Source organism: Flagellimonas sp. (assembly GCF_965222555.1).
Taxonomy (GTDB): Bacteria; Bacteroidota; Bacteroidia; order Flavobacteriales; family Flavobacteriaceae; genus Flagellimonas.
Genome location: NZ_CBDCUG010000004.1, coordinates 806,932 through 864,602 on the forward strand (window position 1 = coordinate 806,932; position 57,671 = coordinate 864,602).

At 39.0% G+C, this 57,671-nt stretch carries 60 protein-coding genes and 1 other RNA gene (2 of these 61 only partly in view); 51 read left to right on the forward strand and 10 right to left on the reverse strand.

Going from position 1 to position 57,671, the window contains the following annotated elements; all coding sequences use genetic code 11:
• Positions 1–680, forward strand: partial view of a DUF4386 domain-containing protein gene (locus ACOQO1_RS07935; protein ID WP_420602331.1) — the 3' portion only. Its footprint begins 19 nt before the window's first position; only the last 680 of its 699 coding nucleotides appear in the window; the start codon falls outside the window, past its left edge; it ends in the stop codon at positions 678–680.
• 150 nt (positions 681–830) lie between these two features.
• Here ACOQO1_RS07935 and ACOQO1_RS07940 read toward each other — a convergent pair whose 3' ends face one another.
• Positions 831–1,112 carry a hypothetical protein gene (locus tag ACOQO1_RS07940; protein ID WP_420602332.1) on the reverse strand — a complete coding sequence of 94 codons (282 nt, stop codon included), beginning with the start codon at positions 1,110–1,112 and terminating at the stop codon, positions 831–833.
• Positions 1,113–1,353: 241 nt separating this feature from the next.
• On the opposite strand from ACOQO1_RS07940, the gene ACOQO1_RS07945 reads away from it, so the two are divergent.
• The 29 genes from ACOQO1_RS07945 to ACOQO1_RS08085 all read left to right on the forward strand — a co-directional run bounded on the left by ACOQO1_RS07945 (position 1,354) and on the right by ACOQO1_RS08085 (position 27,016).
• Positions 1,354–1,860 (forward strand): hypothetical protein, encoded by a 507-nt coding sequence (locus tag ACOQO1_RS07945; protein WP_420602333.1) that lies wholly within the window; start codon positions 1,354–1,356, stop codon positions 1,858–1,860.
• 104 nt (positions 1,861–1,964) lie between these two features.
• Positions 1,965–2,438 (forward strand): hypothetical protein, encoded by a 474-nt coding sequence (locus tag ACOQO1_RS07950; RefSeq protein ID WP_420602334.1) that lies wholly within the window; start codon positions 1,965–1,967, stop codon positions 2,436–2,438.
• Between the two features lie 74 nt (positions 2,439–2,512).
• Complete coding sequence (locus ACOQO1_RS07955; protein ID WP_420602335.1) at positions 2,513–2,941, forward strand: hypothetical protein; 429 nt, start codon at positions 2,513–2,515, stop codon at positions 2,939–2,941.
• Positions 2,942–3,008: 67 nt separating this feature from the next.
• Complete coding sequence (locus ACOQO1_RS07960) at positions 3,009–3,548, forward strand: hypothetical protein (RefSeq protein WP_420602336.1); 540 nt, start codon at positions 3,009–3,011, stop codon at positions 3,546–3,548.
• 58 nt (positions 3,549–3,606) lie between these two features.
• Complete coding sequence (locus ACOQO1_RS07965; protein ID WP_420602337.1) at positions 3,607–5,139, forward strand: sulfatase; 1,533 nt, start codon at positions 3,607–3,609, stop codon at positions 5,137–5,139.
• 109 nt (positions 5,140–5,248) lie between these two features.
• Positions 5,249–5,722 carry a DUF1572 domain-containing protein gene (locus ACOQO1_RS07970; protein ID WP_420602338.1) on the forward strand — a complete coding sequence of 158 codons (474 nt, stop codon included), beginning with the start codon at positions 5,249–5,251 and terminating at the stop codon, positions 5,720–5,722.
• 134 nt (positions 5,723–5,856) lie between these two features.
• Positions 5,857–7,839: a T9SS type B sorting domain-containing protein gene (locus tag ACOQO1_RS07975; RefSeq protein ID WP_420602339.1), complete on the forward strand. Its 1,983-nt coding sequence runs from the start codon at positions 5,857–5,859 to the stop codon at positions 7,837–7,839.
• Positions 7,840–8,058: 219 nt separating this feature from the next.
• Positions 8,059–8,619 carry an ASCH domain-containing protein gene (locus ACOQO1_RS07980; RefSeq protein WP_420602340.1) on the forward strand — a complete coding sequence of 187 codons (561 nt, stop codon included), beginning with the start codon at positions 8,059–8,061 and terminating at the stop codon, positions 8,617–8,619.
• A 34-nt stretch (positions 8,620–8,653) separates the two neighbouring features.
• Positions 8,654–8,941 carry a hypothetical protein gene (locus ACOQO1_RS07985; RefSeq protein WP_420602341.1) on the forward strand — a complete coding sequence of 96 codons (288 nt, stop codon included), beginning with the start codon at positions 8,654–8,656 and terminating at the stop codon, positions 8,939–8,941.
• Positions 8,942–9,084: 143 nt separating this feature from the next.
• Positions 9,085–9,660 carry a hypothetical protein gene (locus ACOQO1_RS07990; protein WP_420602342.1) on the forward strand — a complete coding sequence of 192 codons (576 nt, stop codon included), beginning with the start codon at positions 9,085–9,087 and terminating at the stop codon, positions 9,658–9,660.
• 90 nt (positions 9,661–9,750) lie between these two features.
• Positions 9,751–10,293, forward strand: a complete 543-nt coding sequence (locus ACOQO1_RS07995) for a GNAT family N-acetyltransferase (RefSeq protein WP_420602343.1) — start codon at positions 9,751–9,753, stop codon at positions 10,291–10,293.
• 96 nt (positions 10,294–10,389) lie between these two features.
• Positions 10,390–11,283 (forward strand): alpha/beta hydrolase, encoded by an 894-nt coding sequence (locus ACOQO1_RS08000; protein ID WP_420602344.1) that lies wholly within the window; start codon positions 10,390–10,392, stop codon positions 11,281–11,283.
• 130 nt (positions 11,284–11,413) lie between these two features.
• Entirely contained in the window at positions 11,414–11,866 is a 453-nt protein-coding gene (locus ACOQO1_RS08005; RefSeq protein WP_420602345.1) for a pyridoxamine 5'-phosphate oxidase family protein, read from the forward strand.
• Positions 11,867–12,018: 152 nt separating this feature from the next.
• Positions 12,019–12,945, forward strand: coding sequence for a hypothetical protein (locus ACOQO1_RS08010; RefSeq protein ID WP_420602346.1), 927 nt, complete (start codon positions 12,019–12,021; stop codon positions 12,943–12,945).
• Positions 12,946–12,951: 6 nt separating this feature from the next.
• Positions 12,952–13,491: a dihydrofolate reductase family protein gene (locus ACOQO1_RS08015; protein WP_420602347.1), complete on the forward strand. Its 540-nt coding sequence runs from the start codon at positions 12,952–12,954 to the stop codon at positions 13,489–13,491.
• Positions 13,492–13,522: 31 nt separating this feature from the next.
• Positions 13,523–14,851, forward strand: coding sequence for an RNA polymerase sigma factor (locus tag ACOQO1_RS08020; RefSeq protein WP_420602348.1), 1,329 nt, complete (start codon positions 13,523–13,525; stop codon positions 14,849–14,851).
• Between the two features lie 90 nt (positions 14,852–14,941).
• On the forward strand, positions 14,942–15,298 hold the full coding sequence (locus ACOQO1_RS08025) for a YciI family protein (protein WP_420602349.1): 357 nt from the start codon (positions 14,942–14,944) through the stop codon (positions 15,296–15,298).
• Between the two features lie 13 nt (positions 15,299–15,311).
• Complete coding sequence (locus ACOQO1_RS08030) at positions 15,312–15,515, forward strand: hypothetical protein (RefSeq protein ID WP_420602350.1); 204 nt, start codon at positions 15,312–15,314, stop codon at positions 15,513–15,515.
• Position 15,516: 1 nt separating this feature from the next.
• A complete protein-coding gene (locus ACOQO1_RS08035) occupies positions 15,517–15,987 on the forward strand; it encodes a YHS domain-containing (seleno)protein (protein ID WP_420602351.1) in 471 nt (156 codons plus the stop codon).
• 172 nt (positions 15,988–16,159) lie between these two features.
• Positions 16,160–16,525, forward strand: a complete 366-nt coding sequence (locus tag ACOQO1_RS08040; protein WP_420602352.1) for a nuclear transport factor 2 family protein — start codon at positions 16,160–16,162, stop codon at positions 16,523–16,525.
• A complete protein-coding gene (locus ACOQO1_RS08045) occupies positions 16,522–16,896 on the forward strand; it encodes a hypothetical protein (protein WP_420602353.1) in 375 nt (124 codons plus the stop codon). The genes ACOQO1_RS08040 and ACOQO1_RS08045 overlap by 4 nt, the downstream gene beginning before the upstream one ends.
• A gap of 29 nt (positions 16,897–16,925) precedes the next feature.
• Positions 16,926–17,654: a hypothetical protein gene (locus ACOQO1_RS08050; protein ID WP_420602354.1), complete on the forward strand. Its 729-nt coding sequence runs from the start codon at positions 16,926–16,928 to the stop codon at positions 17,652–17,654.
• A gap of 72 nt (positions 17,655–17,726) precedes the next feature.
• Positions 17,727–19,424: an OstA-like protein gene (locus ACOQO1_RS08055; RefSeq protein ID WP_420602355.1), complete on the forward strand. Its 1,698-nt coding sequence runs from the start codon at positions 17,727–17,729 to the stop codon at positions 19,422–19,424.
• Between the two features lie 8 nt (positions 19,425–19,432).
• Positions 19,433–20,629, forward strand: a complete 1,197-nt coding sequence (locus ACOQO1_RS08060) for an aspartate aminotransferase family protein (RefSeq protein ID WP_420602356.1) — start codon at positions 19,433–19,435, stop codon at positions 20,627–20,629.
• 86 nt (positions 20,630–20,715) lie between these two features.
• Positions 20,716–22,116 carry a tetratricopeptide repeat protein gene (locus ACOQO1_RS08065; RefSeq protein ID WP_420602357.1) on the forward strand — a complete coding sequence of 467 codons (1,401 nt, stop codon included), beginning with the start codon at positions 20,716–20,718 and terminating at the stop codon, positions 22,114–22,116.
• A 30-nt stretch (positions 22,117–22,146) separates the two neighbouring features.
• Positions 22,147–23,064: a DUF368 domain-containing protein gene (locus ACOQO1_RS08070; protein WP_420602358.1), complete on the forward strand. Its 918-nt coding sequence runs from the start codon at positions 22,147–22,149 to the stop codon at positions 23,062–23,064.
• A 16-nt stretch (positions 23,065–23,080) separates the two neighbouring features.
• The gene (locus ACOQO1_RS08075; RefSeq protein WP_420602359.1) at positions 23,081–24,118 is read left to right on the forward strand and encodes a DUF368 domain-containing protein; all 1,038 of its coding nucleotides are present in this window, start codon (positions 23,081–23,083) and stop codon (positions 24,116–24,118) included.
• Positions 24,072–24,824 carry a shikimate dehydrogenase family protein gene (locus ACOQO1_RS08080; protein WP_420602360.1) on the forward strand — a complete coding sequence of 251 codons (753 nt, stop codon included), beginning with the start codon at positions 24,072–24,074 and terminating at the stop codon, positions 24,822–24,824. The genes ACOQO1_RS08075 and ACOQO1_RS08080 overlap by 47 nt, the downstream gene beginning before the upstream one ends.
• A gap of 104 nt (positions 24,825–24,928) precedes the next feature.
• The gene (locus ACOQO1_RS08085; RefSeq protein ID WP_420602361.1) at positions 24,929–27,016 is read left to right on the forward strand and encodes a DUF349 domain-containing protein; all 2,088 of its coding nucleotides are present in this window, start codon (positions 24,929–24,931) and stop codon (positions 27,014–27,016) included.
• Between the two features lie 82 nt (positions 27,017–27,098).
• Here the strand turns inward: ACOQO1_RS08085 and ACOQO1_RS08090 are convergent, their stop codons facing one another.
• The 5 genes from ACOQO1_RS08090 to ACOQO1_RS08110 all read right to left on the reverse strand — a co-directional run bounded on the left by ACOQO1_RS08090 (position 27,099) and on the right by ACOQO1_RS08110 (position 29,976).
• The gene (locus ACOQO1_RS08090; RefSeq protein ID WP_420602362.1) at positions 27,099–27,518 is read right to left on the reverse strand and encodes a CBS domain-containing protein; all 420 of its coding nucleotides are present in this window, start codon (positions 27,516–27,518) and stop codon (positions 27,099–27,101) included.
• Positions 27,519–27,589: 71 nt separating this feature from the next.
• On the reverse strand, positions 27,590–29,161 hold the full coding sequence (gene rny / locus ACOQO1_RS08095) for a ribonuclease Y (RefSeq protein ID WP_420602363.1): 1,572 nt from the start codon (positions 29,159–29,161) through the stop codon (positions 27,590–27,592).
• Positions 29,162–29,212: 51 nt separating this feature from the next.
• Positions 29,213–29,322: non-coding RNA, 6S RNA (gene ssrS, locus ACOQO1_RS08100), on the reverse strand.
• A 54-nt stretch (positions 29,323–29,376) separates the two neighbouring features.
• Positions 29,377–29,670: a cell division protein ZapA gene (locus ACOQO1_RS08105; protein ID WP_097045811.1), complete on the reverse strand. Its 294-nt coding sequence runs from the start codon at positions 29,668–29,670 to the stop codon at positions 29,377–29,379.
• 15 nt (positions 29,671–29,685) lie between these two features.
• Positions 29,686–29,976: a hypothetical protein gene (locus ACOQO1_RS08110; RefSeq protein WP_420602364.1), complete on the reverse strand. Its 291-nt coding sequence runs from the start codon at positions 29,974–29,976 to the stop codon at positions 29,686–29,688.
• Positions 29,977–30,140: 164 nt separating this feature from the next.
• Here ACOQO1_RS08110 and ACOQO1_RS08115 point away from each other — a divergent pair, with 164 nt between their 5' ends.
• The 3 genes from ACOQO1_RS08115 to ACOQO1_RS08125 are packed head-to-tail and all read left to right on the forward strand — an operon-like array spanning position 30,141 to position 34,963.
• Positions 30,141–31,832 carry a M23 family metallopeptidase gene (locus ACOQO1_RS08115; protein WP_420602365.1) on the forward strand — a complete coding sequence of 564 codons (1,692 nt, stop codon included), beginning with the start codon at positions 30,141–30,143 and terminating at the stop codon, positions 31,830–31,832.
• Between the two features lie 26 nt (positions 31,833–31,858).
• Positions 31,859–34,300, forward strand: coding sequence for a TonB-dependent receptor (locus tag ACOQO1_RS08120; protein WP_420602366.1), 2,442 nt, complete (start codon positions 31,859–31,861; stop codon positions 34,298–34,300).
• A gap of 9 nt (positions 34,301–34,309) precedes the next feature.
• Positions 34,310–34,963 carry a hypothetical protein gene (locus tag ACOQO1_RS08125; protein WP_420602367.1) on the forward strand — a complete coding sequence of 218 codons (654 nt, stop codon included), beginning with the start codon at positions 34,310–34,312 and terminating at the stop codon, positions 34,961–34,963.
• Here the strand turns inward: ACOQO1_RS08125 and ACOQO1_RS08130 are convergent.
• Positions 34,960–36,108: a cysteine desulfurase family protein gene (locus tag ACOQO1_RS08130; protein WP_420602368.1), complete on the reverse strand. Its 1,149-nt coding sequence runs from the start codon at positions 36,106–36,108 to the stop codon at positions 34,960–34,962. The genes ACOQO1_RS08125 and ACOQO1_RS08130 overlap by 4 nt on opposite strands.
• Before the next feature lie 111 nt (positions 36,109–36,219).
• On the opposite strand from ACOQO1_RS08130, the gene ACOQO1_RS08135 reads away from it, so the two are divergent.
• A complete protein-coding gene (locus ACOQO1_RS08135) occupies positions 36,220–36,738 on the forward strand; it encodes a hypothetical protein (protein ID WP_420602369.1) in 519 nt (172 codons plus the stop codon).
• On the opposite strand, the gene ACOQO1_RS08140 is transcribed toward ACOQO1_RS08135, so the two are convergent.
• Positions 36,735–37,277: a Smr/MutS family protein gene (locus tag ACOQO1_RS08140; protein ID WP_420602370.1), complete on the reverse strand. Its 543-nt coding sequence runs from the start codon at positions 37,275–37,277 to the stop codon at positions 36,735–36,737. The two genes, ACOQO1_RS08135 and ACOQO1_RS08140, sit on opposite strands and share 4 nt — an antisense overlap.
• A gap of 65 nt (positions 37,278–37,342) precedes the next feature.
• Between ACOQO1_RS08140 and ACOQO1_RS08145 the strand changes: the two genes are divergently transcribed.
• The 3 genes from ACOQO1_RS08145 to ACOQO1_RS08155 are packed head-to-tail and all read left to right on the forward strand — an operon-like array spanning position 37,343 to position 38,333.
• A complete protein-coding gene (locus ACOQO1_RS08145; RefSeq protein WP_420602371.1) occupies positions 37,343–37,678 on the forward strand; it encodes a DUF2752 domain-containing protein in 336 nt (111 codons plus the stop codon).
• Between the two features lie 10 nt (positions 37,679–37,688).
• Entirely contained in the window at positions 37,689–38,015 is a 327-nt protein-coding gene (locus ACOQO1_RS08150; protein ID WP_420602372.1) for a CCC motif membrane protein, read from the forward strand.
• A gap of 3 nt (positions 38,016–38,018) precedes the next feature.
• Positions 38,019–38,333: a CCC motif membrane protein gene (locus tag ACOQO1_RS08155; protein WP_420602373.1), complete on the forward strand. Its 315-nt coding sequence runs from the start codon at positions 38,019–38,021 to the stop codon at positions 38,331–38,333.
• Here the strand turns inward: ACOQO1_RS08155 and recQ are convergent.
• Positions 38,330–40,531: a DNA helicase RecQ gene (recQ, locus tag ACOQO1_RS08160; RefSeq protein ID WP_420602374.1), complete on the reverse strand. Its 2,202-nt coding sequence runs from the start codon at positions 40,529–40,531 to the stop codon at positions 38,330–38,332. The two genes, ACOQO1_RS08155 and recQ, sit on opposite strands and share 4 nt — an antisense overlap.
• 200 nt (positions 40,532–40,731) lie before the next feature.
• On the opposite strand from recQ, the gene ACOQO1_RS08165 reads away from it, so the two are divergent.
• From ACOQO1_RS08165 to lptB, 4 genes are read left to right on the forward strand one after another with little or no spacing between them, the layout of a single operon-like run.
• Positions 40,732–41,697, forward strand: a complete 966-nt coding sequence (locus ACOQO1_RS08165; RefSeq protein WP_420602375.1) for a KpsF/GutQ family sugar-phosphate isomerase — start codon at positions 40,732–40,734, stop codon at positions 41,695–41,697.
• Positions 41,697–42,530 carry a twin-arginine translocase subunit TatC gene (gene tatC, locus ACOQO1_RS08170; RefSeq protein ID WP_420602376.1) on the forward strand — a complete coding sequence of 278 codons (834 nt, stop codon included), beginning with the start codon at positions 41,697–41,699 and terminating at the stop codon, positions 42,528–42,530. Before ACOQO1_RS08165 ends, tatC begins: the two co-directional genes overlap by 1 nt.
• Positions 42,520–42,870, forward strand: a complete 351-nt coding sequence (locus ACOQO1_RS08175) for a carboxymuconolactone decarboxylase family protein (protein ID WP_420602377.1) — start codon at positions 42,520–42,522, stop codon at positions 42,868–42,870. The genes tatC and ACOQO1_RS08175 overlap by 11 nt, the downstream gene beginning before the upstream one ends.
• A 57-nt stretch (positions 42,871–42,927) precedes the next feature.
• A complete protein-coding gene (gene lptB / locus ACOQO1_RS08180; RefSeq protein ID WP_097045799.1) occupies positions 42,928–43,668 on the forward strand; it encodes an LPS export ABC transporter ATP-binding protein in 741 nt (246 codons plus the stop codon).
• Here lptB and ACOQO1_RS08185 read toward each other — a convergent pair.
• Entirely contained in the window at positions 43,665–44,396 is a 732-nt protein-coding gene (locus tag ACOQO1_RS08185; protein ID WP_420602378.1) for a CDP-alcohol phosphatidyltransferase family protein, read from the reverse strand. The two genes, lptB and ACOQO1_RS08185, sit on opposite strands and share 4 nt — an antisense overlap.
• Positions 44,397–44,499: 103 nt before the next feature.
• Between ACOQO1_RS08185 and ACOQO1_RS08190 the strand changes: the two genes are divergently transcribed.
• From ACOQO1_RS08190 to ACOQO1_RS08235, 10 genes are all read left to right on the forward strand, one after another.
• A complete protein-coding gene (locus ACOQO1_RS08190) occupies positions 44,500–45,672 on the forward strand; it encodes a DUF4105 domain-containing protein (protein WP_420602379.1) in 1,173 nt (390 codons plus the stop codon).
• A gap of 19 nt (positions 45,673–45,691) precedes the next feature.
• Positions 45,692–47,569: an ABC-F family ATP-binding cassette domain-containing protein gene (locus tag ACOQO1_RS08195; RefSeq protein ID WP_420602380.1), complete on the forward strand. Its 1,878-nt coding sequence runs from the start codon at positions 45,692–45,694 to the stop codon at positions 47,567–47,569.
• A 39-nt stretch (positions 47,570–47,608) separates the two neighbouring features.
• A complete protein-coding gene (locus tag ACOQO1_RS08200) occupies positions 47,609–48,109 on the forward strand; it encodes a hypothetical protein (RefSeq protein ID WP_420602381.1) in 501 nt (166 codons plus the stop codon).
• Positions 48,110–48,125: 16 nt separating this feature from the next.
• On the forward strand, positions 48,126–48,284 hold the full coding sequence (locus ACOQO1_RS08205; protein WP_420602382.1) for a hypothetical protein: 159 nt from the start codon (positions 48,126–48,128) through the stop codon (positions 48,282–48,284).
• Positions 48,285–48,344: 60 nt separating this feature from the next.
• The gene (locus ACOQO1_RS08210) at positions 48,345–48,905 is read left to right on the forward strand and encodes a cob(I)yrinic acid a,c-diamide adenosyltransferase (RefSeq protein ID WP_420602383.1); all 561 of its coding nucleotides are present in this window, start codon (positions 48,345–48,347) and stop codon (positions 48,903–48,905) included.
• Between the two features lie 121 nt (positions 48,906–49,026).
• Complete coding sequence (locus ACOQO1_RS08215; RefSeq protein ID WP_013551418.1) at positions 49,027–49,251, forward strand: DUF2795 domain-containing protein; 225 nt, start codon at positions 49,027–49,029, stop codon at positions 49,249–49,251.
• Positions 49,252–49,384: 133 nt separating this feature from the next.
• Positions 49,385–52,747, forward strand: coding sequence for a preprotein translocase subunit SecA (gene secA, locus ACOQO1_RS08220; RefSeq protein WP_420602384.1), 3,363 nt, complete (start codon positions 49,385–49,387; stop codon positions 52,745–52,747).
• Positions 52,748–52,910: 163 nt separating this feature from the next.
• On the forward strand, positions 52,911–54,128 hold the full coding sequence (locus ACOQO1_RS08225) for a sensor histidine kinase (protein WP_420602385.1): 1,218 nt from the start codon (positions 52,911–52,913) through the stop codon (positions 54,126–54,128).
• A 42-nt stretch (positions 54,129–54,170) separates the two neighbouring features.
• Positions 54,171–56,684, forward strand: a complete 2,514-nt coding sequence (locus tag ACOQO1_RS08230; protein ID WP_420602386.1) for a M14 metallopeptidase family protein — start codon at positions 54,171–54,173, stop codon at positions 56,682–56,684.
• Between the two features lie 4 nt (positions 56,685–56,688).
• A protein-coding gene (locus ACOQO1_RS08235) for an amidohydrolase family protein (protein ID WP_420602387.1) crosses the window boundary here: on the forward strand, positions 56,689–57,671 show its 5' portion. Its footprint extends 598 nt past the window's final position; 983 of the gene's 1,581 nt are visible here — the first part of the coding sequence; its start codon is at positions 56,689–56,691; its stop codon lies beyond the right edge, outside the window.

The window sequence follows — 57,671 nt, forward strand, 5'->3', positions numbered from 1 at the left end:
CCAACCAAACATTTACCATAGGTAAAGCGGCACTGATCGCTGGCTTGGGCCTATTGCTCATGACCCTTACCGTGCCTTTTGCCGAGTTTTACATCTTCCCAAAACTTATTGCTGATGATGCTGCGACCACAGCGGAAAACATTAGTAGTGAAAAACTGTTGTTCACCACCAGTATTTTTCTCCATCTCTTTACTTTGCTTTTAGATATTGTGGTGGCATGGGCGCTCTACCTGTTTTTAAAACCGGTAATGCGGTACTTTTCGTTGCTTGTGGCATGGTTTAGATTAATCTATACCGCCATGTACCTGGTAGCACTGGCCAATTTGATGAAGATACTTGCCCTGGTGCAAACCTCAGATGGTTCTGCAAGCACACAATGGGCGGAATCCGTACAATTTCACATAGATTCCTTCCGGTTGGAGTGGTCCTTTGGGTTGATCATTTTTGGGATATACCTGGTTTTATTGGGCTATTTGGTATTGAAAGCGCAATACGTTCCCAAAATCTTTGGAATACTGTTATTGATTGCGGGACTGGGCTACGTGGTCCACACCCTGGGTGCCTTTTTTGCCCCAACCATGGACTTGGGCTTTTTGTTCTTTACCTTCTTTGGGGAACTGGTATTTATGGTTTGGCTGTTGGTAAAGGGCCGAAAGTTACAGCTGGCTGTTCCCAAATAACCAAAATCTGATAAGGACTATCTAAAAAGTGTCATTCTGAATGAAATGAAGAATCTCAACAATACTGACCAATTAATTGGTTTTATGTTATTGAGATTTTTCGCTGATGCTCAAAATTACAAGAGCAACACTTTTTAGATAGTCTTTTTGCTACTCCAAAGTACCCTCAATAAGTTGCCAAAGCACCTTTACCTGGTACAGGGCCTCTTTTTCTGCCTCATACAAGGGCTCTCTGGACTCATAAATGGCCACATCGTGTACCCATTTAAGGGCCTTTACCCGATCAGGGCCATCAAGGGCATCTACATATTCCAACAATTTTACCTGTGCCGGAGTGAGCAGTTGGGAAATTTTTGATACGTGCCGTGTATCACCCGTAGCCATGGGCGAATTGCATTTAGGACACCGCTGACCATCTTCACCATTTCTCATAACAAGGTGATTAAAAAGTTAAACAAAAGGAAAAGGGTATTGTAGAATGTATAAAGGCATTGCCTTGAATATTCTAGGGGTTTGTACCCATTTGCCTATCCTATATCTAAATTGACCATGGTTGTAGGCATCTACAATAATGCGTTTCGCACCTCAAAGATACAGCTTAAAACAAAATAGTGGGATTTATCTTTAGTTGATCAAGGGGTAATCGTGTAAAATGGGTAAATTGGGGGTGTGAATGAAACAACTGAAAGCTAAAATAAAATACCTTAAATCCTTTCTAAAATCTGATTGGAATTTTAACGACTATCCATTGGAAACGTGGAAAAATCCAAATGCGGAACAAAGCGATTTAGAATATTGTGCGAAATTCACAAATTGGTGGAGTTTAATTGCCCACGGAGAATCGGAAAATCAAGCTATTGAAAATCTTAAAAAAGGCTTGGCTGATTTTAAGAAAAATAATCCCCGTATTCCCAGACCAGGAGCAAATGTTCCGTTGGAATTTTCAGAAACTGACCGAATTGAAAAATATGAAGAAATTGCAGTAGATTTCTTTGACAAAATTATCGGAATTAATTTTTACGACTGTTTTATCTCGGACTTAAGTTCATTGCACGACTTTGATTTAGCAGACAATGAAACATTAAAGAAAATTGAATTGGAATTTGGAATAAAACCAAAAGACAAGGACTATTTCTTATCAGACATTTTTGAACAAATAAATGAAAAAGCCAGTAGCTAACAATGGCTATAATTCATTGTGCTTTTGTGCTACACCAACAGTCATAACCGAGCCCGTTAGCAACAAACTAGAAAAGATACATGGAAAACAATCAAAATTAAAAGGTGAGCAGCAATCAATATAAGTTACGTTTAGTATTGCATGCGACATTTACTTTGGCTGCGATGGTAATCTTGGTTGATTTTGTTGCGCCGGGAAGAATCATAAATGATGAAATCATCAATGTGCAAAGGAATCGACAGCAATATTATAATGCTGGCGGAAACCACCATTATTCATACAAAGTAATTACGAGCGAGCATGGTTTTTTAGTTGAAACAGATTTTGCAAAATTAGAATTGACCGATAAAGAAATTGAATACTCAGTTTCTCCAATATTTAAAGAAGTAAACTGGTATCGATTGCCTACATCTAGAAAAAAATCTTTTCATTCTTTAAGAATTGCATCAGGACTTGTTCTTCCATTACTGCTAATTATCTCAATTGTTATTGCTTATCGATTTAAAAAGAACATTGGAACATTACTTTTTATACTTCAGACCCTCTTGATTGCAGATCTGATACTTTTAATGACTTAATTAAAAACAATTGACAACAATTACCAAAACCGAATCTGATGGAAAGGAAGAAAAACGTTGATAAAATTTTAAAAATGAAAAAATTGAATTTAAAAAAACCTGCTTTAAACGTATTGATTGCCACACTGTTCTTGGCAATAACATCTGGGCTAACCGCCCAAGAAGAAAAATCTGCTGACATAAAAGATTTTAAAGTCGTTATTGAAAAAACGGATGACGGGATTAAAATGCAAGGCGTTAACGGTAGTGTTTGGAGTGATTTGTCGTTTAGTCTAAATAAAAATCGCCCTCAAGCAATTGATGAATACGGAATGACCGATCTAAACAAAGTTTCGACAAACAAAGACCCGAGATTTACAGATTTTCTTTTTACCATAACCAAAACCGACCACGGAATTGAGCTTAAAGGAATCCAAGGAACCGCTTGGAGTAGCTTGAGTTTTTCACTCGCTGAAAATCAAAAACAGGCAATAGACCAAAATGGAATGACAAAACTGAACTGAAAGTAGGAAATGAAACTGACTAATGACCAATTGAAAGAAGCTGCTTATATTTTCGAAAAAGAAAACCATGACCAAAACCGACCTTTTTAGAGTTATAATCAAAATCTTTGGAATTTATTGTTTTATAGATGTACTCTTTCAATTGCTTCCCAGCATTTCGTTTTCAGGAGGTTTTGATGCTTTCAGTTTTACCTTCAATCTTATTTATATGATCGTTATGGGGCTGATCGCATTTCTCTTGCTTTTTCAAACGGATAGATTAGTCAAACTCTTTAGACTGGAAAAAGGGTTTGATACCCCAACCATTGATGCAAAGCATTTGAGTGCAAATGGGCTTTTTAAACTTGGATTGATCGTCATGGGACTTTTAATGATTGCTGATAACATTGCCCCATTTTTAAACTTTTGTTATTTGATCTTCAAAGAGCAAGTTTCTGCGGACGGACTCACCGGAGCAAACAACATGGCACTACACCAGCATTTGTACTTTAACAGATGGGTGGTTTGTGGGTTGAACGTGTTGGTCGGAATCATAATTTTGACCAACTACAAATGGATTTCAAAATTGTTCTTGAAAAATGAAAAAAAATTAGGTGATAATGGCTAAAATTCAATGTGGCTTTGTGTCACCAAAACAGAATTATAATCAGAAAATAACGAGAATTATGAAAACCACCAATAAAATTGAATTTTCAGTTTTTGCACTGCTATCAATATTTTGCCTAATTTCATGTACCTCTTCAACAAAAGAAGATAGTCCTCCAAACATTATTGTTTTTCTGGTGGACGATATGGGCTTAATGGATACTTCCGTTCCATTTTTAACGGATACCAATGGGAATGTGGCTAAGTACCCGTTGAATTCTTTTTATCAAACGCCTAACATGGAAAACCTTGCAGCGCAAGGTGTTAGATTTACAAATTTTTATGCGCATTCCGTTTGTTCACCTACGCGTGTTTCCCTTTTGACCGGTCAGAATTCTGCCCGCCATGGAGTGACCAACTGGATTAGGTCGGAGAGTAATAATCGCACAGAATTTGGGCCATCAAATTGGAACTGGAAAGGACTTACCAAAGAATCCGTTACTCTTCCGCGGTTATTGCAGCAGAAAGGTTATAGAACCATCCATGTGGGAAAAGCTCATTTTGGGCCGTTCAACAGTGAGGGGGAAAATCCACTTAATTTAGGTTTTGATGTAAACATTGCCGGTAGTTCCATTGGCGAACCAGGCAGCTATTTAGGTACAGAAGCATTTGGACATACAGGTGGCAATAAAAAAAGGGCCGTACCCGGCTTGGAAAAGTACCATGGTAAAGATATATTTTTAACCGAGGCATTGACCCGGGAAGCTAATTTGGCCATATCACAAGCCAATGAAGATGGTAAACCCTTCTTTCTTAACATGGCACATTATGCTGTTCATACGCCTTTCTTAAATGCGGACCCACGCTTTGTTGAAAACTACAAGAACTTGGGCAAACCAGAAAAAGCCCAGATCTATGCAACATTAATTGAAGGTATTGATAAATCATTGGGTGATATTGTACAACATGTCAAAGATTTGGGATTGGGCGAAAATACCCTGATCCTGTTCCTTGGAGACAATGGTTCAGATGCACCTTTACCCATTGAAGATGGCTACAGTAGTTCCTACCCTATAAAAGGTAAAAAGGGTAAACATTGGGAAGGAGGTATGCGAGTACCTTTTATTGCTTCGTGGGTTTTGCCAAATGATAAAGCACCCTGTCAGGAAAAAACACGTATTGCGCAAAATAAAGTTCAACAACAATTAGGATCGGTCATTGATGTTTATCCTACCCTTTGTGAGGTAGCCAATGTGAGTCCTCCTGAAGGTTATGTTATGGATGGTTTTTCGCTTCAACACCAGCTTAATGGTCAGCAAAATGAAAAACGTGATGAACTATTTCTTAACCATTTCCCGCATGATCATCGTTCCTCCTATTTTACAAGCTTGGTTTATTCAGACTGGAAAATCATTTACCATTACCAGGTAGATGAACCACCCCGCTATGAACTGTTCAACTTAAAAGAAGATCCGTTTGAATCCAATGATGTGGCAGGTGAAAATTCGGAACAGCTAAAAATTATGATGGGGAAATTGGCAAGTGAACTGAAAAACAAAAAGGCACTCTATCCTGAAAAAGAAGGGCAGCCATTAGAATTGATTTTACCCTAAGTTGGCTATTGGTACTTCCTCCACGAAGGTTCTGGTCGATATATAAAGAACCATATCGGAATTACAATTTTGACCAACTAGAAATGGATTTCAAAACGGTTCTTGAAAAATGAAAAAAACAAAACAGTTGGCCAATAGGTTCAGGGAAATAATCCTGAACGGAACTTGGGTGGCCAATACCAATTATAAAGATCAATTGGAAAATTTAGATTGGGAAATTGCAACATCAAGCGTTGCTTCCCTAAATACAATTTCAATATTGGCCCAACATGTGCACTACTATGTTGGAGGAATCAAAAATGTGTTCAGTGGCGGGAATCTTGAAATAAGGGACAAATACAGCTTTGATTTTCCTGAAATAAAATCACAACACGAATGGAACGCATTTTTGTCCAGATTTTGGAGCGACGTAGAAAAACTGGCAGAATTTATAGCACAATTGCCCGATGAAAAATTAACCCAAAGTTTTGTGGATGACAAATACGGAACCTATCAGAGAAATATTGATGGGCTGATCGAGCACTGCTACTATCATCTTGGGCAAATTGTATTGCTAAAGAAGCTAATTTTGGCAGACAAATAAACAATGCCCTATTTGTGGTTTTGCAGCGCACCAAAATAAAAGAATTAATCAACGACTGATTTCACAACAAAACCATGATCAAAACCGTTAGTCAATGACCAAAACACGGTAATAAATCAAACGCAAGCCCTAATTTGGATAAAATCGGCCTCAACCCATTAAAAATACTTAAAAGAGCATTTTATATTTGTGTTTTTATAATATACACACCTATTTTCTCTCAAGAGCTTTCCGGGCCATGGACCGGCACAGGTACAAACTGGACCTCAAATGCTTGTTCTATAGATATAACAACCTCGGTTTCCAATTTAACTAATGGAGCGGCCGTTAATTTTAGCACCGGGGATATTGAATGTAATATGCCCAATACATTTTCTTCAAACAATGTTGTCAACCATACCGCTTTAGCACCATATTTGGATTTTGGAACAAATGGAAAAGGGGTTTTGACCTTTACGTTTAGCTCACCCGTTACCGACCCTGTCTTGCATCTTGATAGATTGGGCGGAGGATATGGGTTTGGCCCGCATTCCAACTCTGCTTTAATTACGTTAATAACACCAGGGCTCTCATTAACCAGACTATCTGGGAATGGTACTCATTTTGAAGTGACCGCCAACACAATCACGCGAACTCCCGACCAACTATTTGGAAGCACCACAACCTCTGAATGTGGAACACCAACGGTTGGCGGTGTTGCAGGTTCTGTTCGTGTAAATGGCACGCTTACAAGTGTTTCATTTGAATTTGAGTTAAACGGAGCAGATGGATTTGCCGACGCTATAGAAGTTATTTGGGAGTTACCTTGTGACTTTGATCAAGATGGAATACCAGACCAAATGGATTTGGATGATGATAATGATGGTATTTTAGATTCGACCGAATTAGGTACTAACCCAACGCTTGATTCAGATGGAGATGGATTCATAGATTCAATGGATCTGGACAGTGATAATGATGGTTGTTTGGATGTTATTGAGGCTGGATTTGGTGATCCTGATGCAAATGGAACTTTAGGGGCATTACCTGACGATGTTGACGCAAATGGTTTGATCATAAATGAACCTGACGGCTATACGTCCCCTTTGGACAATAATTCAAATACTACATTTGATTTTCAGGAAGCCGTAGTTCCATCAATTTTAATACAACCCCAAGACACAACAACTTGTGAAGAAGATGATGCTACATTATCAATTTCTATCCAAAATACCAACTCGCTTCAATGGCAAATGAGCACAGATATGGGATTGACCTGGAATGATATATCTGACAATTCCACTTTTCAAGGAGCTCAATCAGAAAACTTAACCGTAGTAAATGTCCCCATGAATTTTAATAGTTTACAATTTAGGGTACAATTCAGTTTTTGTAATGCTCCATTTTTTTCTGATAGTGCCAGTCTTTATGTAGTTGAAACGCCCGATGCCGGTTTGGATGCGACCAAAGTATTTTGTTTTGATGACAGTCCAGAGGATCTATTCTATTTATTGGGAGGTAATCCAGACTTGGGAGGAAATTGGTCTCCACCATTAAGCGGGGGAAATGGAATGTTCAATCCTCAAATTGATGTTGCAGGAATTTATACTTATACCATAGACAACGGCTATTGTAATCCTATCCAATCAAGCGTAACGGTTCAAATATCTGGCATACCGGTCATCTCAAACGTTGTTGTAACAGATTTTAGTGATAACAACACAATTGAAATTCAAGTAACAGGGAATGGAGATTACGAATATTCTATTGATGCAGTGAATTATCAGACAAGTAACCTTTTTAATAATTTGTCAGTAGGAGTGTACGATATTATTGTCAGAGATATTAATGGTTGTGGCTCAGCAACTGCTGAAGCCACTATTTTAAACTATCCAAAATTTTTCACCCCAAATAACGATGGTTATAATGATCATTGGAATATCCAAGGTCAGAGCAACAGTTCTTTTTCTGTCTATATTTATGATAGATATGGAAAATTGTTGAAAATGTTAGATAACAATTCTGTGGGTTGGGATGGGAAATATCATGGGAGAGACATGCCATCTACTGATTATTGGTTCAAATTCGTGGACAACAACAATAGAGTAATTGATGGTCATTTTTCTTTAAAGCGCTAAATTTAAGCTGACTAGCGTATAGCAAACCGTCTAAAAACCTGTTATCTAAATGGATTATCATGTGGCGATTTGCAGAAGGCTGTTTCGCTGGCAGATAATAATTGGATGGTTTTGGAAGCTTTAAAAAAACATTGTAAAGAATAAAAATCAATGAACCATAATTCATTGTGGTTTGCTACACCAAAAATCATGATTGAGACAATTAACACTAAAAATACAATGAGACACATCGCTATTATTTTGTTTTTGATTTTAGTTGGTTGTAAAAACGAAACTAAAACTAAATCAGCAACTGCACCAGAAAGCAAAATAGATAAATCCGTTTATGAAATGTGGGATAGTTTCACGGAATCAAACCCCGAATTTAAACAGCATAAAATGCCGGACTCTTGGTTTTTTCACTATAATGAAGAAGATGCAAACAGATTGGCGGAGCTGATAGTAAGTGGAAAAAAAAGAGCGGGTTCCAGTTTGTACCTTTGGTATGAAGAAGCCAAGGCCAATTTACCGCCAGTTGGAACAAAACATATCATAACCGATTTTGACGGAAAAGCCAAAGCGATAATTGAAATTAAAAAGGTAGATACCATTCCATTTAACAAAATACCCAAGGATTATGCCGAAATGGATATGGGAACAAAAATTGAACCCCTTAAAAAATGGAGAAGAGCGCATTGGGACTTTTTTGTGGCCGAAATGGAACAAAGTGGGGAAAGTCCAACTGAAGATATGTTGATAGTCTGTGAAAGATTTGAAACAATCTGGCCGGAAAGACACTAATGAAACTGTTGTTAAAAACCTAAAACTTATTTAAGTGAGCCATATTCAGGACATGAACAATCGGATAAGGCAAAATCGTGAACAACGGCCTTCAAACCGGGCAAAGTTCAAAGAAAACAACAGAGCGGCAATCCATACCAAAGTTGATGGCAAAGAGACCCAACCAAGTTTCAAAACCGCAGACGCACAAGAACTGGAAAGCATAAAGAGTTCGATACGTGAAAAAGCCAAAATTGAAAATAGAAAAATAAAAGCCTTCTATTACTTTTTGGTTGCTTTTGCAGTTGCGGCCGCAATTGGGTTTATAGTATTGATGAATTAGAACTGGTTCCCCACAATGGCCGTAATTTATTGCAGTTTTGCATCACAGCATAATAAAACCTAATTTAAATGCTGATTTCCAATGCGTTCTCCGGTTGTTTCAACAAAATTATAATCACGTCATCAACAGAAAAAAATTAGGCCATGAAAAAAAATATTCTCATCATTCAATGCCTGCTTATACTAATTTCTTGCTCTGGAGAAAAAAATCAGGAAATAGTTGAATCCTATATTGAAGCTCACAATGCCCATGATATTGAAAAGGCCTTGAACTTTTATGATGAAAACATTGTATTTGAATTAAAAGGGATTTGGACAAAAGAAGGTGTAAAGGAAATGCAAGCTCTTGAGGAGTGGGATGCCGCATTGAACAGTAATTTAATGTTGGAATCTGTTACCTCCAAAAAAGACTCCGTATTTTGCAAAATTGTGGAGAACAATGACTGGTTTGGTGGTGTAGAGATCACGGGCTTAGTTCATGACCCAGTTGTTTTTGTTGTAAACAATGGAAAAATCAAAAAGATTATTGGTTATCCATCACAACAAACAGGAAAAGAAATAGAAGCTGCCATAGGAGCTCTTTATAAATGGTCACAGAAAGCACAAGACTCCACAATTCATGACTTGATACAAAATGGGCAATTTGTATATTCCGCTGAAGCAGCTAAAAAATGGCTCAACCTTTTTGAGCGATGGAAAACTTCTGATAGCACGAAATGAAGCTCGCATGGTTTTGTATCTTCTCTCAAAGTCAATAATTCCAACATAGATTTGCTATAATAAGGTCTTTAGTAATCAACCAAAATAAAAATGAACATAGAATCCGAACGATTAAGGCTGCAAGAGATTAGTTGGGATGATTTATCGGACATCCATAAACTTCATTCCAATCCGGAAGTTGATAAGTACAATACACTTGGCATTCCAAAGGACATTGAAGAAACAAAAGAAGTTATCCGTCCACTAATTGAAGCTCAAAAATCAGAAAAAAGAAAATCATACTTCTGGAAGATCGTTGTTAAGAATACAGATATATTTATTGGTATTGCAGGTATAAACTTATCTTTAAACAAGTTTAAACTTGGGGAGATTTATTACAAATTATTGCCTTCTTCCTGGGGAAATGGATATGCGACAGAGGTATCAAAAACTTTGATTAAATCTGGATTTAAAGATTTTAACTTGCATAAGGTAGAGGCCGGGGTTTCAACAGATAATATTGCTTCCATAAGAGTACTTGAAAAGTCTGGAATGACAAGGGAAGGTTTAAGGAGAAAGATACTTCCGATCAGAGGAGAATGGAAAGATAATTATCATTATGCAATTGTTGAAGACGACCCGATGGACTATTAGAAATAGCTACTGGTTCCCATCAATATACATAAACGGTTAATTGCTTATTTTCCAACTAAGCTGAAAAATTGGCTAGACCATTTAAGATTCCATAAAATGAAAAAATTCATACAACTTAAACTGCTATTGATAGGTTTATTGTTTGGAAATACCGTTGAGGCCCAAACCGTTTATAAGCTTTGGGAAAAGGGCAAGAAGCCTTACTATAAAGAGAATGATCTTAAAGAATATGAAAAAGAAGTATGGGAAACCTTGTGCGTATTCAATATTACCGAACCTACGCTCACCGTCTACAAAGCAAAGGGAGAAAATTCAGGAAAAGCGGTAATCATAATACCCGGAGGTGGTTATGGGCTGGTGGCAATGCACCATGAAGGGTATGATGTAGCAGAAAAACTGTCATCACAAGGCATCACGGCGGCGGTATTAAAATACAGGTTACCAAACCCTAAATCATCGGACCAACCTCATTTAGTACCGCTTACGGACACCAGAAGAGCACTCAAATTGCTCAGAGGCATGGCCGCAGAACATGGTTTTAACAAGGAAAAAGTAGGTGTTTTAGGCTTCTCGGCAGGCAGTCATTTGGCCACAGTTGCCGGTCTTTGGAAAAGTGATGATAAAGAGGAGAATCCGAATTTTTCAGGGCTGATCTATGGGGTGACCAACCTTTCAGAAGCGAATTTGAAGTGGTTGGAGAAAAGTTTGTACCACAGAAAACTCACCAATGAAGAAATCAATCAAAATAGACTGCTTGATTTGGTTTCCGAGAATACTCCTCCGGCTTTTTTGGTCCATGCATATGACGACGGCGTTTGTCTGGTTGAGGAAACAACACTATATGCCCAGCAATTATCCGAACATAACATATTGGTGGAGACACATCTATTCTCCAAAGGAGGTCATGGCTTTGGCTTGGGCAAAAAGGAAGATGGTACCCATCAATGGATAGATTTATTCATTAATTGGGTCAAAACCAACAATCTGTAATAACCTTGTTCAAGATTTTTCCTAGATTAGGGATGAAACAGGGAAATTTCAGGGTTGACCAAATGCCTATTTTAAGTGGTCACTACTACAAAATTATTGGTGCTAAGCACTATACGTAATCCAAACAACAATGGAATTAACAGAAGAAATCAAAGAATACATAGATCGTAGTGTACTTTGTTGGCTTGCGACCGTATCCGCAGAAAACATACCCAATGTTTCCCCAAAAGAAATTTTCAACCATCATGGAACAGACAAAATAATTGTTGCAAACATTGCATCGCCCCAAACGGTTAAAAATATAAAGCAGAACCCAAATGTTTGTGTAAGCTTTATCGATATTCTGGTGCAGAAGGGATTCCAAGTGAAAGGGAAAGCGAGAATCATTGGAAAAAAGAATTCCAGTTTCATCGAAATGGAAAAGATACTCACCAAAATGACGGGTGGAAACTTTCCATTTGCAACGATCACCGAAATTACAATGGAACAGGTCAAACCCATTATAGCCCCAAAATATATGCTCTATCCAGAAACTACGGAAAAAGACCAAATAGCGAGTGCAAAAAAATTGTATGGGATATAGAACAAGGATGGAAGATTATTGCAATACTTAAACGATCAGGCGGGTATTACAATACCAATTTTATATATTATGGTCTATTCTGTTTCTTTAAAACAGTGTATCAAACGTAATTGGAAAGTACCCTGCACCTTATGTTAAAACCATATGCAAATATGAAAACCGTATTTACTATTACTTCTCTTCTGTTTTTGATCATTAGCTGCCGGAATTCTGTCGAGAAAAAAGATTCCACGGAATCCGGTGAGCATGTTTCATATAACAGTTGGAGTATCTCTTCCGTCAATGATTGGGCAACAAATGCAGGTTTACTTAACATTGAAAGTATTGCTTATGACAAGGGGCAAGAAGTTTTTTATGCTTCCAACGGATTGAATTATAAACCTGGAACAGATGGTTTTATCTCTAAATTATCTAAAGATGGGAGCCTTTTGGAATTAAAATGGATTACAGGCCTTAATAGACCCACGGGAATGGCTATTCGTGATTCTATTTTGTACGTGGCCGACGTTAATTCCCTGGTTTTGATCAATACTAAAAATGGAAGAATTGTTAAGCGGCTCATGGAACCCGTTGCAAATTCTGGTTTGAATGATGTGGCGATCAATAAAAAAGGGGAAGTGTATGTTTCCGCTTCGTTTGTACATTCCATTCTGAAACTGGACAGGGAAAAACTTGAGGTATGGCTCAAAGATGAAGAAAAGCTTACATGGGCAAACGGTTTGATAGCTGAGGACACCAAATTAATTGTGGCTGGATTGCATCTTAGCTCAGTTGATACTTCTTCAAAACAGACAAGCAGGATTGAACTAAACCCTATCATCAAAGATTTTGATGGAATAACACCGGATGGACTTGGAGGATATTTTTTGACCACCGTTGAAAACAGTGGTCTTTTCTATTTTGATGAACAAAAAAATGTTTACAATTTAATGCAAAATGATACGTACTTCGGAGACATCGAATTCAATCCATATAACAAGAGGTTATACTGTCCAAGAGGCAAAAAAGCAACGGGAGATTTTTTTATAACTGAATTCTCAATGAAAGAGCAATTCCAGACAAAAAACAAACATCAATAGACCGACATGGAAAAGAAAAACAGTGTATTCATCGCAACGAGTTTAGACGGCTATATTGCCGATAAAAATGGTGGCATTGATTGGCTTGACCTAATACCCAACACCAATAATGAGGATATGGGTTATACTGCATTCACTGAGAACATTGACGCTATGGTAATGGGACGAACAACCTTTGAAACCGTTTGCGGGTTTGACGTTGACTGGCCTTATAAAAAACCAGTTTTTGTATTGAGCAACACCTTAAATGAAATTCCACAGAGTCATAAGGAGAAAGCATTCCTGGCAAAAGGTACGTTGAAGCAAATATTGGAACAAATCCATGGAAAAGGTCACCATAGACTTTATATTGATGGAGGGGCTACCATCCAGAGCTTTTTAAGGGAAGACCTTATTGATGAGATGGTCATAACAAAAATCCCAATTGTTCTGGGAGGGGGTGCCCCACTATTCTCAGAGCTTCCTAAGTCCTTGGTATTTGAGCTTGTTGAAGCTAAAATATTTTTGAATCAACTGACCCAAAACCACTATAGACGAAAAAGATAATTCAAAAACAAACAGTGGTATTGTATAGTTTATGATATCCATTGATTCTGATACCGTACAAAAAGCTGTTCAACTAGACATGATTCCGGAAGGAAAGAACATATCAGAGAAAATTGATCATTTGTTCAGGCATGAATACGGGAAACTGGTTTCCGTGCTCACCAAAACGTTTGGGCCTTCCAATATGGATCTGGCAGAAGATGTGGTGCAGGAAGCCATGTATGAAGCACTTAACAAATGGACCTATCAAGGGGTTCCCAAAAACCCCGTTGGATGGATTTACAAAGTTGCCAAGTACAAAGCTGTAAATACATTGAACAGAGAAAAGTACAAAAGGGAATATGCTTCGGAAGTTGCCCATCACTTACAATCAGAATGGACCGCAGAACCAGCCTTAAAGCATATTTTTACAGATAAGGAAATTGCGGACGATCAGTTGAGGATGATATTTACTTGTTGCCATCCTTCCATATCATCAGATTCCCAAATAGCGCTTACATTAAAAACACTCTGCGGTTTTAGCATTCCAGAAATCTCCAAAGCATTTTTGACTACCGACGAAAACATCAACAAAAGACTGGTACGAGCCAGAAAAATAATAAAGGAAGCCGAAATTCCCTTTGAGATACCCATGGGAAAAGCTTTGGAACAGCGACTTAACAGCGTGTTGGAGGCAATTTATCTGTTGTTCAATGAAGGGTACAATGCCACCACCGGAAACAACATGATCCGATACGAGCTGTGTGAAGAGGCTATTCGCCTTGCTGAGATGATAGCTAACAGCCCTGCGATCAAATCAAAAAACACCTATGCCTTGCTGGCATTGATGACATTAAATTCCGCTCGGTTCAACTCAAGAATTGATGCGTTTGAAAACAGCATCCCTTTAGAACATCAGGACAGGAATACATGGGACAAGGATTTAATAAAGAAAGGATTGTATTATCTGGAGTTTGCCACAACACAAAATGAAATCTCCCTCTATCACATCCTTGCGACCATATCGGCAACACATTGTACAGCTCCTACTTATGAATCAACGGACTGGGAAAGCATTTTATCCCTTTATGACCTACTTATCCAAATGGACAAGTCACCTATTGTTTTACTTAATCGAGCCATTGTGGTTTCCAAAACCGCCAATCCACAAAGGGCGTTGGAAGAGCTCAATAAAATAAAGGACGATCCTGCATTCCGGTCTTATTTACCCTTTTATACTTCCAAAGCGGAGCTCCATTTTCAGAATAAAGAACCCAAAATTGCCATTTCATTGTTGTATGATGCTCTAAAACTACCTCTAGAACCCAAATTCAAATCATTGATAAACAGCAAATTGCAAGAATATTCTAAAAAAAATTGATTTTTCTTTGTGTTAAATGTCCTTTTGGCGCTCACTTATTTGACTATAGGGTATTAAAACAATTATTATAAACATTCAAGCAGTTACATTATGCAGGAATTCATGATTTTTATCAAAACCAAGGGAGACCATTTAGCGGGGCTTTCACCGGAAAAACAACAAGCCCATGTCCAAAAGATTGGGGAATACATTGGTGGACTTATGAACAGCGGAAAATTAAAAGGTGCTCAACCCTTAGAAATGGGAGGGGCTATAATCCATGGTAATAAAGGCGTTTTTAAAGATGGGCCTTTCAATGAATCAAAAGAAGTGATTGTTGGTTACTTCCATATTATGGCCCAAGACCTAGAGGAGGCCATGGAAATTGCAAGAGCCAACCCCATGTTTGATGACGCAGAGGGAACTATTGAGGTTCGTCCCATTAAACAAATGGAAGGTATTAACTAAAAATAGGATGAACATGGACAATCACAACACCAAAGTAGCCTATGACGGACATTGTGCCTTTGCCGTTAGCGCGGGAAAAACTGATGTAAAAGGAGGAAAACACAATTTAACAATCAATGGGAACACGTACCTTTTTTCTAATCCCATTGCTAAATTGCTGTTCAAATTACTTCCCAATAGAATTGAAAAAGCCGACATGAACTGGAAAAACAGATAATATGAAAAAAAGAACCAAAATTTTTCTGATAACACTATCCTCTATTGTGGTATTGGTCTTTGTTTTCGCGAAAGCCAAACGAATTTCCCCATTATCGTGGGGCCATAAGGAAGTAAATCAACCTATGTTTTCCAACCAAGCGATCAACGGATATGATCCTGTTGCTTACTTTACACATAATGAAGCGGTATTGGGCAACGAAACATATACTTATGATTGGAACAATGCCAAATGGAATTTTTCAAGTGAGGAGAACAAACAACTGTTCACGGAAAATCCGGAAAAATATGCACCTCAATTTGGGGGTTACTGTGCTTTTGCAATAAGCAAGGGGTTCACGGCCAATAGCAGCCCAGATTCTTTTGAGCTTATCAACGACAAACTGTATCTTTTTGACAACGAAGATGTAAAATTGAGTTGGAAAGAAAATCTAGAGGAAAATTTACGTGTCAGTGAAGAAAACTGGCAATAGCACGGGTCATTTCAAGGATGAAACAAAATAGCGGATTGAGCAAATACCAATCCGCTATTTTGTTTTATTTGGTAAATTGCTAACATGGTGGTGGGTTGTGATTTAACTGCTTCGGTTTTTAGTCGGCCTAAGCTATCTTCTAACATGGTAATTGGTGCAAAAAACAGGAAAAATGGAATTGAAAAAATTGGTCGAAATATGGTTTGACAAATGGGAGAATGGAGATTTTAACAATTTGCCAATCTCTGACAACTTTAAACATACGAGTCCATTTGGGACAATTGAAGGCAAAAAAGCATACCTGGATTTGGTTACAGAAAACAAGGATAAATTTTTGGGCTATGTTTTTGAACTACATGGCGGAATTTATGAAAACAATAAAGCTTGTGTTCGCTATACTGCCAAGCAAGGTGAAAACTTTTCATTGGATGTAAGTGAATGGTATTATGTAGAGGGCAATCAAATTCAAGAGATTATCGCCTATTACCATATCGGTGACATTCGTGAAGAAAGAAAACTAAAAGACAACAAGGATTGAATGAGATGAAGGCAATACCTATAATAGAAAACTTGTTCCATAGTTTTCCAAACATAAGATATGTTGCATTGTATTGGAACAATGAGCTTGTATTCAAACAAAAGGAAGAAACCCAGGATAGCTCATCGGGAGAAACGGATAGATTTGAGGAACTACTCGTCAACCCAACATTATTGACCTTGGCAACGCAAAGAGGAAACATTGACTGCGGAGGACTGGATTATTTACTCATTGCCTATGGAAATTTTCACCAATTGGTCAAGACAATATCAAACGGCCATGTTTCAATTTGTTTGGACAAGAATTCCGATTTAAACAATCTGCCCAAAGAAATATTCCTCTTTCTGAAAGAAAATCATAATATCCAGTAACATTCTCGTACAATAAAATCAAGCTATAAATGGCAGAAGTATTTAGGGGTCAAAATCATTCAATTTATACCTCAAACAATGGCGGGGTAGAGTTCATTAATAGCTTGATTGAGGTCTCCTTAAAACTTAATCCCAGTGACCCTGTAAAAAATATACAAGATTACCTTGTTCAGCTATTGGATTCAGGTTATGGTAGTTTTTCCCTTGACCCCAACTTCGATTTTCCCAACATACTTCATGATTCAGATGCACTTATAGCTTTGTCAACTATCATCAAAGAACTGGCACATGAGCTTACCAAAAGTGTACCCAACCTAAAATGGGATATTGATTGGAACCCAGAAACACGATTAAAATGGTTTGCAAGAGCAGTTCAATTTCATGAAATGGTGAACACTCTCCTGATACAAAAAAATGTCCCAGTAGAACATCTAAAACCAGATTTGGCAGTAAATGACGGGGTTATTTTTCAATACTATATTGTTTCGGACTACTACAAGGAATGCTGTAAAAGAAATCCTAAAACAAAGGGAAAAGAAAAATTTGACTTGTTAAACAAGCTAATCCCCGTAATGGTGGCTCTGGGTAAACGAAAAGACGAATTATATTTAGCGTATTCTGATCGTTCCGAAATATTCCTCGCCCAAGGTTCTCGAAAAAATGCCATTGAAGATTTGGAAAAATGTATGGCTCTCACCAATGACCCAGAGGAAAAAGAATTCCTAATGGATTCCATAAAGATCCTTTCCAATGACTAAGGAAACTAATTCCCAAACCTTTCTAAATCCTTTCCCTGCTTACGCTAAAAGTCCTACTTTTGGGCAAAATTCTTGGATTTGAAGCACATTTCAATTTTCATTTTTATACTCTCCTTTTTTGTGGCTGGTGCCCAGGAAAAAGAAAAAGAACCCGAGAGCAGACAAATAACCATTGTTTATGGTGGTGTTTTCACCAAAGATGAAGCCCAGTTCCCAGAAGCTTCCATATTTAGCAGGGATGATGAACGCCAAGTACAGTTTGAACACCAAGGGGCTGATCTTTGGTGCGATATAGCTATTCTTTACTCCCAAGAAAACCGTTTAAAAGCCATAGGCAACGTTAGGCTGCAACAAGGGGATTCCATAGAAATGAACAGTGCAAAACTGGACTATGACGGCAATACCAGACTGGCCAAGGCAATGGAAAATGTGGATTTGTCGGATGGTAAAATGACCCTCACCACCGATACACTCTATTTTGATCGTGAAAAGCAAATATCCTTCTATAAATCGGGCGGTAAAGTGGTCGACTCGGTCAATGTGCTCACCAGTAAAATTGGCACCTATTTTACAGAGCTAAAAAAAGTACAGTTCAAAAACACTGTGCATATTGACAATCCTGAATACATTATTGATTCTGAGCAATTGGATTATTACAGGGTTTCCAAAAATGCTTATATGTATGGGCCTTCTACCATTGTTGGGGAAGAATATAAAATTTATTGTGAACGCGGTTTCTATGATACTAAAATTGAAAGGGGCTATGGCGTTAAGAATACAAGAATAGATTATAGCAATCGCATTATTGAAGGGGACAGTGTTTATTTTGATAAAGCTACATCCTTTGCTTCCGCAACAAACAATATTAAAGTTACGGATACCATCAACAAAGGTGTGATCAGAGCACATTATGCCGAGGTTTTTAAGGAAAAAGATTCTGTTTTTGCCACAAAAAGGGCTGTTGCCATCAATTTAGTGCAGCAAGACTCCCTTTATATTCACGGAGATACACTTATGGTGACTGGTAAGGTTGAATCCCGAATAGTACGAGCCTTTAGAAATGCCAAATTTTATAAAACTAATTTGAGCGGTAAATGCGATTCCATCCATTCCGAAGAAAAAACAGGTATTACCCAGTTGATCACCGACCCTATTCTTTGGAATGTTGACAATCAGATTACGGGCGACAGTATTCATTTGATTTCTGATTTGGAAACCGATAAGTTGGATTCCCTCAAAGTGTTGGAAAATGCTTTTATCATTTCGTTGGATACCATTGGCAAAACAGGTTATAATCAAGCAAAAGGCAAGGATTTGTTCGGGAAATTCATTGAAAATGAGTTAAAAATCATCGATTTGGTGAAAAATACCGAAGTCATTTATTACATGTACAACGATGATGACGAGCTTATCGGAATCGATAAAACCATCTGCAGTAAAATTAGGCTGCTGATGGCCAACAGTGACATTGAGGACATTACCTTTTTTGTCAATCCCGATGGTGATATCTTCCCGGATAAGGACCTCCCTGTGGAAAGTCGAAAATTAAAAGGTTTTATATGGCGGGGAGATGAACGTATCCTTTCCAAGGATGACATTTTTGATGAGGATGACAACAACATTGAATTGGTGACAATTAGAGGAATTGATAATCCCATCGATATTGATGCTGAGGAACAGGAGCGGCAAAAAAATGAAAATGACCCTGTTAACGATATACCCAATACCAAGGCCACAAAACCTAAAGAGACAGCAGTAAAGAAAGTTTAAAAACCCTAATGCTCAAGGACGATTTTTTTAAATATCAGACCCAAACCACACCACATCCGTTGGGCCTGGAAGTTTCCCATGCCCTGGGCAGTTATATCTATGATATAAATGGAAACAAACATCTCGATTTTGTTGCGGGAGTATCGGCATGTAGCCTGGGCCATTGTCACCCTTCTGTAGTGGCGGCTGTAAAAGAACAGGCTGAAAAATATATGCATGTAATGGTATATGGGGAATACGTGCAGCAGCCCGCTGTGGAATATACCAAGCTATTGGCCTCTCACCTACCCAAGAATTTGGAGACCACTTATTTAGTTAACTCGGGCACAGAGGCCATTGAGGGTGCTATAAAACTGGCAAGAAGGTATACGGGACGTTCCCAACTGATTGCGGCAGATAATGCTTATCATGGAAACACCATGGGCAGCCTTAGCATTATGGGTTATGAAGAACGCAAAAGTGCCTTCAGGCCGTTAATTCCTGATGTAGCCTTTATCCAATTCAACAAAAAAGAGGATTTAAAGAAAATCACCAAGAAAACCGCAGCGGTTGTATTGGAAACCATTCAAGGTGGGGCAGGTTTTATTCTTCCTTCGGATAATTATTTGGAACAGGTAAGAAACCGGTGTGATGAAGTGGGGGCACTACTGATTTTGGATGAAATACAACCTGGGTTTGGACGAACAGGGAAACTCTTTGCTTTTGAACACTATAATTGTGTTCCAGATATTTTGGTCATAGGCAAGGGCATGGCCTCTGGACTTCCCGTGGGTGCATTTGTAGCTTCAAAAAAAATGATGGATACCCTGCAGACCGGCCCAAAATTAGGTCATATCACCACTTTTGGTGGAAACCCGGTAATTGCAGCTGCCAGCTTGGCAACATTACAAGAAATCACTGAAAAACAGCTTATTCCGCAAACACTTCAGAAAGAAAAGCTTTTCCGAAAACTTTTGGTACATCCTTTGATTACAGAAATAAGGGGTAAGGGTTTAATGCTCACCCTGTTATTGAAAAATGAGGAAATTGTCAATCATTTGGTGCTTGCTGCCGCTAAAAAAGGTCTAATTCTTTTCTGGTTGCTCTTTGAGCCAAAAGCGGTTAGAATATCACCACCACTGACCATTTCGGAGAAAGAAATAACGGAAGGATGCCATCAAATTATCGATATTTTAAACGATTATAAACCCACTGCTGTTAACTAATTTGTTGATAACATACCCAAAACAAAGGCTTAAAGAGTCATTCAAAGGGCTAATTTTAAGTCCATAGTCAAACCAGACAAGTTCCTATGGCGTTAGAATCTAACGAAAATCATGACAAGTCCATCAGTAAGTTTGAGTCCATGCTCAAAACGGATGACGTCTATTTTTTTGATGCGGAGGACTTTGAAGAGATTATTCACCATTATCTCAATAACGGAAAAATCTCTTTGGGAAAGAAAGCCATTCAAATAGGTCTGGAACAGCACCCAAACGCATTGGAATTAAAATTACTTCATGTTGAGGTTTTGGTTTTTGAAGACAAATATGAGGAAGCGGAACGACTGTTGGACCAGCTTCAAGATATTGATTCCCGCAATGAAGAAATCTACATACAAAGGGCCAATATCCAATCCAAACAAGACAACCACCAAGAAGCTGTAAACCTGCTTTTGGAAGCATTACAGCTTACTGAGGATAGTTTTGATGTCCATTCACTCTTGGGAATGGAATACTTGTTCATGGATGATTATGAGCAGGCAAAACGCAGTTTCATAAAATGTTTGGAATTTGACGACAAAGATTACTCATCCTTGTACAATGTTGTCTATTGCTTTGAGTTTTTGGAGGACTTTGATGGAGCAATCCACTATCTAAATGAATATTTAGAACGCAATCCGTATTGTGAGGTAGCTTGGCACCAGTTGGGTAAAATGTATTGTACCAAAGATATGTATACCGAAGCCCTTACCGCATTTGACTTTGCCATCATCTCTGACGATTCCTTTATTGGAGCCTATTTTGAGAAGGGGAAAGTGTTGGAAAAATTGGGCAGGTACAATGAGGCCATAGAAAATTACGAAACTACCATCTCCATAGAAGACCCAACCTCACATGCCTATCTCCGCATTGGTAGATGTCATGAAAAATTGGGCAATAATGACTTGGCCAAATATTACTATTACAACACAGTTCATGAAGATCCTTTGTTGGATAAGGGTTGGTTGGCCATTACGGATTTTCATTATAAACTGGAGAATTACGAAAAAGCATTGTATTACATCAACAAAGCCATAAATATTGATGGTGAAAACCCGCTTTATTGGAAAAAGTGCGCAAAAATCTATTTAGCTCTTGATAATTTTGACGAAGCGGATTTTGCCTATAAGCAAGCTGTGGATTTAGGGAACTATGAGTTGGATACCTGGCAAAATTGGGCCGATGTGCTTAGGGAAATTGGAGATTTTGGTTCGTCCATTCAAGTTTTAATTCAGGGATTGGAGTTTTATCCAGAAAGTGCAGGGCTATTATACAAATTGGCAGGAGTTTATTTGAAAAACAACGAAATTTTAAAAGCAAAGGAAAAACTGGCCGAGGCCATGCGCATGGATATTGAAAAGCTGCAATTGTTTGAAGAGGAATTTCCTGAGTTCAATAAAATAGAATGGTTACAAACCCTAGTGTCTGAAATTAAAAAGGCATCCACTTAATTTACCAATTATTTATCCCCATTATAATTTATGAAAAGGCGTTCATTGCGTGATTACGCATTTATCTCTCTAAAAGGACTTGCCATGGGTGCAGCCGATGCTGTCCCCGGTGTTTCTGGTGGTACAATTGCTCTGGTTTCGGGCATATATGAAGAGCTGGTGGAAACCATTAGCAATATTAATATTGGGCTATTTAAGTTGCTTTTAAAAGGTAAACTGAAAACTTTCTGGAAAAATGCCAATGGGAATTTTGTTCTGGCCTTGGGAATAGGGATTTTGGTCAGCTATGTCTCATTCATGAAGTTGGCCAAATATCTTCTGGAATACCACCCCATTTTAATTTGGTCCTTTTTCCTAGGACTGATTATAGCGAGTATATGGTACATGGGAAAACAGATTCCAAAATGGAGGTTAAGCACCATCCTGTTTCTATTGCTCGGTGTTGGCATTGGTTACTTTTTGACCACCCTCCCCACTGCAGAAGCAAATGATCAATTGGTTTATTTTTTCTTTTGCGCGGCCATAGCCATATGTGCAATGATTCTTCCGGGAATTTCAGGTACTTTCATTCTGATTTTATTGGGAGGCTATAGTACTTTGAGTACTGCTGTGGCTGAATTTGATGCTAAAAAGCTAATTGTATTTGTATCGGGAGCCGTAGTTGGCCTGCTCAGTTTTTCCAAAGTACTCAAATGGCTGTTGCACAAATTCCATGTGCAGACCTTTGCGGTGTTAACCGGACTGATAATCGGTTCCATCAACCAAGTTTGGCCATGGAAAAAAGTGTTGAGGACCAAAACTTTTGGAGACAAAACCATTGTTGTTGACGATATGAATGTTTGGCCAACTGCATTTGAAGGCGACAATCAATTAATACTTGCCATTTTCTTAGCCATGATAGGTTTTTCACTTATTTTTATCTTGGAAAGAGTAGCTTCCAAAAAATAAGGGGAAAACGTCATATATGCATCAACCTAGATCATTTCTGGATAACTTCTTTTTGGTGATAAAAGGCCTTTGCATGGGAGCGGCAAACAAGGTTCCTGGTGTATCTGGAGGCATTGTTGCCTTTGTTGGTGGTTTTTATGAAGAATTTATCTATTCCCTCCAAAAAGTAAACTCCAAGGCTTTTAAATTACTCATCAACGGACGTTTTAGGAGTTTTTACCAATATACCAATGGACAATTTTTATTACTGCTCATCTTTGGTATGCTGGTAAGCTATTTCAGTGTGTCAAGAGTTTTGGATTATTTTTTGGAACAAAGGGAACTTTTTGTGTGGGCCTCTTTTTTTGGGATGATTCTGGGTTCCATCTATTATATTTTCAAAGATTTTCACCATTGGAACAATAGAACGGTCCCAGCTGGAATTATTGGTCTTCTCATTGGGGTTTCCATTAGTTTTTTAAGCCCCGCTACAGAAAATGATAATCTTTTCTTTATTTTTTTCTGTGGAATCATAAGTGTTTCCGGAATGACATTGCCGGGTCTTTCTGGATCGTTTATCTTGATTCTTCTGGGAAATTATGTCCTCTTACTTGTTGACTCCGTAAATGCGCTTTATGATACATTTTCAGAGGTTTTCTCTGGGGATTTCAGTTTTATCAAAAATCCCAATCGAATGGAAACCCTTAAAATATTGGGAGTTTTCACCCTGGGTTCTGCAACTGGCCTGGTCACTTTTTCGCATTTATTGAGTTTTGTCCTCAAACACTATAAAGCAACATCTACAGCTGTTATTTTAGGTTTCATAACGGGTTCATTAGGTGTTGTATGGCCTTGGAAGCGCACCATGTACAAAACGGACGCTTTGGGGAATGCATTGCTGGATTCCAATGGAGACAAGATAGTGCTCAACTATGAACGCTATCTGCCAGATTTGGGAAATGCAGAAACTTGGTGGGCGCTATTCTTTGTGATTCTAGGAATTTTGGTATTATTGGTTTTGGATTGGTATGGAAAAAACAGAAAAGAAAGAAAACAGGTTCGGTCTGCTCGGTAGGAATATCTCCTATTCATTTTCGCAGGGGTATTTCTCTCAAAAATTTGAAGATTTGGGGCTGGAAAACCATAGCTATGAAAATTTTGACATTCCATCCATTTCGGAATTTGAGAAGTTGATTTCACAAAATGACTTAAAAGGTTTAAACGTTACCATTCCATATAAGGAGGAAGTACTGTCTTATTTAACGGGATTGGATGCCAAGGCCGAAAAAATTGGCGCGGTCAACACTATAAAATTTACCAAAGAAGGCCTAATAGGCTATAATACGGACGCTTATGGCTTTCAAAAATCGTTGGAACCTTTTTTAAAACAACATCATACCAAGGCGCTTATTTTGGGTACCGGTGGAGCATCAAAAGCTATCCGGTTTGTATTGGAACAATTGGGTATTGAACATTCTTATGTTTCAAGGACCAAAAAAGAAAATCAGTATACGTATGATGAATTGGACAAAGAAATTATGGAAAACCATACGATTATAGTCAACTGCACTCCCCTAGGAACCCACCCTAATGTAGATGATAAACCCGCACTGCCCTATCAATATCTTGATGAAAACCATCTGTTGTTTGACCTTATCTACAATCCAGAAAAAACCGCTTTTCTTGTAGAGGGAGAAATAAAAGGTACACAAATCAAGAATGGTTTGGAAATGCTACAGCTACAGGCAGAAAAAGCCTGGGAAATCTGGAACACTCCCTAAAATCCATCAGTAATGCTTCATTTTGTTGTGTCATATACAACAAAACCTGACCAAAAGAAGAATCACTACGTTTGTTATTGGGTAATTTAGTTGTTAACTTGGCTATGATTATCATCAATCCAAAGGAAAAAGAACTACTGATGCAGGAAAATGAGCAAAAACTTCAGGAAACTGAAGGTGGTACTGAACATAATCCGGATGCTATAAAAAAAACGGAAGAAGAAAGCCCCATTTCTGAACCAAAAACATCCGATGATTCAGTAAAGGAAAATACAGAGGTTTCAGACTCAAACACAGAGTCTCCTGAACCCGTTTCAAAAGAGGAATCCAAAAAATCTGATGAGGCTGATGAAGCTGATGAGGCAATTGAGGAAATTGAGGAATCAAACGCTGAAGATGCAGAAGATGAGCACAATGAGAAACGGCACCATATTCCTATGTTGGACTATCATTCCATGTCCATAGAAAATTTGGTCGGAGAGCTGCAACGATTGGTCAAAAATGAAAAAATACAGGCCATAAGCAAGCATGTAAGCTCCATTAAATATGAGTTTGACCAAAAGTTTCAGGAGTTTTTAGAGCATAAAAAAGAAGAGTTTATTGCCAATGGAGGCAATGAAATAGATTTCAGGTACAACTCGGTCACAAAAAGGCAGTTCAATGAGGTATATTCGGAGTTTCGGGAAAAACGTGACCAGTACTACAAAAATCTTGAGCAGAGTTTAAAAGACAACCTTAAAAAACGCTTGGAAATCATTGAGCAGCTCAAAGGGTTGGTGAATGTGGAAGAAGATATAAACACCACATACAAAAATTTTAAGGAGTTACAGGAAAGCTGGCGAAATGCAGGACCTATCCCCAGAAACAACTATAATGATGTTTGGCGCACCTATCACCATCATATGGAAATCTTTTATGATTTTCTTCACCTTAACCGTGAGTTGCGCGACCTGGATTTTAAGCATAACCTAGAGGAAAAACAGAAGTTGGTTGAACGTGCTGAAGCACTTGCCAATGAGCCTGATTTAGGTAAAGCTTTTCGTGAACTGCAAACACTCCACAAAATTTGGAAGGAAGATATTGGTCCTGTTGCCAAAGAGCAAAGAGAGGAAATATGGGAACGCTTTAGCGCTGCCACTAAGGTTATGCACCAGCGTAGACAAGACCACTATCAAGAGATGGAGAAGGTCTACGAAAAAAATCTTGAAAAGAAACATGAGATTATTGCTTCCATTACTGAAGTATCAGAAAATGTAAGTAACAACCACAAAGCCCTTCAGGCTCAAATTAAAGAGATAGAGGCCCTTCGGGAAGCTTTCTTTAAAGCAGGCAAGGTTCCACAAAAAGTAAATGAACAAACTTGGAGTGCTTTTAAAGAGGCCGTGCGTAAGTTCAACCGTAACAAGAATGCTTTTTACAAGAATCAGAAAAAAGAGCAGCATGAAAATCTGGAAAAGAAGAGAGCTCTTTTAGGATTGGCCTTGGCACTTAAAGATAGTGATGACTGGGAAATGGCCACTCCCGAGATGAAGCGTATTCAAAGTGAGTGGAAACGAATTGGCCATGTGCCCAGAAAATATTCCGACAAAATCTGGAATGAGTTCAAAGATGCTTGCAACCACTATTTTAATCGTTTGCACGCCGAAAAAAATGAGGCGCACAAAGAGGAATTTGAAAACTACGAGAAGAAAAGTGCCTGTTTAGATCGTCTTAAGGCTTTTCAATTAAGCGGAGATACGGAAAAAGACCTTGTTGAGCTTAAGAAATTTATTGCTGAATGGAAGCAATACGGTCGAATTCCATACAACAAAAAGCATATCAATGGCAAATTCAACAGGATTGTTGATGTGTTGTTTAAAAAATTGGGCGTAAGTCGCCAAGAATCTGAATTGCTCCGCTACGGTGACAAAATGCAGCAGCTTGCCAAAACAGATGACAATAGGGCCATACTTAATGAGCGTACCTTTATCCGAAGGAAAATTGATGAGAGCAAATCAGAGATAAGACAGCTGGAAAACAATCTCCAGTTTTTCTCCAATGCTTCAGAAGACAATCCTTTGGTGCAAGATGTAGTGAAAAACATAGAAAAGCATCGAGAAGCGTTGGAAACATGGAAAGCTAAGCTCAAGAAGCTTAACATTATGCAGCACAACAGGGATAAAGAAGCCGAGGCCAATGATGAGGAAGAATAGTCTCATGGTTTCCTTAAAACCCACGCAAGCCTAATAATTCCTATTTTGGTTTTCCATCGTATATGGATGGAATACATTGAAATCAATATAAATCCAGCAGATAGTTTATCAAGTCGGTGGTGGTAACAATACCCACCAATTTTCCATCATCTACCACTGGTAAAGCATGAAACTCTTTTCTTGACAAGAATTGAGCAACTTCCTTTATGGTAGTATTGGACGAAACGCTAATGACATCTCTTGCCATTACTTGTGATATGGTAAACATATTGTAAACCATGGTATCCACACTTTCTTCGGTTTCATCCACTGCATCCGCAAAGCTGATTCGCAACAAATCCGTATAACTCAGCATACCAATTACTGAATCACCTGAAACTACCGGAATATGCCTGATTTTATTTTTTTTGAAAAGTTCTTCGGCAGTCACCAAATCATCCGTAGTGGTCAGGGTCACCAACTCACTTGTCATTATTTCTGAAACGGGTACTCTCTTCTTCATCTTTGATAGGTTTTAAACTACCATGAAGTTAGCCTGTACCACAAAAGAAAAGTATGATAATTGTCAGTGTTCTATTTGGCTACATTTACCGAACGTGTTTCCCGGATCACCGTAACCTTTACCTGTCCAGGATAGGTCATATCCGTTTGTATTTTTTGGGAAATCTCAAATGAAAGCTCAGCAGCCTTGTCATCGCTCACCTTCTCACTTTCAACAATTACGCGCAGTTCCCTACCCGCCTGTATGGCATAAGCTTTTTGAACTCCGTTAAATCCAAAAGCGATGTCTTCTAAATCCTTCAATCTTTGAATATAAGAATCCAATACCTGTCTTCTGGCTCCAGGGCGAGCTCCACTAATGGCATCACAAACCTGAACTATGGGAGAGATCAGCGTGTTCATCTCAATCTCATCATGATGTGCACCAATAGCATTGCACACTTCCTTCTTTTCACCATATTTTTGGGCCCATTGCATACCCAGAATAGCATGTGGAGTTTCTACCTCAACCTCTGTATTGGGAACTTTTCCAATATCGTGCAACAATCCAGCACGTTTTGCAATCTTGGGATTAAGCCCCAATTCGGCAGCCATTACACCGCAAAGTTTGGCCACTTCCCTTGAGTGCTGCAATAAATTTTGGCCATAGGAAGAACGGTATTTCATTCGGCCAACTGCTTTAATCAATTCAGGGTGCAATCCATGGATTCCAAGGTCAATGACTGTACGCTTGCCAATCTCGGCAATCTCCTCATTGATTTGTTTTTCCGTCTTTTTTACGATTTCCTCAATACGGGCAGGGTGAATCCTTCCATCAGTCACCAAACGGTGCAGTGAAAGTCTGGCAACTTCCCTTCTTACTGAATCAAAGCAAGAAAGAATAATTGCCTCGGGGGTGTCATCCACTATGATTTCCACGCCAGTTGCTGCTTCCAAAGCGCGAATATTACGGCCCTCACGTCCAATAATACGTCCTTTTACATCATCTGATTCCAAGTTAAAAACCGATACACAATTTTCTACGGCTTCCTCTGTACCTATGCGCTGAATGGTATTGACAACAATTTTTCTGGCCTCCTGTTGCGCAGTTAGCTTTGCTTCTTCCAATGTACTTTGTAGATAAGCCATTGCGTCGGTCTTAGCCGTTTCCTTTAAGGACTCCAACAATTGACTTTTGGCATCTTCGGCTGAAAGCCCGGAAATAACCTCTAGCTGTTGTACCTGGCTTTTGTGCAGTTTTTCAACTTCAGATTGTTTCTTATCAAAGATTTCACTCTTGTAGCTTACATCTTTGATTTTTGTTTGAAGCTGTTCGTTTAGCTTTTTGTTTTTGGAAAGTTCATTACTGATCTGTGATTCTTTATCCCGAGTGCGCTTCTCTGCTTCAGCAATTTTTTTGTCCTTATTAATGATGACCTTCTCGTGTTCAGCTTTTAGTTCTAAAAACTTTTCCTTGGCCTGAAATATTTTATCTTTTTTAATATTCTCTCCTTCCTTCTTTGCCTGCTTTACAATATCTGAAGCCTCTCGTTTTGCGTTGGAAATGGTTTTTGCAGCCTTTCCCTTTTCCATCATCTTGGCAATTACAAATCCAATTGCCAAGCCAACAACTGCAGCCACAATTAGTACTATAGTGTTATCCATCTTGATTATGTTTGGTTATAAAAAAAGCCCACATTAGCTGAAGTTTTGTACAAACTCCTAATTACAGGTTTAGGGCTAACAAGCTGCTCAAGGATCCCTATACAGGTAGGGCCTGCTTTTACAACTTAAACTCACCCTTTTTAAATTTAATAATGTTGAGTTTGTCAAAAAATAATTACCAATGTGGGCAGTAACAATATTTTATTTAAAAGAACTTATTCTCCCAATTTGGAATGCACCAAGTCATTTAAGGCCCTTAGGCGTTCAAATGCGGCTTTGGTATTTTCCGAACGGTCTATTCCGCCTTGCTCAATTTTAGATGCAAATTGCAGGGCACACATGGCCAGCACATCCTGTTTATCGCGTACAGCATAGTTTTGCTCAAATTTCTTGGCCAAATTTTCAATATTCTTGGCGGCCTTCCGCAATCCTTCCTCTTGTTTAGGGTCTATTGTCAAAGGATAAACCCTATCTGCAATGGAAAGCTTTATTTTGAGCTTTTCCTCCATATTATTGGTTACAAACTAATCTGCAAGCTTTGCAATGCAAACATCAAGTTCGCGAATCAACGTATTTATCTTGAGCTTAGCTTCTGTTTTACTAGCATTACTACCCAACATTGTGTTTGCCATTTTCAGGGAATTGTATTTTTCTTCCCATTCAATAACGGCGTTCTGCTTAAGCTGATTTTCCTCTTTTGCAAGGTTCAATTCTTCTTTTAACTTGGTATTGGTCTGATGCAACAATTCTAATTTGTGCAACAGCTTGCTCACCTTATTCTCCAAAGAATCAACAATCTCTACCAGTTCGCCCATATGCAAACACCAATGTATACACACAAAGTTAACCAACCTTACCTAACCTCGCAATACTTTTAGTATTTATCTTCATGTGTTGCTTTAAGACCTCTTAAAGCTTCCGTAAGCCTTTTCTTAAATCTAAACATTGGTTACTTTCGTATGTAAATATAAATCACTGTATGCGCCTTTATTTTTTTGGAGCCCTATTTTTATTTTCCCTAGTCCTTACTTCACAAGAAAAATACCCCCAAGATGTCTTTCAGTCGCCTTTGGAAATTCCTTTGGTATTGGCCGGGACTTTTGGAGAGTTACGTTCCAACCATTTTCATTCCGGAATTGATATAAAGACCCAAAGAAGGCAAGGGCTACCCATACTTGCCATAGCAGACGGAACAGTCACACGCATTAAAATCTCACATTGGGGATACGGCAAAGCTATGTACGTGGCACATCCTAATGGCTACACCTCTGTATATGCCCATCTTCAAAAATTTAGTCCAGAGATTGAGGCTTACATCAAAAAAATACAGTACAAAAAGCAATCTTACGAAGTAGAGGTATTTCCCGATTATGGCGAGTTAAAAGTATTAAAGGGAAGTACTATAGCTTACTCAGGAAATACCGGGGGATCTTCTGGCCCCCATCTCCATTTTGAAATTCGAAGTAGTGTTACCGAAAAACCTACCAATCCATTATTATATGGATATGATATAAGGGATGCCACAAATCCAACACTATTAGGACTTTTTGGATATCCATTGTCAGATGACGCCCTTGTGAACCAAAGTGGTAAAAAAATCCAGCTCAATTTCACCAAACAGGCAGATGGTTCCTTTTTGGCTGACAAAGTCACCGCTATTGGCACTATTGGTTTTGGTTTTAATGGTTTTGATCGGCAGGACATGGCTGCCAACAAGAACGGGGTTTATTCCGTAACACAGACCGTTAACGGAAAAGTATACTCCGCGTACGACTTTGAAACCTTTTCCTTTACGGAGACCAGATACATCAACACATTGATTGACTATGCCCATTTTGGAAAATTCAAACAACGTATCCAAAAATGTTTTAAAGAGCCATATAATCGATTGAACATCTATAAAACATTGCACAATAATGGAAAAATAGAGGTTAAAGAAGGTTTGTCCTATAATGTTGAATTGGTGGTTTCGGACATCGAAGGAAATGATATTAAAATCGTGATTCCGGTTGAAGGAAAAAAGCTGTCGGCAAAAATCAAAAAGAACGACAAGATTACCGATGATTTTATTCTTGCGGACAAACCCAACAATTTTGACCTTGGGGCAGCCAAAGTGTATTTCCCGGCCAATACATTCTATAAAGATTTTTATATCGATTTAGAGAAAGGCAGTGATACTGTCAAAATTCATGACAATAGCGTTGCTGCGCACCGAAATTTCACCATCAGTTTTGATGCCACCAAATATTCACAAACAGAAAAAAAGCAGTTGTTCATTGCCCGTCTTGATGAGCGTAGGCAACCAAGGCATGCCAAAACCTATAAACGTGATGGTTCTTTCACCACCCGAACGCGTACCTTAGGAACCTATACATTGGCAAAAGACACTGTTGCCCCCACAATCAAGTCCAGAAATTTTAAGGAAAAACAGTGGCTGAGCAACTACAGTTATCTAAGCTTGGAAATCAGTGATGACCTCAGTGGAATAAATTCATACTCCGCAACCATAAATGGAGATTGGATCTTGATGGAATACGAACCTAAGACCAGAACCATTACCTATAACTTTGATGATAAAATACTGGACAAGACCCAATGCGACCTTAAAGTGGTGGTTACGGATAATGTTGGCAATTCCAGTACCTTTGAGAGTACCTTTTTTAGAAAATAGTGGATTGTCCAAAACCCTTACTGGCATTGTTGTTTGTTTTATGGGTGTCTACGACCCAAGCCCAAACAGCTACAATTGCAGGGCGAGTTTTGGATGAAAACAACCTTCCCGTTCCAAGTGTCAATATTGTAAGCGAGAATATCGGCACTACCACTGACACTGATGGATACTACCTCCTTCAACTAATCGCCGATACCAAAAACACCATTACTTTTTCACACTTGGGGCATAAAAATGTGGTGTTAGAGGGTTTAGTATTGACCACCAATGAGACCTATGAGTTTAATCCGATAATGAAAGTGGATGTTGTTCAAGTGGCCGGAGTGGATGTTTCCCCTACGGGGAACAAAAGTATTGAAGGAATTACTACGGTACAGCCAGAAGTGGTTCGAAAAATACCGGGTGCCAATGCAGGTGTAGAGAACATCTTGAAATTATTGCCCGGAGTCTCCTTTAACAATGAATTGAGCACACAATATAATGTTCGTGGAGGGAATTTTGATGAGAACTTGGTTTATGTCAACGGAATTGAAGTATACCGTCCGTTTTTGGTCCGCTCTGCCCAACAAGAGGGTTTGAGTTTTGTGAACAGTGATATGATTACTGGACTTGAGTTTTCCCCTGGAGGGTTTCAAGCTAAGTATGGGGACAAATTGTCTTCGGTTTTGGACATCACCTATAAAACCCCTGTAGCTTTTTCATTGCGTGTTGATGGTAGCCTTCTTGGAGCAAGTACCACTTTGGAAACTACTTCCAAAAATAAAAAGTTCAGCAATATTACAGGAGTCCGTTATCGAAACAATAGCCTTTTGGTGAACAGCAAACAAACACTGACAAACCTCAATCCAAAGTTCATAGATGCCCAGACCTATCTTACTTACCGATTTTCCAAGAAGTTCCATTTAAACTTTTTGGGCACCTTTTCAGTAAATGATTACGAGAATGAACCATTGAACAGGCAGACCAATTTTGGTACCATAAATAATCCACGGGCATTACTTGTATTCTATCAAGGGAGGGAAAATAACAAATACAGTAACACATTAGGAGCGGTCAAACTAGATCATGTTGTAAACGACCATGCCAAAATAGGAGTTACGGCTTCCATCTACCATACGCAAGAAGAGGAGTTCTCAGATATCATTGCTTCCTATGAACTGGCGGAAATAGATAATAATCTAGGGGGTGATAATTTAGGGGAAGTAACCACATCAAGAGGTGTTGGTTCCCAATTCAACAGAGCAAGAAATCAACTTGACGCCTTGATTTTTAATCTTTCACACAATGGCAAACTTACCAAAGAAGGCAAATCTTTGGAATGGGGCTTGAAATTCACTCATGAAGATATCCGAGATCAGTTAAGGGAATCGGAATTCATTGATTCTGCTGGTTTTTTTATTCGGCCTTTGGAGCCACCTGTCGTAAACAATCAACCCGAAGAACCTTTTACGGGAGATCTTGTAGCATTTGAAAGTGTGCAGGCAACCAATTTTGCAAACACCAACAGGTTTTCGGGGTTTGTGCAATACAGCAGACAGACCCAATGGGGCAATCATAACATTTATTACAATTTGGGCATAAGGGGCCAGCGCTGGATATTAAATGGTGATGGTTTTGATTCCAACTCGCAGACGCTGTTAAGTCCAAGAGGCCAGTTTTCCATAAAACCAGATTGGAAAAAGGACCTGTTGTTCCGATTTGCAATAGGCAGTTACCAACAACCTCCGTTTTATAGGGAGTTAAGGGATATTAGCGGAACAATAAACCCTAAGGTTGAAGCGCAAAAATCCGTTCATTATGTGTTGGGCAGTGAATATAGTTTTGAGCTTTGGGAACGCCCCTTTACGTTGATAAGTGAAGCTTATTATAAAGATTTGAGCAATGTAAATCCATATACCGTAGAAGATGTTCGGGTACGGTATGCCGCCCAAAACAATGCATCCGCATACGTGTATGGGATGGATTTTAGACTTACCGGGACTTTTGTTCCAGGTGCTGAATCTTGGATAAGCTTGAGCTACCTTCAAACCAAAGAGAACATTAATGATAGAGGGTATATTTCCCGACCTACTGACCAACGTTTAAAATTCGCAGTTTTGTTCCAGGATTATGTACCGACAATTCCAAATTTAAAACTGCATCTCAACTTGGTCTACAACACAGGTGTTCCTGGAGGTTCACCAAATAATGCGGACCCATACCAATTTCAGAATAGATTAAGAGATTATAGAAGGGCAGATATAGGAATTTCATATATTTTTGCGGATGGAAAAAATCAATACCCAAAAGGGCATTGGCTCCATAAGTTCAAAGAGTTCAGTTTTGGTTTTGAGATTTTTAATATGTTCAACAATCAAAATTCCATTACAAATACCTGGGTAAGGGATGTAGACACCCAAAGACAGTTTGCCGTACCCAATTTTTTGACCAGTCGTGTCCTGAACGTAAAATTTGGAATGCGATTTTAAAATATGTTGATGAAAAAAATACTATCCTTAATTGCCTTTCTGATAGTCACCCTAGGAACAGCTCAGAAGAATATTTATGAAAATAGAAGGTTTGATGAACTCAGCGAAGATCATAAGATATTGGCCATAGTTCCCTTTATTGCCAATTTGGATCTTAAAAGGAGCGTTGATCAGAACGAATTAAGGAATCTTGCCAAAAAAGAAGGGTATGCGGTGCAAAATGCACTGGAAACCTATTTTTCAAAACGAAAAAAGCGAAAGAAGTTCAATGTGGAATTCCAAAACATTGAGGATACCAATGCCATTTTAAACCAAAATGGCATCACTTATGAAAATCTGGATATCTATACCATAAAGGAACTTTCCAAGATTTTAAAAGTAGATGGTATCATCAGTGGCAACCTCAGCCTAAATATCCTGCTTTCCAAAGGGGTCCCTACCAATTTTAATCTTCTGGACTATTTTAGTGGAGATGCCAACTATGGGAGAATAGGTGTAAAAGTAAGCGATGGGGATTCAGGCAAGCTTCTTTGGAAATACGAAAAGGCCATTACCAAAAAAACAGGCAAAAACACCACTGAGCTCATCGACAGGATGATGAAACTTGCTTCCCGAAAATTTCCTTACGACAAAGAAAAAAAACAACGAAAAAATAAGAATTAGCTGTTAGCAAATTCTTTTAACACACCAATAGTGTAATCCAGTTCTTCCTTAGTATTGTTATAGGAAAAGGAAAATCGCAACGATGGTTTTTCCAATTCTTTCTGAGTCAAAATTTGGGTAAGCACATGAGATCCCATATTGCTTCCCGACTGACAAGCACTTCCTTTGGAACAGGCAATTCCTTTTAAATCCAAATGAAAAAGTAGCATTAAACCTTTTTGTTTATCAAACGGTAAGCGCACATTGGTCAACGTATAGGTGCTCTTTTCCAGATCACCTGAAAGACCATTGAAATGTACATCTGGGATTTCTTTTTTGATTTTATCTAAAAAGTACTCCTTTAAACCTTTTACATATTTAATTTCCGCTTCCAAATGTTCATATGCCTTAACAAAAGCCTCCTCCAATCCAACAATATTATGGAAGGACTCGGTCCCTGCCCTATATCCACGTTCCTGTGACCCACCAAAAATCATTGGCTTTAGGCCAGAGTTTTTTCTGATAAAGGCAAATCCAATTCCTTTAGGGCCATGAAATTTGTGGGCAGCTGCTGTAAAAAAATCTATTGGAGTTTTTTCAACATCCCACGGGTAATGCCCTACAGATTGCACCGTATCTGAATGAAAAAGTGCGCCATGCTCCTTACAAATTTCACCAATGGAATTAATGTCGGTAATATTTCCGATTTCATTGTTCACATGCATTAAACTGACCAGTTTTTTGGAATCGTCCCGAGCCAACAGCTCTTTTAAATGATCCTCTCTTGGATTTCCATTTTCATCCAAATTCACAAAGTGAAGCGCAATGCCATATTCTTTTTCCAATTCTTCAGCAGTATGAAGTACCGCATGGTGTTCAATTTTAGAGGTAATTATGGTCTTTACATCCAAATCGCGGACAGCACAGCGCAATATCATATTGTCAGCCTCCGTACCACCGGAAGTGAAAATAATTTCGGAAGGTTGGGCATTCAATATTTTAGCAATGGTTTTTCTAGCCTTTTCAACAGCGGTTTTAGCGGATCTCCCAAAACTATGGGTTGATGATGGATTTCCATAATGAACAGCCAGCGCCTCCTGCATTTTAGCAATTACCTCTTCCCTAACCTGGGTAGTTGCCGCATTGTCCAAATACACTTTTTGCATGTCTTAGCTATCTTTTAACACCTGATCAAAAATAGATTAAATAAAGTTAATTTCCATTAAAGTCTGAGGGCGGGTTGGTGTAATAAAATGGAATTCCTTTAACTTTGACACATGAGAAAATTTTTCTGCCCTGCCCTACTTATGTCCGTGTTGCTCTCGTGTAGCGATGGCGACCTCCAGATAGAGACCATTGACTTTGACAGCGTAACTGCCCAATCCTGTGGTTCTCTCCAAGCTGATTCAGGAAATGTGTTGTTCAAACTCAATGAGGATGAGGCTTTGATTCTTGAGTTGGAGAGTGGTATTCTGAACAAAGGTAAATTGGATGAAACCGTTACCTCTACTAGTGCCGTACCAAGCAAATCCAAATTAACCTATCGGTTTTTTTCTGAAAAGGTCACCTCCAATTACTTCTGTGATGATATTCCTCCGGCTACTCCGTCCGTTGTCGATGAAATAGCAGCTGAAGATGGTACGGTTACCATAGAAACCAAAGCGGATGCCGATGGCACAAATTATGTACACACCATACGTTTGAGCGACATCTCATTTGTAAGGGCCAATGGCGAGCGAATCACCAATTTGACCATAAATGAATTTGGGGAGGTTACCACAGCTATTTCCAACTAACCGTTCTGGAAAAAATACACCTCGGTAGCACCCAATCCGTACTTTTGATAATCCGCATCATAAAACTTTAGGTTGTCATACCTTTTAAAAAGGTAATTGAGCTCCTCTTTAAGCACGCCTTCACCGACCCCATGAATAAAAACCACTTTTTGGATACGTTTGGCAATGGCAAAATCCAGTTGTCTTTTAGCTGTTTCCAATTGTAAGTTAAGTATATCAAAATTACTAAGGCCTTTGGTAGATTTCACTAGTTGATTAATATGGAGATCGACCTCCATTTTAGGAGCATTTCTTTCTTTTGGTTTAAGTGTTGGGATATTTTTCTTTTTAGGTTGTTCTTTTTCCTGTTTGATCTTTGCAACTTCAAAATTCGTTACTTTAATCGCACCCTCAACTCGCACCAACTCTTTTGAACGAAATTGAAAAGTAAAACCATCATCGGTTATTACGGTGACCATATCCCCGTTCACTTCCTGAATCTCTCCGGACAGGTTATCATCCACAACCTCAACCCTATCGCCAATATTAAAAACGGTCATCTTAATGGATAGCTAAAAAAATCTTAAAAAGTTTAACCCGAATAGCAAAAATAGTGGTATTTTTCTTGGCAGTAACCACAGCCATGTATCAGCAACTTGCCTTTGTATCCATAACCACCAAGGATTTTATGCTTCCTTGTCTAAACAAAGAACTTTTTGGTATTGAATGTCCAGGATGTGGTATGCAACGCTCGGTAGACTTACTTTTTCATGGGGAATTCTTGGCGGCATTTAAAATGTACCCAGCCATCTACCCCATTATTTTTCTTTTGATTTTTTTGACCTCAAATATCTTTATTAAGTTCAAATTTGGACACCAAATAAAGCTGTTTTTGATGTTGGCAACTGCTGCTACAATTATTATTAGTTATATCTTAAAAATGAACAATATTTTCAATTAAAATTTAAATCATGGAACAACAAAAACTCCCAAATGCAACGCTGATCTTAGTTTTCGGCATTATTTCCATCGTCACCTGTTGCTGTTATGGTATAATAGGACTAATCTTTGGGGTCATAGCCTTAGTTTTAGCCAATAAAGCGACCAAAGTATATATGGAAAATCCAGAAATGTATACTGACTTTAAAAATGTAAAAACGGGAAAGATATTGGCCATCATTGGTATTATCCTAAATGTACTTTTCTTAATTTACATCATCTGGGCCATATCTTACTTTGGTTGGGATGCATTGCAAGACCCAGAGAGAATGCAGGAAATTTTAGAACAATATCAATAAAATATGAATCAACAACCCTTACCCGGGGCAAGTACAGTGCTAACAATGGGAATCATTTCCGTTGTTGGCACTATTTTCTGTTGCGGCCCTTTCGGAATTATTTTTAGCATAATTGCTTTGGTAAAAGCAAAAACGGCAAACCAGTTATATTTAGAAACCCCAGAAAATTATAGTGATTATAGCAGTGTTAAAACAGGTAAGATACTTGCTTACGTAGGTTTGGCCCTATCGCTAGTTTATTTGTTGTTTTTTATCCTCTATTTTGGATTTATTATGGCAATGATAGCTGGAAGTGGTGAATGGAGCGGCGAGTTTTAATTGGCCACCTCACTTATGAACTTAAGACGGTAGAGCCGTAACTCTTCGTCTTCATAATCACCATCAAACTCATCTATGGCTTCGGAAATGGAATCTGTTTCCGCTTCCAAAAAGTAATCGTGGATTTCTTCTTGTTGGTCTTCATCCAAGATTTCGTCTATCCAATATCCTATGTTCAATTTTGTGCCACTAAAGACAATCTGTTCCATCTCCTTGATCAACGCTGGTAATTCCAAACCTTTGGCCGAGGCAATATCATCCAACGACAGTTTTCTATCCACATTTTGAATAATGTACAGTTTTAGACCTGAATTGGCTCCAGTGCTCTTGACCACCAAATCATCTGGTCGTATTACATCATGCTCCTCTACATAACCCGCAATTAGATGCACGAACGGCTTGCCGTACTTTTTTGCCTTTCCCTCGCCTACACCGTGGATATTGATAAGCTCTTCCATGTTGATGGGATATTTTAAGGCCATATCATCCAATGAAGGATCTTGAAACACCACAAATGGTGGTACTCCCAGTTTTTGGGCTTCCTTTTTGCGTAAATCCTTTAACAACTTCAATAATCTATCATCCGCTGCACCTCCTGCAGATTTACTGGCGGTCACAATAGCATCATTATTGGCTTCGCTGTACACATGGTCCTTGGTCATCATAAAAGAACATGGGTTGGCTAAAAAGCTTTCACCTGCTTGCGTTAAATGAAGAATGCCATATTGCTCAATTTCCTTTTTTAACAACCCTGCTACCAATGTCTGTCTTGTCAATGCCATCCAATAGGCCTCATCTTTCTCTGAACCAATACCAAAAAACTCCTTTTCATTTGTCTTATGGGATGAAATCATGGCGTTTACCTGCCCAACCAACACTTTTACAATCTCTTTGGTTTTGAATTTTTCCTTGGTCTCTTTAACAACGCTGAGAAGTTTCCCTACCTCATCTTTGGCTTCTTCCTTTTGTTTTGGGTTTCTGGTGTTATCATCCATATCGGCACCTTCGCCATTCAACTCGTCAAATTCTTCTCCAAAATAATGGAGGATGAATTTTCTTCGCGACATGGAGGTCTCCGCATACGCAACAATCTCTTGCAAGAGCGCGTTGCCAATTTCTTGTTCGGCAACAGGTTTTCCCGACATGAATTTTTCGAGTTTTTCCACATCTTTATAAGAGTAAAAGGCCAAACAGTGTCCCTCACCACCATCTCGACCGGCCCTTCCTGTTTCTTGGTAGTAACTCTCAATACTTTTAGGAATATCGTGGTGAATCACAAAACGAACATCGGGCTTGTCAATACCCATTCCAAAGGCAATTGTAGCGACCACAACGTCCACCTCTTCCATCAAAAACATATCCTGGTATTTCGACCTCGTCTTTGCATCAAAACCTGCATGGTAAGGAACTGCACTCACCCCGTTTACCTGTAAAACTTGGGCAAGTTCCTCTACCCTTTTCCTGCTCAAACAATAAATGATTCCAGATTTTCCTTGATTTTGTTTCACAAAGCGAATGATATCCGCATCAACATTTTGTGTTTTTGGACGAACCTCGTAAAACAAGTTGGGCCTATTAAAAGAAGCTTTGAATACCTTGGCGTCGGTCATTCCCAAATTCTTGATGATATCTTCCTGCACTTTAGGGGTTGCAGTAGCCGTAAGTCCAATAATTGGGATATTATCCCCTAAACGGTTGATAATACTTTTTAGGTTACGGTATTCTGGTCTAAAATCATGACCCCATTCGGAGATACAATGTGCCTCGTCTACCGCAACAAAGGAAAGTGGAACACCTTTTAAGAACTCCACATTTTCTTCTTTAGTCAAAGATTCAGGGGCGACATATAATAATTTGGTAATTCCGTTACTAATATCCTCCTTCACCTGTTTTACCTCGGTCTTGGTCAGAGAAGAATTGAGAACATGTGCAATTCCACGCTGTTCAGACACTCCACGAATGGCATCTACCTGATTCTTCATCAATGCAATCAATGGAGATACAACAATGGAGGTCCCCTCTTTCATGATGGCCGGTAGCTGATAACACAAAGATTTACCACCTCCTGTTGGCATTATAACAAACGTATCTTGATTGTCAAGTATATTCTGAATTACCTTTTCTTGCAGTCCTTTGAATTGAGAAAAACCAAAGTATTTTTTAAGTGAAGATTGCAAATCGGTGTTTGTAAGACCCATTTCCGTATTTTCGATTTAAATCAATACACCTATATTGAAGGTTGTTAAAAATTTTAATTTTGAATGTTTGTTTAAAAGAAGAAGCATTCTGTCTTCCTTAAATCGTTAGTAAGAGATAGTTTGTTTAGTTTTGTAAACTTAAATATAAGACATTCTTTTAGGAATACAATTAGATAATCTGTTTATTACCCTATATTACTTTGAACGACATCCAGTCTATTTTATCCATTGCAAAAAGAACCATTGAAACCGAGAGCAAAGCGGTACAGAATTTGGTCAATTTACTCGATGAACAATTTGCCCACGCCGTACAGCATATTTTGGAATCCCAAGGCAGGGTTGTGGTATCTGGAGTAGGCAAAAGTGCCATTATTGCTTCCAAAATTGTAGCAACCCTAAATTCTACGGGAACACCAGCTATTTTTATGCATGCAGCAGACGCCATTCATGGTGATTTGGGAACCATCCAGAAAAATGATGTTGTGGTCTGTATTTCCAAAAGTGGAAATACTCCAGAAATAAAAGCTTTGCTCCCGTTGATAAAAATTGCTAAAAACAAGTTAATCGGGATTACCGGTAATATGGATTCCGTATTGGCCAAGCAGGCAGACTTTGTTTTGAACACCTTTGTTGAAAAAGAAGCTTGCCCCAATAACCTGGCACCAACCACCAGCACATCGGCACAATTGGCCATGGGCGATGCATTGGCCATAAGCCTGTTGGAACTCAGAGGTTTTAGCAGTGCAGATTTTGCAAAATACCACCCAGGGGGAGCCTTGGGCAAAAAATTGTATTTGCGCGTAGCGGATATTGTTGCCCAAAATCAAAAACCAGAAGTCAATGTCAATTCCAGCGTAAAAGAGGTCATCGTTGAAATTTCGGAAAAAATGCTTGGTGTAACCGCAGTTTTGGAAGATAACAAAGTAGTGGGTGTAGTTACTGATGGAGACATTAGAAGAATGCTGAGTAAACATAACAATATTGGTGAATTGACAGCTAGGGATATTATGACCTCAGATCCTAAATCAGTGGATGTTGATACATTAGCGGTAAAAGCCTTGGAAATACTCCAATCCAAAGGCATCTCACAGCTCTTGGCCTTTGAAAATGGCTCATATGCCGGAGTAGTGCACATCCATAATCTTATAAATGAAGGTATTCTGTAATGGCAAAAACAGTAAACAACCCCGACGAAATGTCTTTTTTGGACCATCTGGAAGAGCTTAGATGGCATTTAATACGATCCATAGTAGCCATAGTAATAGTAGCCTGTGTAGCCTTTTTAGCCAAAGGATTTATTTTTGATGTTATTTTATTTGGTCCAAAGAGTCTGGACTTTCCCACTTACAAGTTTTTTTGTAGAATAGCGACTTTCTTTGGTGTTGATTCGGAATTCTGCGGTGACGAATTGCCCTTTACCATACAAAGCCGATTAATGGCGGGACAGTTTTCCGCCCATATTTGGACTTCCATTTGGGCCGGATTTATCGTTTCATTCCCATATGTACTTTGGGAAGTATGGAAATTCATAAGTCCTGGTCTACATGAAAATGAGCGCAGACATTCAAGAGGCTTCATTTTAGCAGCCTCCTCTTTATTTTTTCTGGGTGTTCTTTTTGGATATTACGTGGTAGCCCCACTTTCCATCAATTTTTTAGGCACCTATACGGTTAGTACGCAAGTTTTCAATGAAATTGATTTGGCTTCTTATGTGGCCACCGTCAGGGCATCTGTCATTGCTTGCGGTATAATGTTTGAATTACCCATCATCATTTATTTTTTGACCAAAGTTGGGTTGGTCACACCTGAAATCTTAAAAAAATATAGGAAGATGGCCTTGGTCATCGTATTGATTTTATGTGCCGTAATCACACCTCCTGATGTAACCAGTCAGATAATTGTTGCTATCCCCGTATTGATTTTATACCAAGCCAGTATTTATATTTCCAAAATTGTTGTGAAAAGGGAAGCCAAAAAAGAGAAGAAAAATGCCAAATAAAGTGGAGGAGTTCAATGCTTATCGTTCTAAAATGAACGAAAAGTTGTTGGCGGAGAACAATAAATTGATTAAACGTATTTTTAATTTGGATACCAATGCCTACACAGCAGGTGCCTTGGATGTAAAAACAAAGGAACTGCTAGGTTTGGTCGCTTCTGCCGTTTTACGTTGCGACGATTGCGTGAAATATCATCTGGAAAACTCAAAAAAAGAGGGAGCCACCAAAGAAGAAGTTATGGAGACCCTAGGTATTGCCACTTTAGTGGGCGGCACCATAGTTGTTCCCCACTTGCGCAGGGCATACGAGTTTTGGGAAGCCCTGGAAGAAAACAATGCTTAAAAAAATCCCAAAGACCATCATCCGAAAAAAGAATATGTTTAGTTTTGGCGAATTCTTATGAAGCTACGAGCTGAAAATATCATGAAGGCCTACCGAGGCCGAAAAGTTGTTAAGGGAATTTCCTTGGAGGTGAACCAAGGTGAAATTGTGGGGCTTTTAGGCCCCAATGGTGCTGGTAAGACCACTTCATTTTATATGATTGTTGGCCTGATCAAGCCCAACGGAGGAAAAATCTTTTTGGACGACATGGAGATTACCACCTTCCCCATGTACAAAAGAGCCCAAAACGGTATTGGTTATTTGGCTCAAGAAGCTTCCGTTTTTCGTAAGTTGAGTATTGAAAAAAACATTCTCAGTGTGTTGCAGCTCACCAAACTGAGCAAAAAAGAACAGCACATGAAAATGGAATCCCTCATTGATGAGTTTGGTCTTGGCCATATTCGGAAAAACCGTGGTGATCTATTATCGGGTGGTGAACGCCGTAGAACAGAAATTGCTCGGGCCCTGGCAACCGACCCCAAGTTTATCTTATTGGATGAACCCTTTGCGGGTGTAGACCCTGTTGCCGTGGAAGACATCCAACGTATTGTGGCGCAGTTGAAGAACAAGAACATCGGAATTCTTATTACCGACCATAACGTTCAAGAAACCCTGGCCATTACAGAGCGTTCGTATTTAATGTTTGAAGGGGGAATCCTTAAAGCAGGTGTTCCTGAAGAACTGGCTGTGGATGAAATGGTGCGTAAGGTGTATTTGGGGCAAAACTTCGAGCTCCGGAAAAAGAAATTGGATTTCTAATCCACTTTCGAACTAGGTGTGAGCAGTGAACTCAATATATAAAGCAATATAATTATTGGAATTGCCAGAAATTGTAGGGTAATCAACAATACCACACTTCCTATCAGAAAAAGATAGCGCACGGCATTATCCTTAAATCCCCAATTATTAAATTTCAGCGCAAAAAGTTCAATTCTTGAATTCAATAAAAAAGCACTGACCACGGTCAACCCCAATAAAAACCATTGGTTTAAAATAATCCCACTAAGAATATCATTGTTGTGGTATAACAAAATCAATGGCAATGAAAGAATCAAAATAGTATTGGCAGGTGTAGGCAATCCTATAAAAGAAGAAACCTGATTTTCATCCACATTGAACTTGGCCAAACGATACGCTGATGCCAAAGTAATTACAAATCCAAAAAAGGGAAGGGCGGTCATTTCCGTTTCATGTCCAAAAAAACCCAAATTCCATCCACCTGTTTCAGCCATTTGCAGCAATTGAAACATCACAATTCCGGGAACCACTCCACTAGTGACCATATCCGCCAAAGAATCAAGCTGGACACCTATTTCACTTTTCACATTGAGCATTCGTGCTGCCAATCCATCCAAAAAATCAAAAATTATTCCGGCAAACACAAAAAAAGCTGCAAGCTCCAAATGGTTGAGCACTGCAAAAACAACGGCTATACAACCGCTAAAAAGGTTAAGTAGGGTAATAAAATTTGGAATATATTGTTTCATTACGGTCAGATTTCCGTAAAAATAAGCTAAAAAACAAAGTGTTGAATCTTTCCTTTTCGGCCGTGTGGTAATTATTCTGATATTTGCGCTGATAAATTTACAAATGAAGCACTGGGTTTTCTTTTTGGTCTTATTTTTTTTCTTAGGGCATAACGCATTTTCGCAGATACCCCAGCTTACCGAAAAATCCCAGATAAGCGTGCTTACCTGTGCCAAAGGAGATGATTTGGTAACAGCCTTCGGCCATACCGCATTTCGCGTCCAGGATTCCACTTTGGGTATTGATGTGGTGTACAATTATGGGACTTACGACTTCAATAAACCCAATTTCATCTTAAACTTTGTAAAGGGTAGATTAATTTATTCATTGTCAAGAAGTAGATTCGATAGATTTCTTTTTGCCTATGAAATGGAAAGAAGGTGGATGAAAGAACAAATCTTGGATTTAAATCTCCAGGAGAAAAACGAACTCTTTCAATTTTTGGAAAACAACTATCTCCCGCAAAATCGAGATTATTTATATGATCCTTTGCTGAACAACTGCTCAAGTATTGTAGGCGATATTTTGCAGCAACAATATGGTGATGAAATTACGTTTGATGGCTCCCATCTGGAAAAACAATATACGTTTAGAGAGCTGGTACGTCAGAATTTAAGTGACAACTCCTGGTCCTCCTTTGGTATAAATGTGGCCTTTGGCTCTGTTGTGGACCGAAAAGCCACAGTACAAGAACATATGTTTTTACCTTACTATGCCATGGAACAGGTAAACAACACCACAAAAAATGGAAAACCTTTGGTTTTACGGGAGCGCACTGTGCTCAATTATGACGAACCTAATCTAAATGGTTTCTTTCCACTTTCCCCGCTCTTTTGGTTCATAGCATTGCTTTTGTTCACGTCCACCATCACCTATTTGGACTATAAACATGGCTCGCGAAGCAAATGGTTGGATTTTTCACTCTTTTTTATCACAGGATTCATAGGGCTCGTTTTGGCCTTGATTTGGTTTGGGGCCGACCATACATCAACACCCAAAAACTTTAACCTATTATGGGCATTTCCTTTAAACATAATTATTGCCTTCATCTATATCTTTCATAGTAAGTTGCCTAAATGGTTTTTTAAATATTTGCGATTTGCATTAGGCCTTCTTGGTTTGGTGCTTGTGGTCTGGGTCTTTAAAGTTCAGGTTTTTTCACCTCTTTTGATTTTATTATTACTGACACTGGCCATACGCTATGTTTTCCTGCTAAAATTTGCCAAGGTCCAATAGGTAATCGTAACTTGTTCCAATGAATTTATTGACGGTAGAGAACATTTCAAAGTCTTACGGAGAATTGGTCCTTTTTTCCGACATTTCCTTCGGAATAAACAAAGACCAGAAAATTGCACTTATTGCCAAAAACGGAAGTGGAAAAACATCCATTCTCAATATTATTTCTGGAAAGGACAACTCTGAAACAGGGCAAGTAACCTACCGTAAGGGAATTAACATTGCTTTTTTGGAGCAAGAACCCAATCTCAACCCTAGTTTAACCATTGAGGAGACCATTTTTAGCACGGACAATGAAATTTTAAAAGTAATTGCCAATTACGAAAAGGCAGTTCAGAACCCCGATGATGCCGAAGCTTACCAAAAGGCTTTTGAAGCCATGGAGCGTAACAATGCTTGGGACTTTGAAACGCAATACAAACAGATTCTTTTCAAACTTCACTTAGATCAACTTGATTTGAAGGTGAGTATGCTATCTGGAGGGCAAAAAAAACGGTTGGCCTTGGCCAATGCACTGTTGACCAAACCAGATTTGCTCATTTTGGACGAACCAACCAACCACTTGGATCTTGAAATGATCGAATGGCTGGAGGCTTATTTCACCAAAGAAAACATTACACTGTTCATGGTGACCCATGACCGTTATTTTTTGGAACGGGTATGTAATGAAATCATAGAACTGGACAACAACCAATTATACAGTTACAAGGGAAATTATTCCTACTACTTACGAGAAAAAGAGGCTCGCATGGAACGTGAAGCTGTGGAGCAGCACAAATCCAAACTATTGTTCAAAAAAGAGTTGGACTGGATGCGAAGGCAACCCAAGGCGCGTACCACAAAATCAAAGTCGCGTATTGATGACTTTAAGGAAATAAAGCAAAAAGCGCATCAACGAAGGATTGAACACCAAGTACAGCTAGAGTTGAACATGGAGCGTTTGGGGAGTAAAATCCTGGAACTGCACAACGTGTCCAAGTCCTATGGTGACAAAACCATTTTGGAAAAATTCGATTACAACTTCACCAAAGGTGAACGCATGGGCATTATTGGTCAAAATGGAACCGGAAAGTCCACTTTTTTGAACATCCTAACCCAAAATGAGGCCATTGATGGTGGAAAAGTGGTGGTAGGCGATACCCTGAAATTTGGCTACTATACCCAAAAAGGAATTACGGCTAAAGAAGGGCAAAAGGTAATTGATGTCATCAGGGAATTTGGAGATTACATTCCTTTAAAAAAAGGAAGGCAAATTTCAGCTCAACAACTTTTGGAACGTTTTCTTTTTGATAGAAAAAAACAATATGATTTTGTTGAAAAACTAAGCGGTGGGGAACGCAAGCGATTGTATTTGTGTACCGTTTTGATTCAAAACCCCAACTTTTTGATTCTGGATGAACCCACCAATGATCTGGATATTGTAACATTGAACGTTTTAGAGAGCTTTTTGCTCGATTTCCCAGGTTGCTTAATTGTGGTATCCCACGACCGCTATTTTATGGACAAAATTGTGGACCATCTATTCGTTTTTAGGGGCAATGGTATCATTGAGGATTTCCCGGGCAACTATTCCGATTTCAGGGTCTATGAAAACAGTAAGGTCATAGCTGAAAGAGAGGCTAAAACCGACAATCCAGAAAAAGCGGAAAAAAACAACTGGAAACAAAAGGATGATGGTGGGAAACTATCCTATTTGGAACAGAAAGAACACAAACGGCTGGAAAAGGAAATCCAAAAGCTGGAAGAGCAAAAAGAGGTGCTCCAAAACAAGTTCACATCACCAGATTTAGGTGGTGATGAAATCAAACAACTATCCATTGAGCTTAAGGAAATTTCAAACTCCATAGAAGAAAAAACAGAACGTTGGTTTGAACTTTCCGCTATTTTGGAAGGGTAACTACAAAATGTCCCCTTGACGGGACTTTAGGGGTGTCACATGTTTTTCAAACTAAAATCATACATAAAATTCCTTTTAAAATCCACCAATCAACATGGGGTTCACTCTCCTTTTGTTTTTAATTATGTGACCAAATGTTTGTATTCCAAACAGAAAAAGCATTTCAACAAATCCATCAATGTATTACTGAAAAGCATTGACTATTTCAATTTTGACCATATAAAAGCCTTGGGAAATCCATCTTTAGATGGAGCGATAAAAAAAGTACTTCAAAATCAGAATCAAGCAAAGGATAGTATTGATGTTTTGTACATTGAAAAACTTGACACCGTAATGATCGAACAAATTCTTTTACATGAAAACCTGCACAATGACAGCATGATTTTGATTGATTCCATTTATCAAAATCAAAAAAAACACCAAGCATGGAAAAAACTGATCGCATCACCAAAAATCACGGTGAGTTTGGATTTATTTCACTGTGGAGTATTGTTCATCCGTAAAGAACAGGAGAAAGAACATTTCACCATCCGGATTTAAAAAAGTAATTTTAGATATGGAAAATGCAGCAACAACAGATTATACAATTTGGTATGTCCTTGGAGTTTTAGCCATCATTTATCTTGCTATTTTCTTTAAGAATAAAAGAGGTACAAGACGCAGAAAGTCCCGTAGATTTATGGAAGGGAAAAGAAAGCACAACAATGAACAATAGACAATGAACAGTTTACATTGATAATTGTTAATTGTACATTGGTAATTGACCACTGAAAAAATGAAAATCTATACCAAAACCGGGGATAAGGGCACTACTGCGTTGTTTACAGGCAAACGAGTTCCCAAGCACCATATTCGTATTGAAAGTTACGGCACTGTTGATGAGCTGAACTCTTTTTTGGGCCTTTTGCGCGATCAAGAAATTGATGGCAACTCAAAAGAGGCGCTTTCCCTAATTCAAAACAAGCTTTTTACCGTAGGAGCCATTTTGGCCACCGAACCTACCAAGGAAAATCGTTTAAAAATCCCCAAAATAAACGAAGAGGACATTCAGTTTCTTGAAAAGGCAATGGATAAAATGAACGAGGAACTACCTGAAATGACCCATTTTATTCTTCCTGGCGGACATACAACCGTGTCATACTGTCATATTGCCAGAACAGTTTGTCGCAGGGCAGAACGAATGATTTCCTATCTTCATGAAAGTGAACCCGTACCTGAACGACTACTCTCCTATGTAAACCGATTATCAGATTATCTATTTGTCTTGGCACGAAAGTTGTCAAAGGATCTACAAGCTCAAGAAGTGAAATGGATTCCTGAAAAATTGGACAAATAAATCCAGATTTTCTGCGTTACAGATTAACAAACAGAAAATAATTTTCAAATAATGTCGATTTTACTTGACAAATTCAGTTTAAAAATTATTTTTGCAAAAAATTTAAAATCAAACCGTTACTATGTACTGGACATTAGAATTAGCTTCATATTTAAGTGATGCGCCTTGGCCAGCCACCAAAGACGAATTAATAGATTATGCTATCCGTACCGGAGCGCCATTGGAAGTTGTGGAAAATCTGCAGTCCATGGAGGAAGAAGGTGGCGAAATTTACGAATCCATCGAGGAGATTTGGCCTGATTATCCCACCGAGGAAGATTACCTCTGGAATGAGGACGAGTATTAATCCCATAATAAACAAACACAGTTAAAAAGTCTCTTAGGAGGCTTTTTTTTATGTAATTTTGACAGCTTAGCAGAAGGTTCCTGCCCTATCTGTACAATGGAACAGCTTTTGCAATCCAAAAGAAAAATTATTCATGAGCTTTATTAATTCAGTACTAAAGGTTTTCGTTGGAGATAAATCAGAAAAAGACGTAAAATCACTACAACCTTTGGTAAAAGAGATAAGATCCTTTGAGCAGCAACTTGAAGGATTGTCCCACGATGAGCTGAGAAAAAAAACAGCTTCATTCAAAAAACAAATACAAGAAGATTGTAAAGAGATAGACGATCAAATTGCCAAACTTCAGGAAGAGGTCCTAAACTCGACCGATATAGATCGCAATGAGGAAATCTACACGGAGATTGATAAACTCAATGAAGAACGGTATAAAATTTCCGAAAAAACATTAAAAGATATCCTTCCGGAAGCATTTGCCGTGGTAAAGGAAACCGCCAAACGGTTTGCCTCTAACGAAAACATTACGGTAACCGCTTCGGAATTTGATCGCTCACTTTCCGGTTCGCAAGATTATGTAACCCTTGAAGGTGACAATGCCGTTTGGAAAAACTCGTGGGATGCAGCGGGGAAAGAAGTTACCTGGGACATGGTACATTACGACGTTCAGCTTATTGGAGGTATTGCATTGCACGAAGGTAAAATCGCAGAGATGCAGACCGGTGAAGGTAAAACATTGGTGGCCACCCTCCCACTCTATCTAAACGCCTTGGCAGGTAAGGGAGCCCACTTGGTTACGGTAAATGATTACTTGGCCAAAAGGGATAGTGCTTGGATGGCCCCTATTTTTGAGTTCCATGGCCTTTCCGTTGATTGTATAGACAAGCACCAGCCCAATTCCGATGGCAGAAGAGCGGCTTACAATGCCGACATTACCTACGGAACCAATAACGAATTTGGGTTTGACTACTTGAGGGACAACATGGCACATACGCCAGGAGATTTGGTACAACGACCACACCACTACTCCATTGTAGATGAGGTGGATTCCGTACTTATTGATGATGCTAGGACACCTTTGATCATTTCCGGTCCCGTGCCCGAAGGTGACCGACATGAATTTAATGAATTGAAACCCAAGGTTTCGGATATTGTCCAGAAACAACGTCAGCATTTGACCGGAGTTTTGGCCGAAGCTAAAAAGCTCATTAAAGAAGGAGACACCAAAGAAGGAGGCTTCCTTTTGCTTCGTGTGCACAGAGGTTTGCCAAAAAATAAAGCATTGATCAAGTTTTTGAGTGAAGAAGGTGTAAAACAACTGCTTCAAAAAACCGAAAACTTTTATATGCAGGACAACAACAGGGAAATGCCCAAAGTGGATGCCGACCTGTTGTTCACCATCGATGAAAAAAACAATCAAATTGAATTGACCGATAAAGGGGTCGATTATATTTCTGGAGATCAAGACAAGGATTTCTTTGTAATGCCTGATATAGGTGGAGAAATTGCCAAAATTGAAAACCAAAACCTTGAGATTGAAAAAGAAGCTGAGCTCAAAGAAGAACTTTTCAAGGATTTTGCCGTAAAAAGTGAGCGAATCCACACCATGAGCCAATTATTGAAAGCCTATACACTCTTTGAAAAAGATGTGGAATATGTGGTAATGGACAACAAAGTAATGATAGTTGATGAGCAAACCGGTCGTATCATGGACGGAAGGCGTTACTCTGACGGATTGCACCAGGCCATTGAAGCAAAGGAGAATGTAAAGATCGAGGCAATGACCCAGACCTTTGCGACCATCACGCTTCAGAATTACTTTAGAATGTACAATAAACTGGCCGGGATGACGGGTACTGCCGTTACCGAAGCTGGTGAATTCTGGGAAATCTACAAGTTGGATGTGATGGAAATCCCAACCAACAGACCTATTGCCAGGGACGACCGCCATGATTTGATCTACAAAACCAAAAGAGAAAAATATAACGCCATTATTGAGGAAGTAACTGAACTCTCTAAAGCTGGAAGACCAGTTTTGATTGGTACTACTTCGGTAGAAATATCCGAATTGCTTTCCAAATTATTGAGTGTTAGAAAAGTTCCGCATAATGTCCTTAACGCAAAACTGCACAAAAAAGAGGCCGATATTGTGGCCGAGGCTGGTAATGCCGGTGTGGTAACCATTGCAACAAACATGGCAGGTCGTGGTACGGATATTAAATTGAGTACCGAAGTAAAAGATGCAGGTGGTTTAGCCATTGTTGGAACAGAACGCCATGACTCCAGACGTGTGGATAGACAGTTACGTGGTCGTTCAGGACGTCAAGGAGATCCTGGTAGTTCTCAATTCTATGTTTCTTTGGAAGACAACCTTATGCGTTTGTTCGGATCGGACCGTGTGGCCAAAATGATGGACCGCATGGGCTTGGAAGAGGGGGAAGTGATTCAGCATTCCATGATGACCAAATCCATAGAACGTGCCCAAAAGAAAGTAGAGGAAAACAACTTCGGAATTCGTAAACGCCTATTGGAATACGATGATGTTATGAACGCCCAGCGTGAGGTGGTCTACAAAAGAAGAAGACATGCTTTGCAAGGAGAGCGCTTAAAGGTGGATATTGCCAACATGATCTATGATACCTGTGAGGTAATAGCGGAAACCAACAAAGCTGCAGAAGATTATAAGAATTTTGAGTTTGAACTCATCAAGTACTTTTCAATTACATCTCCAGTTACGGAGGAGGATTTTAAAAGATTGAGCTTTCAAGAAATTGCGAACAGCGTTTATAAGGCTGCCTATGATTTCTATGAGCAAAAAATGGAACGAAGTGCCACAGTAGCGTTTCAAGTCATTAAAAAGGTATACGAGGATCAATCCAATAAATTTGAGCGCATTGTGGTTCCTTTTACCGATGGAATCAAATCACTTAATGTGGTCACCAATTTGGAAGGAGCATATAACAGCAATGGAAAGCAGTTGATCACCGACTTTGAGAAAAACATTTCTTTAGCCATTATTGACGACTCATGGAAGACTCATTTACGTAAAATGGACGAGTTAAAACAATCCGTGCAGTTGGCGGTACACGAACAGAAAGACCCTCTTTTGATTTACAAATTTGAGGCCTTTGAACTTTTTAAGGAGATGATCGACAAGGTAAACAAAGAAGTGATTTCATTCTTGTTTAAAGGAGAATTACCTTCTGAAAACACCAATCAGATACAAGAGGCCAGAAATGTGCGTAGGCCAAAAGAGAATCTACAAACCTCCAAAGAAGAAATCCCAAATAGTGATGAACTGGCTGCCCAAAACAGAGCTGCCGGTCAAACTCAGGGCAGAAGACCCCAAGTAACCGAAACCATTGTTCGTGAAAAACCAAAAATTGGCCGAAATGATAGGGTTACCATAAAAAATGTAATGACAGGAGAAAGTAAAACTGTTAAGTACAAACAAGCAGAACCTCTCATTGACAAAGGTCAGTGGGTACTGGTTGAGGACTAAACATTTTGAAACCAAAATTGTTAAGCGACAGCCATTTAGGCTGTCGTTTTTGATTATAGCAAAAACATAGTTAGATTTACACCGTAAACACCCCCATAATAGCTATTTTTACTACCTGTTTCAGTGAACAATTGTGGTAAAAGAAGAACAACCTAAGCAGCATATGAAAATTCCTAATAAGGACAAATATCGTTTACAGGACAAAATTCAATTGGTGCTCAAGGTTAACTACAATTCTTGTTTGTTTGCGGTCCTGTTTGGCCTTATTTGTCTTTTCTTATTAGATATAAAAGGAGTAATCCCCTTTACGTTTTTTGGATTTGCCGTTCTAAATCTTGTGAACACCTTTTTGTTCAAAAAACATGAAAATCTTACGGTAACCTATAATACTACCTCCATATTGGCAATGGTGGGAGCTATCTTGATAACGTTATTCAGTGGTGGTATCCAGAGTCCGTTCATCTTCGTTTTGGCCATTGTAGTATTTGCCGGCTACGTAACCACAAAAATTTACGGACAGATCTATTTGGTCATCAATCTGGTGGTTGTCGCCCTGATATTCTTGTATGATCTTGGGGATTTTAAAATATCCGAAAACACGGTTCCCTTGGATTACAGAGGTTGGTTTGCTTTCTTGAGCGTGGTATTTGCGGTTTACCTCTTGGGAGGAGTATTTGGGAAAAATTTACTGAAAGCACATCACAAATTGTATAAATCCCGAAGGGAAATTCAGGATAGGATCGATGAAAAAGAAACGCTGTTGAAAGAAGTGCACCATCGCGTAAAAAACAATTTGCAAACTGTTTCAAGTTTATTGAGCCTACAATCCAGGGCCATTGCAGATGATAAAATAAGTAACATTATAAAGAGCAGTCAAAACCGGGTGGTATCCATGGCAATGGTACATGAAATGCTCTATAAACGTGATGACTATCTATCTAAAATAGAGCTCAAACCCTATGTGAAGGAGTTAAGCGATTATTTGGTACGCTCTGTTAAAGGGAATACGAACAACGTAAAGGTAAATTTGGATATTGATGACCATAAACTTAGTATTGATACAGTAATCCCGCTTGGCCTTATCATCAATGAAACCATAACCAATGCGCTGAAATATGGAATTGTTGAGGATCAAACGGGTGAAATCACCATTTCCTTGCAAAAAATATCCGATAAGCGCTTTGAAATGAATCTGGGCGATAACGGAATAGGATATCCTGAGGATATTAACCCAACCACTTCAAAATCTTTAGGATTAAAGCTCATCTACAACTTAGCTCGACAATTGCGAGGTACCATTACTAGGGATTCAGAAAAAAAGGGCACCTATTATCGCATTGAATTTGAAGAAATAATAGAAGAATTCAACTCCGTCGATTAAAACCTTTTCCTATCTTTAGAAGATTAACTAATCTTATAAAGAATGTTGAAAAAATTACTCCTAGCAGTGCTTTTTTTAAGTACCTCCCTTTCAGCACAAGACTATTTCCTTAAAAAATATCATCCTTTCAATCCAAGCATTCCAACCCCTGAGGAATTTTTGGGGTATGGCATTGGAGAAAGACACACAAGACACGATCTCATTGTAAGCTATCTGACCAAACTTTCCGAAGTCTCTGACCGGGCCAGTATCCATGAGTATGGAAAAACCCATGAAGGAAGGAAGTTGGTGATTCTTACCGTCACCACCCCTGAAAACCTTGGTAATTTAGACCAACTGAAAGCCAAACATTTGCAATTCACGGACCCTTCAAAAAGTCCTACCAATTATGATGAGGTGCCTATTTTCATAAATCTGGGGTACAATGTACATGGCAATGAACCTTCAAGTTCGGAAGCTGCATTGTTGGCGGCATATACCCTCACCGCTTCCAACAACCCCGAAATCTTAAATTATCTCAACAAAGGAATCATCTTTATAGATCCCACCATAAATCCCGATGGTAGGGACAGGCACACGCAATGGGCCAATATGTATCAAGGCAATCCCTTAGTTGCAGACCCCCAAGATGCGGAACATAATGAATACTGGCCCCGTGGCAGGACCAATCACTATTGGTTTGATTTGAATAGGGACTGGCTATTGGGAATAAACCCTGAAAGCAGAGGGAAACTAACCTGGTACCATGAATGGTATCCCAATGTTGTGACCGATTTTCATGAAATGGGCACACAAAGCTCTTACTTTTTTGAGCCCATGAAAGACAACGGTTCCTTAAATCCAATCATGCCCAAAGAGAACTATGTGGATCTGAATAACCTTTTTGGTGATTATTTTGCAAAAGCACTGGATAGTATTGGTTCCTTTTATTTCACCAAAGAGGCATTTGATGGCACATATCCCGGTTATGGTTCCTCCTACCCTGATCTTCAGGGTGGACTCGGATTGCTTTTTGAACAAGCCAGCTCACGGGGACACAAACAAACCACTGATTTTGGTGAGATTACATTTCCCTTCACCATTAGAAACCAGTATATATCCAGCATGACTACCATAAAAGCGGCGGTGGAAAACAAGGCCATGTTGCGCAAGTATCAACAAGATTTCTTCAAAAGCGCTCTTGGAAATGCTGCTAAAAACAAAATCAGGGGATATAGCTTTAAAGATGAACACGATCCAAATCGTGTAAAGGCATTTATAGATAAACTTTTATTGCACAAAATTGACGTTTATAAATCTGGTTCCAGCTACGTGGTACCTACCCGTCAACCTCAATATAGAATGGTCCAGACCATGTTTGAAACCTATGCAAAGTATAGGGACAGTGTGTATTATGACGCATCTGCTTGGTCCGTTGCCAATTTTTATAACATGGATTACAGACCTGTCAATACTTTAAATCTTGGTGAAAAGATTGTCTCAACAAAAAATTTGGTCAGCCCTACATCGGTTAAAAAAACCGACTACGCTTACATTATAGATTATGATGATTACAATGCCACGGCAGCACTTTATCATCTTCAATCCAAAGGATTGGTAATTTCCTCTTCCTTTAAACCATTTACGGCCAAAACCAGCAGTGGAAACAAAAAGTTCAACTATGGTGCTTTGGTAATTCCCGTTAGTCTTCAAAAGAAAGACAGCGATACCGTATTCAAACTAATACAAGAAGTGCAAAACAAGTATCAGGTTCCTATTTATGCCACAGGTACAGGATACAACGCACAAGGTATAGATTTGGGCAGTAGATGGGTTTCCCCTATAACAAAACCTAAGGCCGCTATGATCATAGGCAATGGGGTGCGGTCTTATGAAGCCGGAGAAGTTTGGCATTTGTTGGATACACGCGTTCACATGCCAATTACCAAAATCCCTGTCAGAAACTTTGGATGGGCCAATTTGGACAAATACAATACTTTGGTGATGGTTTCTGGTGGGTATGATTTTTCTAAGAAGAATTTGGAAAAAATAAAGAACTGGGTAAGCAAAGGCAATACCTTGATCACCATTGGAACAGCCTCCAAATGGGCCATCGACAAAAAACTTATTGAAGAAAAATTGACGGAAAAGGAAAAGGACAGCACCAAAACAGCAGTTAGAAAACCTTATGTCAATGCACCAGAGAATTTAGGAAAAGAAAGGGTTGGCGGGGTCATTCTTCAGGTTGATTTGGATGTGACACATCCCTTGGGCTTTGGATATCATGATAGTTCCATTCCGGTGTACAAAAACAACACCGTTTGGCTGTCTCCCAGCAAAAATGAATATGCAACCGTGGCAAAATATTCCAAGAATCCGCATATAGACGGGTTTATCACCAAGAAAAATATGGAGGAAAACCTTAAGCCCTCGGCTTCTTTGATCGTAAGCAAGCTTGGAGGTGGAAGAGTGGTTCTTTTTGCGGACAATCCCAATTTCAGGGGATCTTGGTACGGAACCAACCGATTATTTTTGAATGCACTGTTTTTAGGTGATAAAATTAGAATTCCAGAATAAGACCATGATAAAAAAACTATTTTCTTTAGCAATTCTGTTCCAAATCTTTGTGGGATATGGACAAGACCGTATGAGCGAGGGCCCTTTCCCTCAACTTATCATTAGAGGCGTGACCTTGATCAATGGCAATGGCGCACCACCAAGAGGTCCAATTGACATTGTGGTGGAAAACAACAAAATTGTCAAAATCCAGGTAGTGGGCTACCCCGGGGTCAAAATTGACGACTCCAAAAGACCCAAACTAAAACCAGGGGGGAAAGAACTCAATTGCCAAGGCATGTACCTTTTACCAGGTTTTGTGGACATGCACGGGCATATTGGTGGTGTTTCCCAAGGAGCAGACTCTGATTATGTTTTCAAACTGTGGATGGCCCATGGTATTACTACGGTTAGGGAACCCGCTGGGCGTGGTGTAGACTGGACTTTGGATTTAAAGCGAAAAAGTGAGAAAAACGAAATTATAGCACCAAGGATTTTTGCGTACACTGCTTTTGGACAAAAAACAGATGGTTTTAATCCTCTGAACGATGCCCCTATCAGTACACCTGCCCAAGCTAGAAAATGGGTCAGAGCCAATGCTGAAAGAGGTGCTGATGGCATCAAGTTCTTTGGCGCACCACCAGAAATAATGGCCGCCGCCTTGGATGAAAACAAAAAATTGGGACTGCGTTCCGCTTGCCACCATGCGCAGTTGGATGTTTCCCGTTGGAACGTACTTCATTCCGCAAGGGCTGGTTTGACCAGCATGGAACATTGGTATGGCCTGCCTGAGGCATTGTTTGAAGATAGAACGGTTCAGGATTATCCACTGGGTTACAACTACCAAAACGAACAGCACCGGTTTGAAGAAGCGGGAAAACTATGGAAACAAGCTGCCGAACCTTATTCCGAGCACTGGAATAAGGTCATGGATGAATTGATCAGTTTGGATTTCACCTTGGATCCTACCTTCAACATTTATGAAGCCAGTCGGGATTTGCACAGGGC

What these genes read in the sequence shown, in the direction of transcription:
- ACOQO1_RS07955 (WP_420602335.1), top strand. Translation starts at nt 2,513, where the DNA reads ATGAAAAAATTGAATTTAAAAAAACCTGCTTTAAACGTATTGATTGCC.
- ACOQO1_RS08200 (WP_420602381.1), top strand. Translation starts at nt 47,609, where the DNA reads ATGTTTTTCAAACTAAAATCATACATAAAATTCCTTTTAAAATCCACC.
- ACOQO1_RS08080 (WP_420602360.1), top strand. Translation starts at nt 24,072, where the DNA reads ATGGAAAAAACAGAAAAGAAAGAAAACAGGTTCGGTCTGCTCGGTAGG.
- ACOQO1_RS08060 (WP_420602356.1), top strand. Translation starts at nt 19,433, where the DNA reads ATGCTCAAGGACGATTTTTTTAAATATCAGACCCAAACCACACCACAT.
- ACOQO1_RS08015 (WP_420602347.1), top strand. Translation starts at nt 12,952, where the DNA reads ATGGAAAAGAAAAACAGTGTATTCATCGCAACGAGTTTAGACGGCTAT.
- ACOQO1_RS07965 (WP_420602337.1), top strand. Translation starts at nt 3,607, where the DNA reads ATGAAAACCACCAATAAAATTGAATTTTCAGTTTTTGCACTGCTATCA.
- ACOQO1_RS08050 (WP_420602354.1), top strand. Translation starts at nt 16,926, where the DNA reads ATGGCAGAAGTATTTAGGGGTCAAAATCATTCAATTTATACCTCAAAC.
- ACOQO1_RS08195 (WP_420602380.1), top strand. Translation starts at nt 45,692, where the DNA reads ATGAATTTATTGACGGTAGAGAACATTTCAAAGTCTTACGGAGAATTG.
- ACOQO1_RS08125 (WP_420602367.1), top strand. Translation starts at nt 34,310, where the DNA reads ATGAAAAAAATACTATCCTTAATTGCCTTTCTGATAGTCACCCTAGGA.
- ACOQO1_RS08030 (WP_420602350.1), top strand. Translation starts at nt 15,312, where the DNA reads ATGGACAATCACAACACCAAAGTAGCCTATGACGGACATTGTGCCTTT.
- ACOQO1_RS08040 (WP_420602352.1), top strand. Translation starts at nt 16,160, where the DNA reads ATGGAATTGAAAAAATTGGTCGAAATATGGTTTGACAAATGGGAGAAT.
- ACOQO1_RS08230 (WP_420602386.1), top strand. Translation starts at nt 54,171, where the DNA reads ATGTTGAAAAAATTACTCCTAGCAGTGCTTTTTTTAAGTACCTCCCTT.
- ACOQO1_RS08135 (WP_420602369.1), top strand. Translation starts at nt 36,220, where the DNA reads ATGAGAAAATTTTTCTGCCCTGCCCTACTTATGTCCGTGTTGCTCTCG.
- ACOQO1_RS08090 (WP_420602362.1), bottom strand. Translation starts at nt 27,518, where the DNA reads ATGAAGAAGAGAGTACCCGTTTCAGAAATAATGACAAGTGAGTTGGTG.
- ACOQO1_RS08075 (WP_420602359.1), top strand. Translation starts at nt 23,081, where the DNA reads ATGCATCAACCTAGATCATTTCTGGATAACTTCTTTTTGGTGATAAAA.
- ACOQO1_RS07995 (WP_420602343.1), top strand. Translation starts at nt 9,751, where the DNA reads ATGAACATAGAATCCGAACGATTAAGGCTGCAAGAGATTAGTTGGGAT.
- ACOQO1_RS08005 (WP_420602345.1), top strand. Translation starts at nt 11,414, where the DNA reads ATGGAATTAACAGAAGAAATCAAAGAATACATAGATCGTAGTGTACTT.
- ACOQO1_RS08085 (WP_420602361.1), top strand. Translation starts at nt 24,929, where the DNA reads ATGATTATCATCAATCCAAAGGAAAAAGAACTACTGATGCAGGAAAAT.
- ACOQO1_RS08210 (WP_420602383.1), top strand. Translation starts at nt 48,345, where the DNA reads ATGAAAATCTATACCAAAACCGGGGATAAGGGCACTACTGCGTTGTTT.
- ACOQO1_RS08010 (WP_420602346.1), top strand. Translation starts at nt 12,019, where the DNA reads ATGAAAACCGTATTTACTATTACTTCTCTTCTGTTTTTGATCATTAGC.
- ACOQO1_RS08190 (WP_420602379.1), top strand. Translation starts at nt 44,500, where the DNA reads ATGAAGCACTGGGTTTTCTTTTTGGTCTTATTTTTTTTCTTAGGGCAT.
- ACOQO1_RS08130 (WP_420602368.1), bottom strand. Translation starts at nt 36,108, where the DNA reads ATGCAAAAAGTGTATTTGGACAATGCGGCAACTACCCAGGTTAGGGAA.
- ACOQO1_RS08150 (WP_420602372.1), top strand. Translation starts at nt 37,689, where the DNA reads ATGGAACAACAAAAACTCCCAAATGCAACGCTGATCTTAGTTTTCGGC.
- ACOQO1_RS08140 (WP_420602370.1), bottom strand. Translation starts at nt 37,277, where the DNA reads ATGACCGTTTTTAATATTGGCGATAGGGTTGAGGTTGTGGATGATAAC.
- ACOQO1_RS08070 (WP_420602358.1), top strand. Translation starts at nt 22,147, where the DNA reads ATGAAAAGGCGTTCATTGCGTGATTACGCATTTATCTCTCTAAAAGGA.
- ACOQO1_RS08115 (WP_420602365.1), top strand. Translation starts at nt 30,141, where the DNA reads ATGCGCCTTTATTTTTTTGGAGCCCTATTTTTATTTTCCCTAGTCCTT.
- ACOQO1_RS07990 (WP_420602342.1), top strand. Translation starts at nt 9,085, where the DNA reads ATGAAAAAAAATATTCTCATCATTCAATGCCTGCTTATACTAATTTCT.
- ACOQO1_RS08205 (WP_420602382.1), top strand. Translation starts at nt 48,126, where the DNA reads ATGGAAAATGCAGCAACAACAGATTATACAATTTGGTATGTCCTTGGA.
- ACOQO1_RS08025 (WP_420602349.1), top strand. Translation starts at nt 14,942, where the DNA reads ATGCAGGAATTCATGATTTTTATCAAAACCAAGGGAGACCATTTAGCG.
- ACOQO1_RS08175 (WP_420602377.1), top strand. Translation starts at nt 42,520, where the DNA reads ATGCCAAATAAAGTGGAGGAGTTCAATGCTTATCGTTCTAAAATGAAC.
- secA (WP_420602384.1), top strand. Translation starts at nt 49,385, where the DNA reads ATGAGCTTTATTAATTCAGTACTAAAGGTTTTCGTTGGAGATAAATCA.
- ACOQO1_RS08225 (WP_420602385.1), top strand. Translation starts at nt 52,911, where the DNA reads ATGAAAATTCCTAATAAGGACAAATATCGTTTACAGGACAAAATTCAA.
- ACOQO1_RS08035 (WP_420602351.1), top strand. Translation starts at nt 15,517, where the DNA reads ATGAAAAAAAGAACCAAAATTTTTCTGATAACACTATCCTCTATTGTG.
- ACOQO1_RS07945 (WP_420602333.1), top strand. Translation starts at nt 1,354, where the DNA reads ATGAAACAACTGAAAGCTAAAATAAAATACCTTAAATCCTTTCTAAAA.
- recQ (WP_420602374.1), bottom strand. Translation starts at nt 40,531, where the DNA reads ATGGGTCTTACAAACACCGATTTGCAATCTTCACTTAAAAAATACTTT.
- tatC (WP_420602376.1), top strand. Translation starts at nt 41,697, where the DNA reads ATGGCAAAAACAGTAAACAACCCCGACGAAATGTCTTTTTTGGACCAT.
- rny (WP_420602363.1), bottom strand. Translation starts at nt 29,161, where the DNA reads ATGGATAACACTATAGTACTAATTGTGGCTGCAGTTGTTGGCTTGGCA.
- ACOQO1_RS07970 (WP_420602338.1), top strand. Translation starts at nt 5,249, where the DNA reads ATGAAAAAAACAAAACAGTTGGCCAATAGGTTCAGGGAAATAATCCTG.
- ACOQO1_RS08110 (WP_420602364.1), bottom strand. Translation starts at nt 29,976, where the DNA reads ATGGGCGAACTGGTAGAGATTGTTGATTCTTTGGAGAATAAGGTGAGC.
- ACOQO1_RS08000 (WP_420602344.1), top strand. Translation starts at nt 10,390, where the DNA reads ATGAAAAAATTCATACAACTTAAACTGCTATTGATAGGTTTATTGTTT.
- ACOQO1_RS08105 (WP_097045811.1), bottom strand. Translation starts at nt 29,670, where the DNA reads ATGGAGGAAAAGCTCAAAATAAAGCTTTCCATTGCAGATAGGGTTTAT.
- ACOQO1_RS07940 (WP_420602332.1), bottom strand. Translation starts at nt 1,112, where the DNA reads ATGAGAAATGGTGAAGATGGTCAGCGGTGTCCTAAATGCAATTCGCCC.
- ACOQO1_RS07980 (WP_420602340.1), top strand. Translation starts at nt 8,059, where the DNA reads ATGAGACACATCGCTATTATTTTGTTTTTGATTTTAGTTGGTTGTAAA.
- ACOQO1_RS08215 (WP_013551418.1), top strand. Translation starts at nt 49,027, where the DNA reads ATGTACTGGACATTAGAATTAGCTTCATATTTAAGTGATGCGCCTTGG.
- ACOQO1_RS08020 (WP_420602348.1), top strand. Translation starts at nt 13,523, where the DNA reads ATGATATCCATTGATTCTGATACCGTACAAAAAGCTGTTCAACTAGAC.
- lptB (WP_097045799.1), top strand. Translation starts at nt 42,928, where the DNA reads ATGAAGCTACGAGCTGAAAATATCATGAAGGCCTACCGAGGCCGAAAA.
- ACOQO1_RS08185 (WP_420602378.1), bottom strand. Translation starts at nt 44,396, where the DNA reads ATGAAACAATATATTCCAAATTTTATTACCCTACTTAACCTTTTTAGC.
- ACOQO1_RS08155 (WP_420602373.1), top strand. Translation starts at nt 38,019, where the DNA reads ATGAATCAACAACCCTTACCCGGGGCAAGTACAGTGCTAACAATGGGA.
- ACOQO1_RS08065 (WP_420602357.1), top strand. Translation starts at nt 20,716, where the DNA reads ATGGCGTTAGAATCTAACGAAAATCATGACAAGTCCATCAGTAAGTTT.
- ACOQO1_RS07960 (WP_420602336.1), top strand. Translation starts at nt 3,009, where the DNA reads ATGACCAAAACCGACCTTTTTAGAGTTATAATCAAAATCTTTGGAATT.